Origin of the sequence: Arsenicicoccus sp. UBA7492, from assembly GCF_002479615.1 — a bacterium.
GTDB classification, from domain to species: domain Bacteria; phylum Actinomycetota; class Actinomycetes; order Actinomycetales; family Dermatophilaceae; genus Arsenicicoccus; species Arsenicicoccus bolidensis.
Window position 1 is genome coordinate 85,327 of record NZ_DLOE01000022.1, and the last position, 54,434, is coordinate 139,760.

Annotated in this window: 46 protein-coding genes; 20 read left to right on the forward strand and 26 right to left on the reverse strand. The window is 71.7% G+C overall.

The genetic code is table 11. The features are described from left to right. On the forward strand, positions 1–788 hold a 788-nt coding region (locus B4E97_RS05785; RefSeq protein ID WP_286959030.1), incomplete at its 5' end, for an LGFP repeat-containing protein. Between the two features lie 76 nt (positions 789–864). Here B4E97_RS05785 and B4E97_RS05790 read toward each other — a convergent pair. The 5 genes from B4E97_RS05790 to glf are packed head-to-tail and all read right to left on the reverse strand — an operon-like array spanning position 865 to position 7,697. Continuing rightward, complete coding sequence (locus tag B4E97_RS05790) at positions 865–2,901, reverse strand: DUF6541 family protein (protein WP_286959031.1); 2,037 nt, start codon at positions 2,899–2,901, stop codon at positions 865–867. Further along, positions 2,898–3,641, reverse strand: a complete 744-nt coding sequence (locus B4E97_RS05795; RefSeq protein ID WP_286959032.1) for an ABC transporter ATP-binding protein — start codon at positions 3,639–3,641, stop codon at positions 2,898–2,900. Before B4E97_RS05795 ends, B4E97_RS05790 begins: the two co-directional genes overlap by 4 nt. Positions 3,642–3,643: 2 nt before the next feature. Further along, positions 3,644–4,516 (reverse strand): ABC transporter permease, encoded by an 873-nt coding sequence (locus B4E97_RS05800; protein ID WP_286959033.1) that lies wholly within the window; start codon positions 4,514–4,516, stop codon positions 3,644–3,646. Further along, a complete protein-coding gene (locus B4E97_RS05805) occupies positions 4,513–6,513 on the reverse strand; it encodes a glycosyltransferase (RefSeq protein WP_286959034.1) in 2,001 nt (666 codons plus the stop codon). The genes B4E97_RS05800 and B4E97_RS05805 overlap by 4 nt, the downstream gene beginning before the upstream one ends. Continuing rightward, entirely contained in the window at positions 6,510–7,697 is a 1,188-nt protein-coding gene (gene glf, locus B4E97_RS05810) for a UDP-galactopyranose mutase (RefSeq protein WP_029210696.1), read from the reverse strand. Before glf ends, B4E97_RS05805 begins: the two co-directional genes overlap by 4 nt. Positions 7,698–7,829: 132 nt before the next feature. Between glf and B4E97_RS05815 the strand changes: the two genes are divergently transcribed. From B4E97_RS05815 to B4E97_RS05825, 3 genes are all read left to right on the forward strand, one after another. Then, positions 7,830–8,513 (forward strand): glycosyltransferase family 2 protein, encoded by a 684-nt coding sequence (locus B4E97_RS05815; RefSeq protein ID WP_286959035.1) that lies wholly within the window; start codon positions 7,830–7,832, stop codon positions 8,511–8,513. Continuing rightward, entirely contained in the window at positions 8,510–8,953 is a 444-nt protein-coding gene (locus B4E97_RS05820) for a DUF2304 domain-containing protein (RefSeq protein ID WP_286959036.1), read from the forward strand. Before B4E97_RS05815 ends, B4E97_RS05820 begins: the two co-directional genes overlap by 4 nt. 148 nt (positions 8,954–9,101) lie before the next feature. Then, entirely contained in the window at positions 9,102–10,286 is a 1,185-nt protein-coding gene (locus tag B4E97_RS05825) for an LCP family protein (protein ID WP_286959037.1), read from the forward strand. A gap of 18 nt (positions 10,287–10,304) precedes the next feature. Here B4E97_RS05825 and B4E97_RS05830 read toward each other — a convergent pair whose 3' ends face one another. The 3 genes from B4E97_RS05830 to B4E97_RS05840 are packed head-to-tail and all read right to left on the reverse strand — an operon-like array spanning position 10,305 to position 13,242. Then, the gene (locus B4E97_RS05830; RefSeq protein WP_286959038.1) at positions 10,305–11,138 is read right to left on the reverse strand and encodes a glycosyltransferase; all 834 of its coding nucleotides are present in this window, start codon (positions 11,136–11,138) and stop codon (positions 10,305–10,307) included. Then, positions 11,135–12,067 (reverse strand): glycosyltransferase, encoded by a 933-nt coding sequence (locus B4E97_RS05835; protein WP_286959039.1) that lies wholly within the window; start codon positions 12,065–12,067, stop codon positions 11,135–11,137. Before B4E97_RS05835 ends, B4E97_RS05830 begins: the two co-directional genes overlap by 4 nt. An 8-nt stretch (positions 12,068–12,075) precedes the next feature. Then, entirely contained in the window at positions 12,076–13,242 is a 1,167-nt protein-coding gene (locus tag B4E97_RS05840) for an acyl-CoA dehydrogenase family protein (protein WP_019285702.1), read from the reverse strand. 130 nt (positions 13,243–13,372) lie between these two features. Here B4E97_RS05840 and B4E97_RS05845 point away from each other — a divergent pair, with 130 nt between their 5' ends. After that, positions 13,373–13,588 carry a hypothetical protein gene (locus tag B4E97_RS05845; protein ID WP_029210705.1) on the forward strand — a complete coding sequence of 72 codons (216 nt, stop codon included), beginning with the start codon at positions 13,373–13,375 and terminating at the stop codon, positions 13,586–13,588. Beyond that, positions 13,585–14,868, forward strand: a complete 1,284-nt coding sequence (locus B4E97_RS05850) for a cupin domain-containing protein (protein WP_286955706.1) — start codon at positions 13,585–13,587, stop codon at positions 14,866–14,868. Before B4E97_RS05845 ends, B4E97_RS05850 begins: the two co-directional genes overlap by 4 nt. A gap of 111 nt (positions 14,869–14,979) precedes the next feature. Here the strand turns inward: B4E97_RS05850 and B4E97_RS05855 are convergent, their stop codons facing one another. Both B4E97_RS05855 and B4E97_RS05860 read right to left on the reverse strand, forming a co-directional pair. Then, the gene (locus tag B4E97_RS05855) at positions 14,980–16,656 is read right to left on the reverse strand and encodes an alpha-amylase family protein (RefSeq protein WP_286955705.1); all 1,677 of its coding nucleotides are present in this window, start codon (positions 16,654–16,656) and stop codon (positions 14,980–14,982) included. Between the two features lie 85 nt (positions 16,657–16,741). Next, a complete protein-coding gene (locus tag B4E97_RS05860; RefSeq protein WP_286959040.1) occupies positions 16,742–17,698 on the reverse strand; it encodes a TIGR03885 family FMN-dependent LLM class oxidoreductase in 957 nt (318 codons plus the stop codon). Positions 17,699–18,038: 340 nt separating this feature from the next. Here B4E97_RS05860 and B4E97_RS05865 point away from each other — a divergent pair, with 340 nt between their 5' ends. Next, positions 18,039–20,324: an FG-GAP-like repeat-containing protein gene (locus tag B4E97_RS05865; protein WP_286959041.1), complete on the forward strand. Its 2,286-nt coding sequence runs from the start codon at positions 18,039–18,041 to the stop codon at positions 20,322–20,324. Between the two features lie 78 nt (positions 20,325–20,402). Here B4E97_RS05865 and B4E97_RS05870 read toward each other — a convergent pair whose 3' ends face one another. The 8 genes from B4E97_RS05870 to B4E97_RS05905 are packed head-to-tail and all read right to left on the reverse strand — an operon-like array spanning position 20,403 to position 29,580. After that, positions 20,403–21,650 carry an aminotransferase class I/II-fold pyridoxal phosphate-dependent enzyme gene (locus B4E97_RS05870; protein WP_286959042.1) on the reverse strand — a complete coding sequence of 416 codons (1,248 nt, stop codon included), beginning with the start codon at positions 21,648–21,650 and terminating at the stop codon, positions 20,403–20,405. Beyond that, positions 21,647–22,684, reverse strand: coding sequence for a GDP-mannose 4,6-dehydratase (locus B4E97_RS05875; RefSeq protein WP_286959043.1), 1,038 nt, complete (start codon positions 22,682–22,684; stop codon positions 21,647–21,649). The genes B4E97_RS05870 and B4E97_RS05875 overlap by 4 nt, the downstream gene beginning before the upstream one ends. Positions 22,685–22,686: 2 nt before the next feature. After that, positions 22,687–23,745: a nucleotidyltransferase family protein gene (locus B4E97_RS05880; RefSeq protein ID WP_239265635.1), complete on the reverse strand. Its 1,059-nt coding sequence runs from the start codon at positions 23,743–23,745 to the stop codon at positions 22,687–22,689. Then, entirely contained in the window at positions 23,742–24,920 is a 1,179-nt protein-coding gene (gene neuC, locus B4E97_RS05885; protein WP_239265633.1) for a UDP-N-acetylglucosamine 2-epimerase, read from the reverse strand. The genes B4E97_RS05880 and neuC overlap by 4 nt, the downstream gene beginning before the upstream one ends. Beyond that, positions 24,917–25,987: an N-acetylneuraminate synthase family protein gene (locus B4E97_RS05890; protein ID WP_239265630.1), complete on the reverse strand. Its 1,071-nt coding sequence runs from the start codon at positions 25,985–25,987 to the stop codon at positions 24,917–24,919. Before B4E97_RS05890 ends, neuC begins: the two co-directional genes overlap by 4 nt. Continuing rightward, a complete protein-coding gene (locus tag B4E97_RS05895) occupies positions 25,984–26,670 on the reverse strand; it encodes a NeuD/PglB/VioB family sugar acetyltransferase (RefSeq protein WP_286959044.1) in 687 nt (228 codons plus the stop codon). Before B4E97_RS05895 ends, B4E97_RS05890 begins: the two co-directional genes overlap by 4 nt. Continuing rightward, positions 26,667–28,085, reverse strand: coding sequence for a hypothetical protein (locus tag B4E97_RS05900; protein WP_286959045.1), 1,419 nt, complete (start codon positions 28,083–28,085; stop codon positions 26,667–26,669). The genes B4E97_RS05895 and B4E97_RS05900 overlap by 4 nt, the downstream gene beginning before the upstream one ends. Before the next feature lie 46 nt (positions 28,086–28,131). Then, positions 28,132–29,580 (reverse strand): lipopolysaccharide biosynthesis protein, encoded by a 1,449-nt coding sequence (locus B4E97_RS05905; RefSeq protein WP_239265622.1) that lies wholly within the window; start codon positions 29,578–29,580, stop codon positions 28,132–28,134. 41 nt (positions 29,581–29,621) lie between these two features. Between B4E97_RS05905 and B4E97_RS05910 the strand changes: the two genes are divergently transcribed. From B4E97_RS05910 to B4E97_RS05920, 3 genes are read left to right on the forward strand one after another with little or no spacing between them, the layout of a single operon-like run. Then, a complete protein-coding gene (locus B4E97_RS05910) occupies positions 29,622–30,578 on the forward strand; it encodes a Gfo/Idh/MocA family oxidoreductase (protein WP_239265620.1) in 957 nt (318 codons plus the stop codon). Further along, the gene (locus B4E97_RS05915; protein WP_239265618.1) at positions 30,575–31,330 is read left to right on the forward strand and encodes a cytidylyltransferase domain-containing protein; all 756 of its coding nucleotides are present in this window, start codon (positions 30,575–30,577) and stop codon (positions 31,328–31,330) included. Before B4E97_RS05910 ends, B4E97_RS05915 begins: the two co-directional genes overlap by 4 nt. Next, complete coding sequence (locus B4E97_RS05920; protein ID WP_239265645.1) at positions 31,330–32,115, forward strand: SDR family oxidoreductase; 786 nt, start codon at positions 31,330–31,332, stop codon at positions 32,113–32,115. The genes B4E97_RS05915 and B4E97_RS05920 overlap by 1 nt, the downstream gene beginning before the upstream one ends. Before the next feature lie 34 nt (positions 32,116–32,149). Here the strand turns inward: B4E97_RS05920 and purE are convergent, their stop codons facing one another. Further along, entirely contained in the window at positions 32,150–32,692 is a 543-nt protein-coding gene (purE, locus tag B4E97_RS05925) for a 5-(carboxyamino)imidazole ribonucleotide mutase (RefSeq protein WP_239265616.1), read from the reverse strand. Next, positions 32,689–33,915, reverse strand: a complete 1,227-nt coding sequence (locus B4E97_RS05930) for a 5-(carboxyamino)imidazole ribonucleotide synthase (protein WP_239265614.1) — start codon at positions 33,913–33,915, stop codon at positions 32,689–32,691. The genes purE and B4E97_RS05930 overlap by 4 nt, the downstream gene beginning before the upstream one ends. Positions 33,916–33,967: 52 nt before the next feature. On the opposite strand from B4E97_RS05930, the gene B4E97_RS05935 reads away from it, so the two are divergent. Beyond that, the gene (locus B4E97_RS05935) at positions 33,968–35,548 is read left to right on the forward strand and encodes a hypothetical protein (RefSeq protein WP_286959046.1); all 1,581 of its coding nucleotides are present in this window, start codon (positions 33,968–33,970) and stop codon (positions 35,546–35,548) included. Here the strand turns inward: B4E97_RS05935 and B4E97_RS05940 are convergent. The 4 genes from B4E97_RS05940 to B4E97_RS05955 form a co-directional block, all read right to left on the reverse strand. Continuing rightward, positions 35,510–37,744, reverse strand: coding sequence for a hypothetical protein (locus tag B4E97_RS05940; RefSeq protein WP_286959047.1), 2,235 nt, complete (start codon positions 37,742–37,744; stop codon positions 35,510–35,512). The genes B4E97_RS05935 and B4E97_RS05940 overlap by 39 nt on opposite strands. A 135-nt stretch (positions 37,745–37,879) precedes the next feature. After that, positions 37,880–38,683: an enoyl-CoA hydratase/isomerase family protein gene (locus B4E97_RS05945; RefSeq protein ID WP_286955688.1), complete on the reverse strand. Its 804-nt coding sequence runs from the start codon at positions 38,681–38,683 to the stop codon at positions 37,880–37,882. Next, positions 38,680–39,912, reverse strand: coding sequence for an adenylate/guanylate cyclase domain-containing protein (locus B4E97_RS05950; RefSeq protein ID WP_286959048.1), 1,233 nt, complete (start codon positions 39,910–39,912; stop codon positions 38,680–38,682). Before B4E97_RS05950 ends, B4E97_RS05945 begins: the two co-directional genes overlap by 4 nt. 61 nt (positions 39,913–39,973) lie before the next feature. Further along, positions 39,974–40,723: a biotin--[acetyl-CoA-carboxylase] ligase gene (locus B4E97_RS05955; protein WP_286959050.1), complete on the reverse strand. Its 750-nt coding sequence runs from the start codon at positions 40,721–40,723 to the stop codon at positions 39,974–39,976. A gap of 74 nt (positions 40,724–40,797) precedes the next feature. Between B4E97_RS05955 and B4E97_RS05960 the strand changes: the two genes are divergently transcribed. The 6 genes from B4E97_RS05960 (at position 40,798) to B4E97_RS05985 (ending at position 47,999) form a co-directional block, all read left to right on the forward strand. Further along, positions 40,798–42,402, forward strand: coding sequence for an acyl-CoA carboxylase subunit beta (locus tag B4E97_RS05960; RefSeq protein ID WP_286959051.1), 1,605 nt, complete (start codon positions 40,798–40,800; stop codon positions 42,400–42,402). Between the two features lie 28 nt (positions 42,403–42,430). Beyond that, entirely contained in the window at positions 42,431–42,676 is a 246-nt protein-coding gene (locus B4E97_RS05965) for an acyl-CoA carboxylase epsilon subunit (protein WP_019287280.1), read from the forward strand. A 37-nt stretch (positions 42,677–42,713) separates the two neighbouring features. Beyond that, positions 42,714–44,450, forward strand: coding sequence for a DUF885 domain-containing protein (locus tag B4E97_RS05970; protein ID WP_376786852.1), 1,737 nt, complete (start codon positions 42,714–42,716; stop codon positions 44,448–44,450). Between the two features lie 186 nt (positions 44,451–44,636). Beyond that, positions 44,637–46,496: a Na+/H+ antiporter gene (locus tag B4E97_RS05975; RefSeq protein WP_029210730.1), complete on the forward strand. Its 1,860-nt coding sequence runs from the start codon at positions 44,637–44,639 to the stop codon at positions 46,494–46,496. 73 nt (positions 46,497–46,569) lie between these two features. Continuing rightward, entirely contained in the window at positions 46,570–47,295 is a 726-nt protein-coding gene (locus B4E97_RS05980; protein ID WP_286955683.1) for an alpha/beta fold hydrolase, read from the forward strand. Positions 47,296–47,354: 59 nt separating this feature from the next. Beyond that, positions 47,355–47,999 (forward strand): Maf family protein, encoded by a 645-nt coding sequence (locus B4E97_RS05985; protein WP_286959052.1) that lies wholly within the window; start codon positions 47,355–47,357, stop codon positions 47,997–47,999. 141 nt (positions 48,000–48,140) lie between these two features. On the opposite strand, the gene B4E97_RS05990 is transcribed toward B4E97_RS05985, so the two are convergent. Together B4E97_RS05990 and B4E97_RS05995 are read right to left on the reverse strand one after the other, a co-directional pair. Continuing rightward, positions 48,141–49,691 carry an acyl-CoA carboxylase subunit beta gene (locus B4E97_RS05990; protein ID WP_286955680.1) on the reverse strand — a complete coding sequence of 517 codons (1,551 nt, stop codon included), beginning with the start codon at positions 49,689–49,691 and terminating at the stop codon, positions 48,141–48,143. Between the two features lie 39 nt (positions 49,692–49,730). Next, the gene (locus B4E97_RS05995) at positions 49,731–50,924 is read right to left on the reverse strand and encodes an acyl-CoA dehydrogenase family protein (RefSeq protein WP_019287271.1); all 1,194 of its coding nucleotides are present in this window, start codon (positions 50,922–50,924) and stop codon (positions 49,731–49,733) included. Positions 50,925–51,050: 126 nt separating this feature from the next. Here B4E97_RS05995 and B4E97_RS06000 point away from each other — a divergent pair, with 126 nt between their 5' ends. From B4E97_RS06000 to B4E97_RS06010, 3 genes are all read left to right on the forward strand, one after another. After that, positions 51,051–51,437 (forward strand): MerR family transcriptional regulator, encoded by a 387-nt coding sequence (locus tag B4E97_RS06000; RefSeq protein WP_019287270.1) that lies wholly within the window; start codon positions 51,051–51,053, stop codon positions 51,435–51,437. Positions 51,438–51,529: 92 nt separating this feature from the next. Next, entirely contained in the window at positions 51,530–53,236 is a 1,707-nt protein-coding gene (locus B4E97_RS06005) for an excalibur calcium-binding domain-containing protein (RefSeq protein ID WP_286959054.1), read from the forward strand. 45 nt (positions 53,237–53,281) lie between these two features. Further along, on the forward strand, positions 53,282–54,434 hold a 1,153-nt coding region (locus B4E97_RS06010), incomplete at its 3' end, for a tryptophanase (protein WP_286959055.1).

Below are 54,434 nucleotides of genomic sequence, written 5' to 3' on the forward strand. Positions count from 1 at the left end.
CCAAGGGCAGCGCCTACTACGCCAAGAACATCGCCGCGCACCGCGAGTCCAGCAACACCGCGTGCCCCGGCCGCTACCTCTACCCGCGCATGGACGAGCTGCGCGCCGGCGCCGCCGCCCTCGCCGGCTGGAACGGCTCCGGCTTCAACAGCCCGATCTACAAGCGGTATGTCGCCACCGGCGGCTCGGGCAAGTACGGCGCTGTGAGTGTCGGAGAGTCCAGAGTCGGTGCTGGCCTGCTCAAGACGGCGTTCACCGGCGGCACTCGGATCTACAACTCGTGGGCGGGCACTAAGGTTATCGGTCCGGGGATCGACAACGCCTGGTGGCGTCTCGGTGGGCAGCGAGCCTATGGCGTGCCGGTCAACGACGAACGCTCGGCCGCGTCCGGCGGGTGGTACTCGTCCTTCAGCCTTGGGGTCGACATCGTGCAGACGCGGGCGGGACAGATCTCAGCTGTCTCAGGATCGCTCCGGAACTTCTGGTACAGGACGGGTGGGCCCTCCAACTCCTCCATGGGTCTGCCCACGGGTTCTGGAGCCCGCTCGACCGGCGGGTGGTATCAGTCCTTCGAGCGAGGGCGGCTCTTCGCCCGCCTCGATGGCAACGTCTACCGCTCCGAGGGTTCGCTGCTCAGCACATACCTGAAGGTTGGCGGCCCTGCCGGGTCGCTCGGTATGCCGCGTTCGAACCCCATTGCGACGCAGACCGGGGCTACCCAGTTCTTCGATGGCGGCGTAGTCCGCTGGAACCGCACGACAGGTGCCACTAGCACGAGCGCGCGCTGACGCCAGGGCATCCGGGGGCCCGGGCATCTGAGGCGTCCCGGGCCCCAAGCCCTACCGGGCTGGGCTGCACAGCCAACTAGGAACGGCAGGGCTCGACTCGATAGACGCTGACTGTTCCTTCGCGACCGATCTCGGTCAGACCTGGGCGACTCTGCAGACCATCCAGTCCTGGATACCCCTGACTACGCCTGTCGTAGGGCCAGAAGGTTCGGCTGTCCTCCACCGCGTACCCGACGCGGAGTCGCTGGGCCGCAGCACAGACGCGAGGGTCGGTCCCAATTTCCTTGAAGTGCCTCGACAGCAACTGACGATCAGCGTCCATGATGTTGACCATGTGGCCCAGCACCGATTTTCGGCCGCTGATCGGCCCGGCTAATCCACCGCCACTCCACGGGTCGCCAATAACCGTCTGGCCGTCTCCCTTGCTGGGCGCCAAGAGTCGGGCGTAAAGCTCGCGCTCTGGGATGTCTACCAACTCTTCGGCCTGACTCGAGGGGTAGTAGCCGCGCTGTAGCGTGGAGCGCGGATTGCTCGGTAGCAGGTGGCCCGGCAGGAGCAGGATGAACAGGCCCAGGATGCCCACGCCGATACCCCACTCCCAGGCGCGGGATCCCTCGGACGACGCGCGCATATGAGGAGTGGCCCGCCAGTGACAGCAGCGGTGCCATTCGGCCAGGGCTCCCAGAGCCATGTCACGCGCACCCAGGAGTCCGATGCCCACGAGCGGCGCGGCCGTGATCGGCAACAAAGCGGCCAGCCTATACTGATCGTTGTACCAGAATCCCGTCAGTTCGTTGGATAGCGCTTCGTCCGACCCGGCAGCGAGCGTGTAAAGGTACATCGCCAGGGCGTGAGCCAGGACTAGCCACCGCTGGTGAGGGCGCTTGACCGCCACGACCGCGCCCCACAGCACAAGTGCCGCCAGCAGCCAGGTCGCGCTCGACAGCGGGGTCGCCAAAGCATAGGCGTTGCCGATCGCCTGCGCCTCTGTCATCCCTGCCGGCCAGTCGAACTGAACCGTACTGGCGACCTGCGGGACCTCCAGCAACCAGCCCCAGCTGACCCGAACGGCCAGGACTATCGCGACGAGGACGAGCACCACCCACAGCGGGCCGAACCGGAAGCGCCGCCAAAGGACCACGAGCCGGCCCATCACGACGGTAAGCAGCACTGGCAAGCCGAGCGCGATAGCAGCAAAAATGCCACCAGGGTGGGCGTAGTAGAGCCCTGCGGTGCTCAGCAAACCAGCGGCCAGGGCGGAGATCCACGGGATCGTTGGGACCGGCGCCTGCGCCAGCACGACCACGATGACCGAGAGGACCGCTGGCAGTACTGCGATACTGAGCAGGTTAGGCCACAGCACGCCAAAGGACATCAGTAGGTAGGGAAACAGCGGAAAGGTGCAGGCGGCGATGGTTGCAGCCAAAACACCGAATCGGTGGCGCGCCATCACGACGTGAGCCAACAGAGCGGCCGATGGGACCCACACGACGGCGGCGGTGACAACTGCCACCACGTTGGCTGACACCACAGGCGTGACACCGAGCAGCGAGACCAGCAACCCGCCCAGAGCATGGAAGGTTGGCGGGTAGAAGGTGCTGGGATCGCGGGTGTTGGACGTGGACACCACGACGTCGGGCGTGGCGGAACCGGCTTCCGCAACGCGGCTGATGGCATTGAGGTGGAACACCGCGTCGTAGGTCTGTTGGACCGTGGCCACGTCACCGATCGTGTGGATGCAGATGGCACCGACCCAGACGGCGCAAGCGGCGATCGTGCCAAGGAACACCAGGTGATCGCTGACCGGACGCGACGTATGCACCCCTGGATCGGTAGCCGCGAGGCCGGGTACTACCCGCCGCACCAGCCACCAGCAACCTCCGCCCAGGGCCGAAAGGGACAAGGTCGTCAGAACGATCGGCAGTAAGCCCCATTCGATCCCAAGCACAGCCGAGACGGGAATGGCAATCCCGACGCAGCCCACCGAGAGGAGGGGAGCCGCCCCCAGCCAGGGCTCGCGACGTAGGCCGAGGGCCGCGCCGACCACAAGCCCAGGGACGGTGAGCACGAGTCCAGCAATGACGAGTGCAGGGAGGACAGGAACCCAGGTCACGCGGGCTCTCCTCGCAGGTGGGCCACGGCTGCCCCGATCGGACCGTCGTGCACAAGGCGCCCCTGGTCGAGGACGACCCCACGGTCGCACACCCGTTGCACCATGTCGAGGTCGTGGGTCACCACCACGAGGGTCTGCCCCATCTCCCGCAGTGCCCCCACCCGTTCGAGACACTTGCGCTGGAAGGGCTCGTCACCGACTGCCAGGATCTCGTCGATCAGGAAGATGTCCGGCTCGGAGTGGGCGGCCACCGCGAACGCCAGTCGCAGGAACATGCCCGAGGAGTAGAACTTCACTTCGGTGTCGATGAACTTCTCGATCTCGCTGAAGGCGACGATCTCGTCGAACTTCGCGTCGATCTCCTTCTCGCTCATCCCCAGGATCGAGCCGTTCAGGTAGACGTTCTCGCGTCCGGTGAGGTCGGGGTGGAAGCCTGCGCCCACCTCGATCAGCCCCGCGATCCGTCCCCGGATCCCGATGCTGCCGGCGTCGGGCAGCATGACACCGGAGAGCAGCTTCAGCAGGGTGGATTTGCCCGAACCGTTGAAGCCGAGCAGGCCCACGGACTCGCCCTGGGCGATGGTCAGCGACACGTCCTCCAGGGCCAGGAAGGTCTCGGAGAGCTCGCCCTTGCGTCCTCGGACGGTCCACATGGCCCACTCCTTGAGGGAGTGGGAGTGCCGCAGGGTGAAGCGCTTGTCGACGTGCCCGACCTCAACGACGGGAAGTGGCTCGGTCATGCTCACAGCTCCTGCGCGAAGCGACCCTCGAGCCGCCTGAAGGTCATCTGCCCGACGAGCAGGATCAACGAGGACACGGCGAGTCCCGCCAGGCTCCACGCCACCCAGTTCGGCGGCATGGTCGCGGAGACTCCGCGGGTGGGGATCCAGAAAGCGTAGTGAATGAGCTCCACGGCCGCGGTCAGCGGGTTGGCCTGGTAGATCCACCAGGCCCAGCCGGGCACCTCCTGGTGCACCTTCTCCCAGGTGTAGAGGACCGGTGAGAGCCAGGTCGCCATCATGACGATGAGGTCGACGAAGTTCTCCGAGTCCCGGAACAGCACATTGACCGCCCCGAACAACAGTCCCAGCCCGAGAGCCAGGACGCCGACCACGAGGATCGCCCCCAGCCCGGCCAGGAGGTTGAGCGGCCCCGGCCGCCAGCCCACCACGAGAGCGCCCAGCATGAGGACGATCAGCTGCGGGATGAAGTGGATGAAGGCCACCAGCACGCTCGCGACGGGGAACAGCTCCCGCGGCAGGTAGATCTTCTTCACCAGGTCGGCGTTCCAGACGATGGACTTCGTGGTGTTGCCGAACACCTCGTTGAAGAAGTTGACCATCACGATGCCCGAGAACATGTAGATCACGTAGTTGTGGATCGACTCCTCCAGCCGGAGGAACTTCCCCAGGGCCAGGTAGAAGACGAAGATCTGCACGGCCGGCTTGACGTAGCTCCACAGCAGGCCGAGCGCCGACCCGCGGTAGCGCACCCGCAGCTCCTTGCGCACGAGCAAGGAGAGCAGGAAGCGCCACCGCGGGATCTCGAGCAGACCATTCGACCGTCCTGGGGCGACCAGGGGTTGGTCCGCCAGCGATGTCGAGGACGGGCTCATCGCTCCCGATCCGCGCCGCCGCGGCCCTCGTCGAGACCGAAGGTCCGAGCCCAGGACCCCATCGAGGTCAGCTCCTGAGCACGGGCGCGGTACGCCTTCCGGAGCTGGTGCCACTCGGTACGCAGCCGCGCGCGCAGCAACGAGCTCTCGCCCAGCAGCTCACGGAACTTCTCGGGGTCTCGCTTGTACCACGCGGCACCCGTGCCATCGGCCTTCGAGACGACCGCCGAGTCGTACTGCGACAGGATCCAGAACTTGCTGTTGTAGTGCGGGATCATCGCCTGCGGCTGCTCCTGGGCGTTCGCCCGCGGCGGCAGCAGGTGGCGCAGCGCCGTCTTGATGGCGAACGGCGCCACGGTCATGGCGTTGGGTTGCTGGGGTAGCCGTCCCTTGCGCAGCGGCTTGGTCTTGTTGACCATCGGGTACGCGTCCGGGTCCGGCGAGTAGCGCGAGTCGTCGAACTCCTTGGCCATGCCGCGCAGCTCGGGCATGGTCGTCGAGATCGTCCGGTGCAGGTGGTCGGGCCCGCTGAGGATGTCCTTCACGGCCTTGATGCGCAGGGACTGCGCGTAGTACTGCGAGGAGATCGTGTGCTTCACGTCTGTGAAGAAGAGCTCCTTCAGCAGTCGCCCGCCGTTGTCATAGGGCGAGTGCAGCAGGCCGACGAGCAGGCGGTTGCGCTCGTGGTAGTAGGCCTGCCAGTCGACACTGTCGTCCTTGTCGGTCCAGGACACGTGCCACACCGCGGCGCCCGGCAGGGACACCGTCGGGTAGCCGGCCTCCCGCGCGCGCAGGCCGTACTCAGCGTCGTCCCACTTGATGAAGATGGGCAGCGACAGACCGATCTCGCGGATCACCTGGGTCGGGATGAGGCACATCCACCATCCGTTGTAGTCCACGTCGACGCGCCGGTGCAGAAAGCTCGTGGAGCGCAGGTTGGACTTGGACAGGTCGTGCCGCTCCTTCAGCCCGTTGACCGATCCCCACCACCAGCGCCAGCGATTGACCTCCTCGCCGAAGGCGTGCAGCACCGAGCGGTTGTGCAGGTCGAACATGTGGCCGCCGACGATGGTCGGGACACGGCAGTAGCCGGCGAAGTCCAGCGCTCGTAGGATGCCCTCGGGCTCGATGTTGACGTCGTCGTCGAGCACCATGTGGTAGGTGCTGCGGTCGGCGGTGACCGACTCGTACATCCCGCGGGAGAAGCCTCCCGAACCGCCGAGGTTGTCCTGATGGATGAGCCGTAGCTGGCCACCGAGTGCGGCCGCGGCGCCCGGCCAGGTCGGCTCTTCCTCGACGGCCTGCGTGCCCTGGTCGACGACGTAGACCATGTCGATCCGGCGGCGCAGCTCCTCGGCCTCGGCGAGCGCCTGCACGGTCTGGGCGCAGAAGTCGGCCCGGTTGAAGGTCGTGATGCCGATGCTGAGCGTCCCGGGCCGTACGGGCTCGGCGTCGACCTGCCAGTCGGCCTCGTCCAGGACGATGCCCCTCTCCCCCGCGACGAGGTCGAACCAGTACCACCCGCCGTCGGCGAAGGCCTTGAGGTCCAGCTCGACGAGGGTGGCGACGGAGTCGCCCGACAAGGTCTGGGTCTTGACGCGCTGGGCCCGCCCGGACGCGTTGGAGCGGTAGATCATGATCGTGCCCAAGCCGGTGGTCGTGACGCGCAGACGCACCTTCTGAACGACCGTCCAGGCCCGCCAGTAGCTGGCGGGGAAGGCGTTGAAGTAGGTGCCGAAGGAGGTCCGGTTGCCCTCCGGGACCTTCACGCTCCGACGGGACAGGATGTGCTCGCCGTGCAGGGCGTCCGTCGTGGAGCTCGCCCCGGCCATCTCGTCGCTCTTGCCATTGTCCTCGCTGGCGACCGAGGCGCGGCCGAAGTCCAGGTAGAGGGGCATGGTGTCCTCGTCGGACTCCAGGGGCAGGACGACGCGGGCGACGGTCGTCCAGTCCGTCGTGGCGACCGTGGTGCCCTCGAGCGCGGTCTGGGTGCTCATGCGTCCACTCCTCCACTGACCAGCGCCTCGCCCTGCTCGAAGTGCGGGGCGAGCTTGTTGTCGACCATGCTCAGCGCGGCGCCGATGGCCATGTGCATGTCGAAGTACTTGTAGGTGCCGAGGCGGCCCCCGAACAGGACCCCCTGCTCCGCGCGCCCCAGGTCGCGGTAGGCCAGCAGCTGCTGGCGGTCCTCGGGCGTGTTGACCGGGTAGTAGGGCTCGTCGCTGTCGCCGGCGAAGCGGGAGTACTCGCGGTGGATGATCGTCTTGTCCTTGGCCATGTCCCGCTCGGGGTGGAAGTGCCGGAACTCCAGGATGCGGGTGAAGGGCACGTCGGCGTCGGGGTAGTTCATGACCGGACAGCCCTGGAAGTCGCCCACGTCGAGGCGCTGCTCCTCCAGGTCGATGGTCCGCCAGCCGAGGCGGCCCGCCTGGTAGTCGAAGTAACGGTCGACGGGGCCGGTGTAGACGACCGGCACGTTGCCCACGACGTTGCCCCGGGACAGCTCCTGGCCCTCGTCGAAGAAGTCCGTCTCGAGGCGGACCTCGATGTTGGGGTGGTCGGCCATGGTCTGTAGCCAGTGGGTGTAGCCGCGGGTCGGCAGGCCCTCGTAGGTGTCGTTGAAGTAGCGGTTGTCGTAGGTGAACCGCACGGGCAGCCGGCTGATGATGTCGGCCGACAGCTTCTCGGGGTCGGTCTGCCACTGCTTGGCGGTGTAGTGCGCGATGAAGGCCTCGTAGAGCGGGCGCCCGATGAGGGACACGCCCTTCTCGACGAAGTTCTCGGGCTCCTTGTCCCCCAGCTCCGCGGACTGCTCGCGGATCAGCGCGCGCGCCTCGTCCGGCGAGTAGGACGAGCGGAAGAACTGGTTGATCGTGCCGAGGTTGATCGGCATGGGGTAGACCTCGCCGCCGTGGCTGGTGTACACGCGGTGCTGGTAGCCCGTGAAGGACGTGAACCGGTTGACGTAGTCCCACACCCGCTCGTTGGACGTGTGGAACAGGTGTGCGCCGTACTTGTGCACCTCGATCCCCGTCTCGGGGTCGATCTCGCTGTAGGCGTTGCCCCCCACGTGGTGGCGCCGGTCGAGGACCAGGACCTTGCGGTCGAAGCGCTCCGCCACCTGCTGGGCGACGGTCAGCCCGAAGAGGCCGGCGCCGACGACGACGAGATCTGGGTTCACGCGATACTCCCAAGAGGTGTGCTGCCAGGTGTTGGTTCACCCTACTTCACCCTGCTGGCCCCGCCGCGGAGCGGCCAGGCGTGGCGGCATGGCGCCCCCGCACGGCGCTCACGAGCCCGTATCGTGTGCCGCGTGAATGAGAACGTCTGGCTGGTCGTCCCCCTCTACAACGAGGCGACGGTGATCGGCGACGTCATCACGCATGCCCGCCGGACCTTCCCCAACATCGTGTGCGTCGACGACGGGTCCAAGGACGCGAGCGCGGCACGCGCCCTCGCGGCCGGGGCCCGGCTCGTCCAGCACCCGGTCAACATGGGGCAGGGCGCCGCGCTGCAGACCGGCTTCGAGTTCGCCCTGACCGACCCGGGGATGGAGTACGTCGTCACCTTCGACGCAGACGGCCAGCACCAGGTTGACGACGTCCTGCAGATGCTCCAGCGCATCCGACGCGACGACCTCGACGTGATCTTCGGGTCGCGGTTCCTGGACGAGCGGACCCAACCGAGCGCGCTCAAGAAGCTCGTGCTCCGCCTGGCCGTCGCCTACACCAACCTCTCCACCGGCACTCGCCTCACCGACGCGCACAACGGGCTGCGAGTGCTGTCCAGGCCTGTCGTCGAGCGGCTCGACATCACGATGAACCGCATGGCCCACGCCTCGGAGATCGTCGCGCAGATCGGGGCGCTGCAGATCGACGGCCGACGCGTGCGATATGCCGAGGAGCCGGTCCACATCCTCTACACCGACTACTCGGTCTCCAAGGGCCAGTCCCTGTGGAACTCGGTCAACATCCTCGTGGAGCTGATGTTCAAGTGAAGGCCCTCATCCAGCTCGCGCTGATCGCCGCCGTCGTCGTCGTGCTCCTGCGGATGACCACGGCGCGGGGTGCGCGCACCCAGGCCATCCGCCGCCTCGGCATGTTCGCGTTCGCCGCCTTCGCGGTGTACTCGATCATCTTCCCGTCGGTCTGGGTCGGCCTGGCCCGGGCCGTGGGCGTCGGACGTGGCACCGACCTGGTGCTCTACATCCTGGTGATCGCCTTCCTCGGCTACATGATGAGCACCCACCTGCGCTTCCGCGAGATGGACGTGCGGTTCACCCGGCTCTCCCGCCGCATCGCCCTCGACGAGGCCGCCGCCCGACACCCGGAGGTGGCGTCCAGGCCCCAGGGACAACCTGGGGCTACGGTGATGCGTCCCGAAGACATGACCGACGTCCCCGACCCGGAGGCCGGCCCGACCGATGACGCCCGCTGACGACCGACACCCGCACGACGACACCGATTCCTACGTCGTCGACACGCGCAAGCGTCGCGGCCGGATGTCCAGCCCGCGCAACCCTCTGGGGGGCGCGAGTCGCATCACCGGGCGCCGCCCTCCTGAAGAATCCCGCGACCGTGACGACGTGCGTGACGACAGGCGGGGCGACAGGCGGGGCGACGGGCACGACGCCGACTGGGGGGACCAGCCCCGTCACGGCGGCCCGGCCTACCCGCCGGGCGCGGCATACGACCACGGGGACGACGACGACGTCCGCTCCGGCACCCGGCAGATGCCCGCCCAGTCGCCCCGGCCCGTCCAGCCGCCGCCCACCCGGCCCCCGGAGCGTCGCCACGGCGCACGGCCGGGTCGTCCGCCGCGCCGGGTGCACCGCCGTCGGCGGGTGGTGGCGCTGCTGCTCGTGGCGCTGCTGGCCTGGATCGCCTTCCTCGTCATCACCCCGCTGCACGCGTGGAGCTCCGTGTCCACCGTGGACGCCTCCCCTGCGGGGGACCGTCCCGCGCGGGTGAGCGGCTTCAACTACCTGCTCGTGGGCTCGGACTCGCGGGCCGGGCTCAGCTCCGAGGAGCAGCAGCAGCTCGCGACCGGCGACGACGCGGGGCAGCGGACCGACTCGATCATCCTCGTCCACGTCTCCGAGACCGGGCAGAGGTCGGCGCTCGTGTCGCTGCCGCGCGACTCCTACGTGCCGATCCCGGGACACCACCGCAACAAGATCAACGCCGCCTACTCCATCGGGGGGCCGACGCTTCTCGTCGAGACCGTGGAGCAGGCGACCGGCGTGCACGTGGACGGCTACGTCGAGATCGGCTTCGGCGGGTTCGCCAGGGTCGTGGACTCGCTCGGCGGCGTGTCCGTGAACGTGCCGTTCGACATGGTCGACGAGAAGGCCGGCATCAACCTCACGAAGGGCGAGCAGACGCTCAGCGGGCCGCAGGCGCTGGGCTTCGTGCGGTCGCGGTACTCCGACCCCGAGGGCGACCTCGGTCGGGCCAAGCGCCAGCGCCAGTTCCTCGGTGCCATCATGCGCAAGGCCGCCAGCCCGGCCACCGTCCTGCTCCCCTGGCGGTACTGGGGCTTCACGCACAGCGCGGCCGAGGGCGTCAAGATCGGGGACGGCACCTCCCCGGCCGACCTCACCCGCGTCCTGCAGGCGATGCGGGCCTCGTCCGGCGCAGACGGCCAGTCGCTGGTCGTGCCGATCTCCAACCCGGCCTACCCCACGGCGGCCGGCGTGGCGGTCAAGTGGGACACGACCAAGGCGCAGGCGTTCTTCGACAAGGTCAAGAACGACCAGCCCCTCCCCTGAGCACCGCGCTGCGGCAGGTCAGCGCTCGCCGCGGCGCGCCATGACCGCGCCGTAGGCCACGCGCCGCAGCTGCTCGGGCACCAGGCGATAGACCCCGCGGACGAGCACGTTGCGCACGCACTGCGCCGGGGTCGTGAACCCCATCCGGAGGAAGCGCCGCTGCAGCGCCAGCTCGGTGCGCAGCATGGACCACCCGCCACGGCGGGCGTAGGCCCCCTCCCCCACCCGGTAGCACAGCAAGGGTTCGGCGACGTTGGCCACCCGTGCCCCGCCCTGGATCATCCGGGCGAACAGCAGGTAGTCCTCCATCTGCTTGAAGTCCTGGTAGCCGCCGGCGGCCTCGACGGCGGAGCGGCGGTAGACGACGGTCGGGTGGTTGAACGGCTGCGCCATCCGGGAGGACTCGACGATCCGCTCGGGCGTGAGCGGCGGCACCCGCCGCCCCACCACGTCGTCCCGGCCCGAGCCGATCTCGAGCATCCCCGACCCGACCACGTCGGCGCCGCCCTCGACGACGGGCAGCTGCACCGCGAACCGGTCGGGCAGCGAGATGTCGTCGGCGTCCATCCGGGCGACCACGTCGTGGGCGCACCGGGCCAGGCCGGCGGTGAGGGCGACGCCGAGACCGCGGTTGACCGGGAGCCGGACCAGCTCCACCGGCACCACCGGCTCCGCGACCAGCCGCTGGATCGCCTCGTCGAGCGCGGTCGGCACCGGCCCGTCCTGCACCAGCACGACCTGGGCGGGAGGTCGCACCTGCTCGACCGTCACGGAGTCGAAGGCCTCGCGCAGGTGGGCCGGGTCGTCTCCGCGGTAGACGCACATCAGCACGCTGAACGGCAGCTCCGTCATACGGCTCGCCCCTGCTCCCCCACGGCCTCCGACAGGACGTCCTCGGTGCGCCGCGGGCCGCGCAGCACCCCGTCGCGCACACCCCTGGCCAGTCCCCGCACCAGCGTCCCGCGGTCACCGGACCGCGCGACGGTCCGGACCCAGCGCCGCAGGGAGGACCCGCCGTAGACGACCTTCTCCACCGGCGTCAGGGACCGCGAGCGCGTCCACATCCACACCTTGTTGCGGACCTCGTAGTAGAAGCGGGGGCCCGGGTCGGCGTCGGTCGAGCCGAAGGTCCTGGTCTTGTGCACCACCACCGACCCCGGGCAGGCGAGGCCGTGGCCACCACGGATCAGGCGCGTGGAGTACTCGAAGTCGTCGTTCCACAGGAAGTAGTCCGCGACCGGCAGACCGCGCTCGCGCACCGCGGCGGCGTCGCACAGGATCGACACGAAGGACGCCGAGCGCACCGGGACGCAGCCGATCGACGCCGCGGCCTCGCGCTCCTGCGCCGACGCGAAGGGCGACGGGCGCGGGGTGTTCATCGGGTGGTCACGACCGTCGGTCCACACGACCCGGCTGGCGACGACCGCCGGTGTGCCGAGCGGGAACTCGCCGCGGGCCCGCACCAGGGCGGCCAGCGCCTCGGGCTCCGGGACCGTGTCGTCGTCCATCAGCCAGACGGCGTCGCACCCCAGCTCGAGCGCCAGCCGTATGCCGATCGCGAACCCCCCGGCCCCACCGGTGTTGGTGCGCGCCGTCACCGTCACGACGTCCTCGCCCTGGGCGCGGAGCGTCTCGGCGGTGCCGTCGGTGGAGGCGTTGTCGACGACCACGACCCGCGAGACCGGCAGGGTCTGGGATCGCAGCGCCGACAGCACCTCGAGGAGCAGGTCGTGCCGGTTCCAGGTCACGACCACGGCGACGACGGAGGCGTCAGGCGTCATCCGGCCGGTCAGCCCTTGAGCAGCTGACGTGCCATGACCAGGCGCTGGACCTGGTTGGTGCCCTCGTAGATCTGGGTGATCTTGGCGTCGCGCATCATCCGCTCGACCGGGAAGTCCTTGGTGTAGCCGGCGCCGCCGAGCGCCTGGACGGCGTCGGTGGTGACCTTCATCGCCACGTCGGAGGCGAAGCACTTGGCGGCCGCGCCGAAGAACGGAAGGTCGGCGTCGCCGCGCTCAGACTTGGCGGCCGCGACGTAGACCATCTGGCGGGCGGCCTCGAGCTCCATGGCCATGTCGGCGAGCATGAACTGCATGCCCTGGAACTCGGCGATGGCCTTGCCGAACTGCTTGCGCTCCTTGACATAGGCCACGGCCTGGTCGAGGGCGCCCTGGGCGATCCCGACGGCCTGGGCGCCGATCGTGATGCGGGTGTGGTCGAGGGTGCGCAGCGCGATCTTGAGGCCGTCGCCGACCTCGCCGACGCGGCGGTCGTCGCCGATGCGGACGTTGTCGAGGTGCAGCTCGCGGGTGGGGCTGCCCTTGATGCCGAGCTTGCGCTCGGGCTCGGAGAAGCCGAAGCCCTCGTCGCCCTTCTCGACCACGAAGGCCGTGACGTTGGCGCCGCGGCGGCCGTCGGGGTCGCTGACCGCGAGGACGGTGTAGAACTCGGAGACGCCGGCGTTGGTGATCCACGCCTTGGTGCCGTTGAGGACCCAGTCGTCGCCCTCGCGGCGGGCCCGGGTGCGCATGCCGGCCGTGTCGGACCCGGCCTCACGCTCGGACAGGCCGTAGGAGAACATCGCCTCGCCGCGCGCCATCGGCGGCAGGTAGCGGCGCTTGACCTCCTCGGACCCCGCCAGGATCAGGGGCATCGAGCCGAGCTTGTTGACGGCCGGGATCAGCGAGGAGGAGGCGCACCCGCGGGCGACCTCCTCGATTACGATGCAGGTGCCGAGAGCGTCGAGGCCGACCCCGTCGTACTCCTCCGCCACGTGCGGCGCCTGGAGGTCGACCTGGCACAGGGCGTCGTAGGCGACCTGGGGGAAGATGCTCTTGTCGTCCACCTCGGCGGCGGCGGGCGCGATCTTGTCGGCGACCACCTCGCGCAGCATCGCGCGGAGCTCCTCGTGCTCCTCAGAGGTCTTGAACAGGTCGAAGTCGGTGTTGGAAGCCACGGGCCGAGCCTACCTGCGCCCGGCTCTCCCGGCGGCGGCCGGGAGCGTGTCCCTCACCACCTGCCACGTATGCCGGGGGCCTCCGCTCGGTATGGTCCTAGGACCATACCCGCGACGCGAGGAGGCAGGCATGACCACGCAGCAGCCAGAGGAGCCCTCGGTGATGGACCAGGCCCAGGACGGTGACGCCGGCCAGGTGTCGCGCTCCGGGCTCTATCCCACCAAGGACGACCAGGACGACAACCAGCAGGCCTCGTCGGGCGGGGACGACCCCGAGCTCGCCGGCGCCGACCTCGACGAGGACCAGTCCGAGGGCCGCGGCCCCACGATCGAGCCCGGGGCATGACCGCCGGCACCGCCAGCCGCACGACCGGGAGCGCCGGGAGCGCCGGGAGCACCGACGACGCAGCCGCGACCCAGCAGCGCCCGGCACTCGCTCGTCTCGTCGGTGACGTCGAGACCTTCGCCGCCGAGGTGTGGAGCCGCCGTCCGCTGCTGCGCACCGGCGCCGAGGCCCTGGCCGAGGACGGGCGTGACTTCACCGACCTGTTCGGTCCCGACGCGGTGGACGAGATGGTGTCCCGCCGGGGCCTGCGGGCGCCCTTCCTGCGGCTGGCCAAGGACGGGTCCCCGCTGCCCGACAGCCTGTTCACCACCGCCGGCGGCGTGGGGGCGAGCGTCCGCGACCAGGTCGGCGACGACCAGCTGCACCGCGAGTTCGCCGGTGGGGCCACGATCGTCGCCCAGGGCCTGCACCGCACCTGGCCGGCGCTGGTCGACCTGGGCCAGCAGCTGGCGGTCGACCTCGGCCACCCGGTGCAGATCAACGCCTACATCACGCCGCCGCAGAGCCAGGGCTTCGCCGACCACTACGACGTGCACGACGTCTTCGTCGTGCAGACGAGCGGCCGCAAGCGCTGGGTGCTCCACGCGCCCGTGCTGGAGGCGCCCCTGCGGCACCACCCCTGGGCGGAGCGCCGCAGCCAGGTCGAGGAGGCGGCCCGCACCGAGCCCGTCCTCGACGTGACGCTCGAGCCCGGCGACGTGCTCTACCTCCCGCGGGGGACGATCCACGCGGCCTCGACCTTCGGCGAGATCTCGTCGCACGTCACCATCGGGGTCCACACCTGGACGCCGTATGCCGCCGCCGAGGTCATCGGGGAGCTCGCCCTCGACCGCGCGGCCTCCGACCCCGACGTCCGCCGGTCGTTGGACCTGGGGGTCGACATCTCGACGGACACGAGCGGGTTCGCGGTGGCTCGGGCGGCGCTGGTGCGCGCGATCGAGGAGCTCGACGACGCCTCCATCTCGCGGGCCCTGACCCGCCGTGACGAGGCCGGACGGCGGCTGTCGCCGATCTCGCCGATCGCCCAGGTCCAGGCGGTGCTCGACCTCGGCGACGCCACCCGGCTGCGGCTGCGCCCGCACCTGCGGATCACGGTCTCGCCGGTCCCGGCCGACGACGAGCAGCTCATGCTGGACAGCCGCCTCGGGCTGCAGCGGATCCCCGCGGCCGGTCGGCCGGCTCTCGACATACTCCTCGACGGTGGTGAGACCACCGCCGCCGAGCTGGGGCAGGAGGCCGCGCGGACCCTGCTGCGCGCCGGGGTCCTCGTCCCCGCCTGACCCGCCCTCCTCCCCCGCACGATGCCGAGATCGTGAGGGTTTGGTCCAACATCCTTGGACCAGACCCTCACGATCTTTGTCGAGGGGAGGGGAGTTCGCCTCGTGCGAGCCTCAGTAGAGGCGGCGGTCGTCCGGGCCGTGCACGCGATACCAGCGGTAGCCGTAGCCGTCGAGCACGACCTCGATCCGGCCCTCGTCGTCGAGCCGGCACTCCTCACCGGTGAACACGTCGACCAGCACCGTGCCCGGCTCCTCGTCGAGGGAGAACGCCACCGTGACCCCGTCCGGCGAGAAGTTGTGCAGGGTGATGACGCTGTTCTCCTCGTGCCGGCAGCGCAGCGCGAGCACCGCCGTGTGCGGCTGCTCGATCACCTCGTGGTGACCCCACCCCAGCTCCGGGTGCTGCCGGTAGCGGAAGATCAGGTCGCGCACGAAGGCGTACTGCGAGTCGGGGTCGCTGCGCTGGTCGGCCACGTTGACGTGCTCGGGCGAGTAGCCGTCGGACGGCAGCGGCGCCACGAGCTTGCGGACGCCGGCCGTGCTGAAGCCGGCGCTCGACTCGGGGGTCCACTGCATGGGGGTGCGCACCGCCATACGGCCCTCCTCGGAGAGCACCTCGCCCATCCCGATCTCCTCGCCGTAGAACAGGGAGGGGGTCCCCGGGAGGGAGAACAGCAGCGAGTAGGCCATCCGGATCCGGCGGGGGTCGCCGCCCATCATCGAGGGCAGGCGACGCTTGAGCCCGCGGCCGTAGACCTGCATCTCCGGCTCCGGGCCGAAGGCGTCGAAGACCTCCTGGCGCTCCTTGTCGGTCAGCTTGTCCAGGGTGAGCTCGTCGTGGTTGCGCAGGAAGTTGGCCCACTGGGTGCCGTGGGACAGCTGCGGGCGCTGCCCGAGCGCCTTGACCAGCGGGGCCGGGTCCTGCCGCGCTAGCGACAGGTAGGCCGCCTGCATCCCGATGAAGTCGAACTGCATCGTGAGGCCGTCACCGTGCTCCTCGCCGAAGAAGGTGTACTGGTCCTTGTAGGGGATGTTGACCTCGCCGAGGATGATCCCGTCACCGGTGCGGCGGCCGACCATGGCGCGGATGTCGCGCAGGAAGTCGTGCGGGTCGCCGAAGGCCTCGATCTCCTCGGGCGTGTTGCCCTCGGTGGAGAAGATGAAGGGCACGGCGTCGATCCGGAAGCCGTCGACGCCGAGCTGAGCCCAGAACCCGATGATCTTGAAGATCTCGTCGCGCACCTTGGGGTTGGCGATGTTGAGGTCCGGCTGGTGCTTGTAGAAGTTGTGGAGGTACCACTCCCCCGTCTTGTCGTCCTTCTCCCAGATGGAGACCTCCTGGTCGGGAAAGACGACCTTGTCGGAGGTGTCCGGCGGGGTGTCCGAGCGCCAGACGTACCAGTCGCGGTAGGGGTTGTCGGTGCTCTTGCGGCTCTGCTTGAACCACGGGTGCTGGTCGGAGGTGTGGTTGATGACGAGGTCGATGATCACCCGCATCCCCCGGTCGTGGGCGGTGCGGGTGACCTCGACGAAGTCACCCAGGTTCCCGAGGCGCGGGTCGACGTTGTAGAAGTCGGTGATGTCGTAGCCGTCGTCGAGGTCGGGGCTGGGGAAGTAGGGCATGAGCCACAGGCAGGTCACCCCGAGCTCGGCCAGGTAGTCGATGCGTCCGGCGAGGCCGGCGAAGTCGCCGATCCCGTCGCCGTTGCCGTCGTTGTAGGTCTCGACGTCGAGGCTGTAGATGACGGCGTTCTTCCACCACAGGTCGCCGGTCTCGGTGATGCGCATGGGTTCTCCTCGGGTGCTCGGTCGGGGGCCGGGGATGCGTATGCCGCGCGCCCGCCGCGTGCCGGGGCGGGGCGATGGGCGCGGCTCAGCCGCGCAGCTGGGGCACCACGTGCTCGGCGAAGGTCTCGATGAACTGCGCCTGGGACTGGCCGACGTGGTGCAGGTAGACCTCGTCGAAGCCCAGGTCCACCATCTCCTTGACCTGGGCGGCGATGGCCTGGTGGTCGGAGCTGACGATGACCGACTGGGCGATCTGCTCGTCGGAGACGTTCTGGCTGACGACGTCGAGCTGGCTCGTGGTCAGGTCCCAGCACACCGGCGGCGGGAACACGTTGGTGCTCCACTGGTCCCGGGCGATCTCCCAGGCCTCGTCCTCGGTGGGGGCCCACGAGACGTGCACCTGCAGGGTGAGGGTGCCGGCTCCGCCGGCCTCGCGGTATGCCGCGACCAGCCCCTTGAGCGTGTCCAGGGGCTGGTTGATGGTGGCCACCCCGTCCGCCCAGGCCGCTCCCTGGCGGGCGGTCTCGACGGAGACCGCAGGCTGGATGAGCTCTGGCAGCTTCTCCGGCAGCGTCCAGAGCCGGGCCTCGTTGACCGTGACGTGCCCCTTGTGCGTGACGGTCTCGCCGCGGTGCAGGCGACGGATGATGTCAGCGCACTCCAGCAGACGCTCCTGCCGCTCCGCCTTGGGCGGCCAGGCCTCTCCGGTGATGAACTCGTTGGAGTACTCCCCCGTGCCGAGCGCCACCCAGAAGCGCCCGGGGAACATCTGGGCCAGGGTGGCTGAGGCCTGGGCGATGATCGCGGGGTGGTAGCGGTAGCCCGGCGCGTTGACGCAGCCGAGGCGCAGGTCGGTGCTCGCGAGGACGGCGCCGAGCCAGGACCAGGCGAAGCCCGACTGGCCCTGCCTCGAGCCCCACGGCGCCCAGTGGTCCGAGCACATGGCGGCGTCCCAGCCGGCCTGCTCCGCCAGCTGCACGTCGGCGAGCAGCTGGCGGGGAGAGATCTGTTCGTGCGAGCAGTGGAATCCAACGACGGTCATCCCTGGCACCTACCCGGCCCGTCGCGCTGGGAACCTCGCCCGATCAGCGGTTGCGGCGCGCGGAGCGGGCCGTCGAACGGCCGCCGACGGCGGTCCGCCTGACGTTGATGGCGTTGAGGGCGCCGACGGCCGCGTCCGGGCGGTGGCGCGCGGTAGTAGTTGTTCAGGTTCCTCCCCTTTGGTCATCACTTACAGTAGTTTTCGACTACCCCTAGTGATCATCCTGTCAGGAGCACAGATGCCCACCACGCCCCCACTCACCCCACGCACCCCACGCACCCCACGCACCCCACGCACCCCACGCACCCCACGTGAGACTCGCAGGCTCGCCACGGGAGCCATGGCCCTGGCTCTCGGCCTCACCTCTCTGACCGCGTCAGCAGCGACCGCCGCCCCCGCGTCCCTCTCCGCGCAGGACACGCACGGCCGCAACCAGGTCGCCACCCGCGACCTGCGTGCGGGCCACCAGGGCTCAGGCGTGCCAGGCCGTCCCGCGGCCGGTCGCAGCACGGCACTCTCCGCGACCACGACCAGTGCGCCCTCGGGGGCCTCGGCCACCCGACACCCCAGGAGCAGGAGCACGAGCACGCGGTTGCAGACGTCGGCCGCCGCGCCCAAGGTCGCCGCCGCCCACCCGGGCTGCTCGGACGTGAACCTCTCGGCGAACCAGTTGCGCGACCGGACCTGGCTGGTGTGGAGCGCGCCGGCCGGCGCGACGGGGACCGCGACCGTCTCGCGGCTGCGCGACGGCAGCAGCACCTGGCAGACGGTCGGCTCGGCGGCGGTCACGGCTGGGGCCCTGCTCGACGACAACCAGTCTCCGGCAGGACCCGCGAGCTATCGGATCTCGCTGCCGGTCGACGGCTCGAGGATCACCTGCGCCATGACCGGCCCCGACGGCGGCGCGGTGACGGGACTGACGATGTTCCCCGGCGCCGGCGCGGGCACGCCGGACTTTGCGTCCGCCACGTCCGCGACCGCCAGCCTGCAGGCGCAGAACGACGCCTCGCTGGCAACCCCCCTGAACCCCTCGTCCGCGCCGTCGAGCACGGTCAGCCCCGCGTTCAGCGCGGACGGCCAGTGGGTGGCCTACGGTCGCTGGTCCTCGGACACCGAGGCTGACCTCATGGTCCAGCGGGCGGACGGCCGCGGAACGGCCAGCGTCATCCGCGCCGGGGCCGGCGACCCCGGCGCCCCGATCAACCTGGAGCCGAGCTACTCCCCCGACGGTCGGTACCTCGCGTGGGCTCGCTACCGTCTCTCGGCGACCGGCTCGTTCGTGCCCGTCGACCTCCAGGTCCGCGACCTGCACACCGGCTCGACCCGCACCCTGGCCCAGCCCTACGGCACGCCGGTGTGGGACCGCGACAGTCGCAGCATCGTCGCGGTGAGCTACGCGAGTGCCACGGCGCCGATGGTGCGGGTCGACTCGGCGTCCGGGGCCGTCTCGGTCCTGGCGGGGACCGACGGGGGCTACGACCCGACGATCACCCGGACGGGCACGCTGGCCTTCGCGACCTACGACCAGGCGACGAACACCTCGCGTCTCAAGGTGCGCTCGAGCACCTCGGCCACGGCGACCACGTCCGTGCGCTTCACCGCACCGGCGGGGGCGGCCCTGGCCAATCCCCGGCTGACCCGGGACGGAGCAAGCACCTACTTCCGGATGGACCTGGACCCCGACCAGACGGGCGGGAGCGGCGACGAGACGACGGGCGTCTACCTCCTCGTCGCGGGCAGCCAGGCGCCCCAGATCACCGCCGTGGGGGCCACGGCGGCCGACCCGACCGCCGTGGCCTCGAGCTTCGACCTGCGCCAGGCCTCCGGCAAGGGGACGTCGGACCTCGACGGGGACGGGGCCGACGACCTAATCGGCAAGGACTCCGCCGGCGCCCTCTGGCTCTACGGCAACACCGGCCGCGACGGGGCTCCCCTCGCCACCCGTACCCAGATCGGCGCGGGGTGGAACATCTACAACACGATCATGGCCGCCGGGGACTGGAACGACGACGGCATCGGTGACCTGCTGGCTCGTGACGCCAACGGTGGACTGTGGTTCTACGCCGGCAACGGCCGGGGCGGGGTCGGTCCGCGGGTCTACGCGGGGGGCGGGTGGGGCTCCTACGTCCCGCTCGCCGCTGGCGACTGGGACCGTGATGGCGACGCGGACCTGCTGGCCCGGGACTCGGCGGGGGTGCTCTACCTCTACCGGGGGATGGGCCGGGCCACGGGCGCGGGTGCCTTCTTCTGGCCTCGGGTGCGGATGGGATCCGGCTGGCTGGGGTTCAACGCCCTCGTCGCCGTGGGCGACGCGGACTACGACAACAGACCTGACCTGCTGGGCCGACTGACGAGCGGCGGATCCCTGCGGCTCTACTCGGGCCCCGGCGCCGCGGCGAACGTCCGGCCCGGCCGGGCCCTGCCCAGCACCGGGTCGACGAGCTTCGCGGGATACCAGCAGTTCGTCGGACCGGAGCGCTACTCGTCCTACGCCACGAGCCTGCTGCTGCTCGATGGCGCGGGGACCTTGTCCGACGTGCTCTTCACCGGTGACGGCGACCTGGCCTGGCCCTACAGCCAGGTCAAGGTGGCTGGCGGCGCGTTGACCTACCGCTGGACGTCCTAGCCCGACCTGAACCAGGGGCCTGACCTGAAGCCGGGGGTGCGCTGGCGACCGCACCCCCGGCTTCGGCCCGGCTCGCGCTCAGGCGAAGAAGGCCAGGACGGCCTCGACGACCCGCTCCTGGTTGGCCTCGGTCAGGTCGGTGGAGCAGGGCAGGGACACGCCGCGGGCGAACAGGTCGTCGCCGACGTCCCCACCGAGCACCGTGGAGCCGGCGAACGGCGGTTGCGCGTGCAGCGGCCGCCACAGCGCCCGGCCCTGGACCTGGTGCGACTTCAGGTGCGCGATGAACGCGTCCCGGCCGCCCTTGTCCTCGGGCACGAGGACGGAGTAGAGCCAGTCGTTGGACTCGGTCCCCTCGATCCGCGGGGGAAGCGTGAGCGGCAGCTCGGCGAAGGCCTCGTCGTAGCGCCTCGCGATGCGGTGCTTGGCCTCGAGGAAGCCCGGCAGCCGCTCCAGCTGAGCGAGCCCGAGGCCGGCGGCGATGTTGGTGAGGCGGTAGTTGTAGCCGACCTCGTCGTGCAGGTAGCCGATGTCGGGCACCTTGGCCTGGGTGGTGAGGTGCTTGGCCCGTCGGGCCAGGGCCTCGTCGTCGGTCACCAGCATGCCCCCGCCACCGGTGGTGGCGACCTTGTTGCCGTTGAACGAGTAGCACCCGATGCGGCCGACGGTGCCCGTATGACGTCCCGCCAGCTCCCCGGTCGTCCAGGTCGCGCCGAGCGACTCGGCGGCGTCCTCGAGCACGGCCACGCCGAACCGCTCGCAGATCTCGACGAGCCGGCCCATGTCGGCCGGCTGACCGAGCACGTGAACCACCTCGAGGACCTTGGGCAGGGGCTCGCCCGCGTCGACGCGCCGTTGCAGCTCGCCCTCGACCAGGTCGGGGTCGAGGTCCCAGGACGCGTCGCTGTCCACGAGGACGGCGCGGGCGCCGAGGTAGGCGATCGGGTTGATGGACCCGACGAAGGTGAAGTCGCTGACCATCACCTCGTCGTCGCGCTCGACGCCGAGCAGGATCAGCGCGACGTGCAGGGCGGCCGTGCCCGAGGAGGTCGCGACGGCGTAGCCGGCGCCGACATACTCAGCGAACCGCTCCTCGAACTCGGACACGAAGGGCCCGACGGAGGACACGAACCCGGACTCGACGGCCTCCAGCACGTAGCGCCGCTCGAGCTCGCCGATGTTGGGGACGGACAGCGGCACGAAGCCCTGCTCGTGGGCACCGGGCGCGTTCGCCTCGCCGCCCACGCTGTGGCGGGCGCTCGTCGCGGCGCCGGTGCCCGGGGTGCCGTCGTCGGGGGTGCCGGAGGCGGTCTCGGCGTCGCTCATCGGTGGTACCTCGCGGCCTTGTCGGCGTCGACGCGCGGGCGCAGCCACTCGGCCACCTGGGCCAGGCCGTCCTCGAGCGAGACCGTGGGCTCCCAGCCCAGCAGCTCCTTGGCCTTGCGGGGCTCGGAGAGCAGGATCTCGACCTCGGACCCGGCGGGACGGATGCGCTCCTCGTCGGTGACGATGCGGGCGGACGAGCCGGTGACCTGCTTGCAGATCTCGACGATCTCGCCGATGGAGTCCGTGCGGCCGGTGCCGAGCTGGATGACCTCGCCCGGCGGGACGTCCGTCAGCGCGGCGCGCACGAAGCCGTCCGCGGTGTCGGTGGCGAAGGTGAAGTCGCGCTTGGGCGAGACCGCCCCGAGGCGGATCTCCTCGGCACCCACGAGCATCTGCGACAGGACCGTCGGGATGACGGCGCGGGTCGACTGGCGCGGCCCGTAGGTGTTGAACGGCCGCAGGATCGTCACCGGCGTCTCGAAGGACAGCGCGTAGGACTCGCACATCTTGTCCGCGCTGATCTTGGTGGCGGAGTAGGGCGACTGGCCGCGCAGCTCGTGGGTCTCGGTGATCGGCACCTCCTTGGGGGTGCCGTAGACCTCGGAGGTGGAGGTGTTGACCAGGCGCGGCGTCCCGTGCCGGCGGACCGCCTCGAGGACGTTGAGCGTGCCGATCACGTTGGTCTCGACGTAGGAGCGGGGCGCGACGTAGGAGAAGGGGATGGCGATGAGGGCCGCCAGGTGCAGGACGACGTCCATGCCCTCGACCGAGGCCATCACGTGCTCGGGGTCACGGATGTCGCCGAGCACGACCTCGGCCTGCCCGTCCTTGAGCGCCTGCTGGAAGCTCGGCGACTCGTCGAGCCAGCCCAGGGACCCGTTGGAGTTGTAGAGGCAGAAGGCCGAGACCTGCGCCCCGTCGGCGACGAGCCGCTCGACGAGGTGCGAGCCGATGAACCCGTCCGAGCCGGTCACGAGGACCCGCTTGCCCTTGAGAGTGGCTCCGGAGGACGAGTCCTGCTGCGGTGCGGTCATGTTCACGCCTGTCCTTTCGCGCGGGCAAGGTCCTTGGGGGTGCCCACATCGATCCAATCCGATGACATCGTCCACGTGGCGACCCGATCACCACGGTCCAGCAACTGTTGCACGAGCTCCGGCATGGTGCTGGGTCGCCCGTCCGGGAGGAGCTCGAGGGCGTCGGCGTCGACGGCATACACGGCCGTGTTGATGTCGACGCTGATCGTCGGCTTCTCGCTGATCCCCGTCACGAAGCCCGCGTCGTCGCAGTCCACGACGCCGAAGGGGATCTCGTGCTGGTAGCTGCGGGTCGCCATGGTCAGCCGGGCCCCGCTGCGCTCGTGCCGGTCGAGGAGCTCCTGGGCACCGAACTGCACCATGAGGTCACCGTTCATCACGAGGACGGGGTCGTGCAGGTCCGGGCGCCGGTCGCGCAGGAGCGTCAGCGAGCCGGCGGTCCCGAGCGGGTTGTCGGGCTCCTCGCGCAGGTAGTGCACCTGGCACCCGAGCCGGGACCCGTCCCCCAGGTGCTCCTCGATCTGCTCCGCGAGGTAGTTGACGCTGACGTAGATCTCGCGGATGCCGTCGCCCACGAGGTTGAGGATGATCCACTCGAGGATGGTGCGCCCGGCGACGGTCATCAGCGGCTTGGGTCGGTCCCTGGTGAGCTCGCCGAGCCGGGTCCCCTTGCCACCGGCCATGATCACGGCGACGTTGGGCAGCGGCTCGCTGCCGACCACGTCGAAGAGCGTGTGCAGCCCGACGAGCCGGCCACCCTCGTCGACCTCGGGGACCACGGTGAGGTGCCGTGCGCGCAGCAGATCGAGGACCAGGGCGCGAGGCGATCCGGCGCTGACCGTGGACGGGGTCTTGGTGGCGAAGGGAAGGGCGGGGTCGTCGAGGTCTGCTCCGGCGAGAACGGCACGACGGACGTCACCATCGGTGAGCAGCCCGGCGAGGACGCCGTCCGCAGAGGTGATCAGGGCGACGGTGGTGGCGGCGTCGTCGATGACCTGGAGGGCGTCACGGATCGTCCCCGTCTCGGAGATGCAGGTGCGATGCAGGTCGCGCGCAGTCATCGGGCGGCTCCTTCGATCTCGGCGAACGGCTTGACGCGGTCGGCTCCCGCCGCGCGACGGACGACCTGGACGACACGGCGGGCCGCGTCCCCCTGACCATAGGGGTTGACCGACGCGGCAGCCGTCGCCCTCCCCTCGGGCGACAGGGCACGCTCGATGGCGTCACGCACGGTGACGTATCCCTCGTCGGCGTGGATGACGTTGTCCCCCCGCAGACGTCCCCGCTGCCGCTCGCCGACGTCCACCGCGGGGACGTGGGCGCTGGCGGCCTCGATGATGCCGGACGAGGAGTTGCCGACGACGACGTCGACGGCGTGCAGCGCCCGGGGGTAGCGACTGCCCAGGGACGCGACGACCACCAGGCGAGGCTGGTCGAGCGCCGCCCGCTCGAGGACGGCGAGGATCTCCTCACGACCCGGGTCCAGCCCGGGGTGGGTGGCCAGGACGGTGCCGCAGGTGTCCAGGGTCGCCTGCAGGGCCTCGGCCGCCCACTCCCCCACGGGCAGGTCGCCCTCGGCGGTGGGCGGGTGGTAGGTGAACATGGCCAGCGGTCGCAGCACGGGCACACCCAGCAGGTCGGCCAGCTCCGCGTCCGTCAGCGCGGTGGACGAGGCGAGCCGGTCGAGGCCAGGGGCACCGGTGACGTGCACGCGCCCGGCAGGCTCCCCCATCTGGCGCACCCGACGGGCGGCGTCGGACGACGCGACGCAGTGCTGGTCGGCGAGCTTGGTCACGGCGTGGCGGACCCGCTCGTCGACGGCCCCCTCGGTCACCTCGCCACCGTGCAGGTGCACGACCGGTATGCCGAGCAGGAAGGCCGCCGGCACGACGTGGAGGAGCTCCCAGCGGTCGCCGAGGACCACGAGGGTGTCGGGGCGCAGCGCGGGCAGCAGGCGCCCCGCGCCCTCCGCGAGGTGGGCGCCGTGCCGGACCACGGCCGCCGGGTCGAGGTGCTCGACCGGCGGGCACAGGGCGTGGAGGCGCCCGTCGACCACGGCGTGCGGGGCGACGTCACGCAGCGCGGACGCCAGGGAGTCCACGTCGTAGGCCACGCCGGTGAGCAGGTGCAGCTCGACGTCCTGGTCGTCGGCCAGGGCGGTGATGACGGGCGAGAGCGGGCCCAGGTCGGCGCGGGTGCCGACGAAGACCGCCACCCTCTGGGGGGCCTGCGTCATCGGGCCGCCCCAGCGGCGGGTGCGTCCGGGGCGAGGTCCGCGTCGACGATCTGGGCGCCTGCAGCCACGTCGCGGGCCAGCACGCGCCCGCGGATGTCCACGGCCGGGCTGATGCCGCCCTCGGGTCGGAGCAGGGACAGGTCGGTGCCCTCCAGCGTCGAGCCCGCGCGCAGGCCGTGCGCGGCGTGCCAGCTGCGGCGCACCAGCACCGCGTTGTCCTGCTCGGAGGGCTGGCGCACCTTGACCCCGTCGCCGAGACCGACCGCGAGGGCCTTGGTGGACCTGACGTAGTCCGCGAGCTCGGCGGGCTCGAGGCTGGCCATGTGGTCGGGTCCGGGCATCGTGCGGTCGAGCGTGAAGTGCTTCTCGAGGACGGGGGCGCCGAGGGCCACCGCCCCGAGCGCCGTCTGCAGACCGGGCGTGTGGTCGGACCAGCCGACGGGGACGCCGTGCCCGGCCTCCATGGCGGGGATCGCGCGCAGGTTGCACTCCTCGATGGGCGCGGGATAGGCCGACACGCAGTGGAACAGCACCAGACCGGGGGCCTCGGCGCAGGCGTCGACGGCCGCGGCGACCTCGTCGGAGGTGCCCATGCCGGTCGAGACGAGCATGGTCACGCCGAGGCGGGCGAGCTCGCGCAGGTAGGGCAGGTTGGTGAGCTCGCCGCTGGAGACCTTCATCGCCGGCAGGCCCAGCTCGGCGAGCGCGTGGGCGCTGTCGAGGTCGAACGGGGTGGACAGGAACTCGAGCCCGCGCTCGTGGGTGTGGGCCTGGAGCTCGGCCCACGCCGTCATCGGCAGCGTGAGCGCCTCCAGCAGCGATCGCTGGTCCTGGGCACCGCCGCGGTCCCGCTGGTAGGGGGTGGTCGCGGCGACGCTCGACACCAGCTTGGCCGCGTCGAAGGTCTGGAACTTGACCGCGTCGGCACCCGCCTCGGCGGCGGTGTCGACCAGGCGGTGAGCGATGTCCAGGTCGCCGTTGTGGTTGACCCCGGCCTCGGCGATGACGTAGACGTCCCGCTCGGTCGGGATCGTCCTGTCCCCGATGCTCGCTGCTCGCACGCTCACTGCTGCTCCTCCGTCTGCTCGTCCTGCTCGTCGTCATGGTCGTCGATGCTGCGCGCCGGGACCCCGGCCACGCGGTGGCCGTCGGGCACGTCCCGTATGACGACCGCGCCCGCCGCCACCACGCATCCGGCCCCGACGCGGACCCCGGGCAGGACGCGGGCCCCGCTGCCCACGAGCGTCAGGTCTCCGACGCTCGCGCCCCCCAGCACCACGGCCCCCGGCGCCACGTGCACGCCGTCGCCCACCACGACGTCGTGCTCGACGACGGCGGCGGTATTGACGATCACCGCGCGGCCGAGCCGCGACTGCGGACCCACGTGGCCGTGCTCGAGCACCACCGTGCCCTCGCCGATCCGGCTGCTCCGCGCGATGGTGGCCGTCAGGGCCAGGACAGGCGGGCAGCTCACCGCCGCCATGGCGCGAGACGTGGCTCGGACCCGAGACCGGTTGGCGCCGAAGGCCCCGGCGACCCTGGCCCCGGTGCTCGCGGCGTAGGCCACCGCCTGGTCGTCGCCGTCGAGCTGGCGCACCTCGGGGCCCCATCCCTCACGCGCCTCGCCCGGGGCACCCGCGACGGCCGTCACGCGGTCACCGAGCCGGTCGAGGACATCGGCCACGCTGCGGGCGTGACCGCCGGCACCCAGCAGCACCCAGCAGGTCTGCGCGCGCTCGGGCCGGCTCACGCACCCTCCGAACGCGCGACGCGCTCGGCCGCCTCGGCGAAGGCACCTCCGACGGCGGCGATGTTGGCCGGCTCCAGGACCTCCGGAGCGCGCGGCGGGTCGAGCACCAGGCCCTTCCAGGAGTGCCTGACGTAGTCGTGGACGAACCAGTGGTCCACCGTCTCCCGGTCGGCCCGCAGCCCCTCCCAGCGACGCTCGGCGACGAACGCGGCGAGGTCCTCGGGGTCGGGGACGTGCGCGACGTTGGGCAGCCGGGACCACGGCATGGCCGCGCCGGTGACCACGGGGAGGCCGTTGAGGGAGTTCTCCAGGCCCACGGTGCCCGTCGCCGTCACGGTGAACACGGCGTCGCGCGCCATCGCGCGTGAGTCGGCGAAGGGATCGACCCGCGCGATGTTGGGGTGCGCGTCGAAGGGTGGCCAGAAGCTGGGGTCACGCCGCCACATGAAGTGGGCGTGCTCCTTGACGGCGAGGCCGATCCCGAGCGGGGCGAGCGCGTCCGCCAGGATGCGCGCGGTGTTGGTCTGGTCCCGCCACAGACGGCCGTGCACGTCGACGCTCGACTCGGGCTGCACGTGCAGCGGCATGAAGACATAGCGCTGTGGCAGGGGATCCCAGGCCCTCCCCTGGTAGCTGCGCAGGTTGACGCGCGACCGGATCGGGTTGAGCCAGGGCAGGCGCGGATAGTCCGACACCCTGGGCAGCTGCAGGTTGCTCCCCCGGTCCACCGCGAACTCCTTGACCCGGTCCTTGGCCAGTCGCCAGATCTCGGCGTTCGACTCGACCTTCGCGTTCTGCGCGAACCCGGTCGGCCGGTCCTGACGGTCGCGCCAGAGAGCCAGGAAGTCCTGCCCTGCCGCGACGGCGGCGGGGTCCTCACGCTCCCGCTCGAACAACGTCACGCCCACGGGGCACCCGACCAGACCGAACCGGTCTGCCGGGAGCCGGATGCTGCGCGGCCACACGGCCAGGCCGCCGTGGTGCGTGACGAGGCCCGCCGCCAGCAGCTCGGAGGTGACGGTGAACTCGGCGAGCGCCAGCATGGGTCCCCTTCCCGCGACCGCGGCCTCGATCTCCTCGGCGGCGAGGTTGAGGAAGTTCATCGCGGTGTCGACGCGGTTGCGGCGCAGAGCCCGCTCGGAGACCAGGAGGTCGTGGACGTCGAGGCCCACGCCGTCGAGCGCCCGGCGAAGGGCACCGTGAGGGGACAGGCCCGACACGACGTCGGCGCGCCGGGCCTCGCGGTACGGCAGCCGGACGACCGTCGCCCGTGGGGTGTGCCGCTTGACCCAGTCGAGGTTGGCGTCGGTCCGCAGGACCATCACGAGGTCCTTGGTCTCGAACCCTGCGTGGACCAGGGCCGGCACGAGCAGGTCGTCGTAGCCCAGACCCATGTGGACGAGGGGGGTGACCACGAAAGACCTCCAGATGGCGTTGCGTCGCGGGCGGTGCCCGGTGAGTCTATCGTCGGGACCAGGCACCGGATCGTGCAGCAACGCCGACGGCCACCAGGCCAGCGATCGCGATGAGCGCGCACGACCCGAGACGCGCCACGAGACCGGCGCCGTCGGTCCCCGCCTGGCTCCCGAGAGCCGTGAGCGCGGCCACCCCGGCGAGGACCCCGACCAGAGGCACGGTCGGCCACACCAGCCCGGCCGACCGCCAGGCCAGCACCAGCGAGGCGATCGCGAGCACCGCGTAGGCGAGCAGGCGGGCGAGGGCCAGCCCCGGCACGCCCCACGTCGCCAGCAGGGCCGTGCCGGCGACGGCGAGAACGACGAGGGCGACCAGCGCAGACCACAGGAGGCGTTCGGTGCGCCCCACGTCCACGAGCGTCAGGGCCGCCGCCTGGTAGAGCATGTAGCAGACGGCGACGGCGCACATCGGCCCCAGGGCCGCGACCATGGCCTGATGGTCGAACTCCGGCGGTGCGAGCACGGGGACGAGCCACGGGGACAGCAGGGACACGCCCGCGCCCCCCGCCCCGACGACGGCTGCGAGCGCCAGGCAGGTCGTGGCGGTGTACTGCCGACGCGTCCCCTCCGGGCGGGCGAAGACCATCGGGGACCAGGCGTTGTAGAACGCTGTGGCGAGCACGAAGGGCATGTTGCCGAGCGTCGTCAGCGCCGCGTTGTAGGTGCCAGCCGTGCCCGGAGGCCCGAGCAGCTGGGCGATCGCGACGTCCCCCATGAGGAGGCCCGCCATGGCCACCGACTGCGGCAGCAGAGGCAGCGCGTCCCGCAGGGCTGCCACCACCCTCGGCTCGCGTCGTGGTATCCGGGGTCGGGCGACGCGGAGCGCGGCCACCGAGCACAGGGCGAGCACCACGGCGTACGCCCCGAGGTAGGCGTCGGCGGTCGCGGACGGCCCCTGGCTCGTCACGAGGACGCCCGCTCCCTGGGCGCCGACGGTCGACAGGACGGCCAGGAGCACGAAGTCGAGCGGCCGCTGCCTGGCCCGGGCCACGGCCTGCCCGGCCGCCACGCAGGTCAGCCCGGCCGCTGACCAGGCGAGCGCCACCCACTGCCATGGCGACCCGCCGACGAGGGCGGCCACGACCAGGGCCAGCGCGGTCCCCGCGACCGCCAGCCCGGCGCCGGCGACGAACATCGCGCCGGCGAGGGAGCGCGCCACGGCGGGGCCGTCTCCCGGGCGGTGGTGCTCGCGCAGCACGAGCTGCGGGATCCCCGCTGCGGCAACGGTGTAGACGATCTGGACCAGGACCAGCCCGAAGGCGACGTCGGCGTAGCCGACCCGTCCGAGTGCTCGCGTCGCGAACGGCGCGACGGCGAGCATCCCCAGCCCCTGCAGGGCCGTGCCGACGAGGTAGAGCAGGCCGGCCGTCGTGGCGCGCCGCCCTGGAGCGGACTCGCCGGGAGGTTGCGAGGGGGGCGTGGCCGGGTCTGACACAGTAGGCAAACCTACCGGTCCCCTCGACAAGAATGGTGCACATGCAAGCCGTCGTCCGTGGTGCCGGATCGATCGGGTCCAGACATCTCCGGGTCCTTGCCAGGCTCGGTCTGCAGAGCGCGTCCTGGCCGGTGCGGGAGCGGCCCGACGCCGACGACCGGACCGTCCTGACCGACCGCACCGGAGCAGCAGCCTGCGCCGGGGCCACGGTCGTCGTCGTGGCGACCGACACCTCCAGGCACGTGCAGGACGCCCTGGCGGCGCTCGAGGCCGGCGCCCGTCACGTCCTCGTGGAGAAGCCGCTGGCCGTCGACGGCGCCCAGGCCGAGGCGCTGGCCCACCACCCCCGCCGGGCGGCGGTCACCGTCGCCGCTCCCCTGCGCGGTCACCGGGCGTGGCTGGACGTCGTCGAGCTGGCTGCCGCCATCGGCGGGCCACGGACCGTCGATGTCGTCTGCCAGTCCTGGCTCCCCGACTGGCGGCCCGGCCGTGACTACCGCGAGAGCTACTCCGCGCGGCCGGAGGAAGGAGGGGTCTTGCGCGACATGGTGCACGAGCTCGACTATGCCATCGCCCTCACCGGCCGCCCGCGCCTCCTCTGGTCGCGGCTGCAGCACGAGGGCCCGCTGCAGATGGCGGCCGAGCAGTCGGCGTCCCTGGCCTGGATGGGCGAGAGGGGGGACCAGGTCAGGGCCCACCTCGACTACGTCACCCGACCCACCCGACGCGCGCTCGCCGTCACCGGACCTGACGGCGTGCTCGAGTGGGACCTCACGCGCCACCTCGTCACGCTCCGTCATCCGGACGGGCAGGTGACGGAGCGCGCCCACCCGGAAGATGCCGACCGTGACGCGGTCATGGCTCGACAGCTGACCGCGCTCCTCGACGGGACGCCCTCCCCGGCCTCCCCGACCCCCCTCGACCGGGCACTCGACGTCCTGCGGCTCTGCGACGACGCGCGGGCCCTGTCCACCGATCACCCCAGGAGGACCCCATGAGCAGCACCGAGGCACCACGAGTCCTCGCCGTCATCCCCGCGAGGGGCGGTTCGAAGGGCCTGCCCGGCAAGAACGTCCGCCCGCTCGTGGGCCTGCCCCTGATCGTCCACAGCATCAGGGCGGCAGGCCTCACTCCGGGGATCACCCGGTGCATCGTCACCACCGACGACCCTCAGATCGCGGACGTGGCCAGGGCCAACGGGGGTGACGTGCCATTCCTGCGCCCTCCCGAGCTCGCCACCGACTGGACTCCCATGGGGCCCGTGATCAAGCACGCCCTGGCTGCAGTCGAGGAGTCCGAGGGCGCCGCCTACGACGCCCTCGTCCTGCTCGACCCCACCTCCCCGGCGCGTCGCCCCGAGCAGCTCGACGAGGCCGTCCGGCGACTGCTCGCGGACGACGCCCTGGACGGCGTGATCTCGGTGTCCGAGCCGACGTTCCAGCCCACGTGGGTCGGGGTCCGCGAGACCACTCCCGGGGCAGCGGTCGAGCGCTACTACGCCGAGGGGCGCGGAGTGACGCGGCGCCAGGACACTCCGCGCTACCTGCGCATCAACGGCAACTTCTACGCGTGGCGAGCCGACTTCGTCCGGCGCCTCGAGGTGTCGTGGTTCGACGAGGGGCGTCACGGCATGCTGGAGATCCCCGAGAAGCAGGCCTTCTCCATCGACGACGAGTATGAGTTCCGGCTGATCGAGTCCCTGGTCACCTCGGGACTGCTCGAGCTGCCGTGGATCGAGGGGCAGGCGTGATGACCCCCACCCTGCGCGGGCGGACGTGCCTGGTGACCGGGGCCGCCGGCCCGCTCGGATCCGTGCTGGCCGACGCGCTCGCCACCGAGGGCGCGACCGTCATCGCCGTCGACCTGCACGCCCAGGGGGTGGCGGCCTCGACCGAGCAGCTCCCCACACCCTGCGACCAGACCCACCAGGCTCTCGCGGCGGACCTGCTCACCCGCGACGGCCTGGACGCCGCCGAGTCCGCCGCCCGGTCCGCGGGGTCCTTGGACGTCCTCGTCAACAACGCGGCCTTCACCGGCACGTCCGGGGTGCCGGGCTATGCCGTGCCCTTCGAGGAGCAGACGGACGACGCGTTCGAGCTGGCGCTCCGGCTCAACCTGACGGCTCCGTTCTCGCTCGCGCGCCGGCTCGCGCCGATGATGTGCGCGAGCGGTCACGGCAGCATCATCAACGTGTCCAGCATCTACGGTCTGGTCGGCCCCAACATGGGGCTGTACGCCGGCACGCGGATGGGCAACCCGGCCGCCTACGCCGTGAGCAAGGGCGGGGTCGCCCAGCTGACGCGCTACCTGGCCACCGTGCTCGCTCCCGACATCCGCGTCAACGCCTTCGCCCCCGGTGGCATAGCGCGGGGCCAGGACGACGCCTTCACGCGGCGCTACGAGTCGCTCACCCCGCTGGGGCGGATGGGCAGCGAGGACGACTTCCGTGGGGTCGTGACGTGGCTCGCCGGCGACGCCTCGGCCTACGTCACCGGGCAGGTCATCGCCGTGGACGGTGGGTGGACAGCCTGGTGAGGCACCGACCGTCCCGACCAGGGCGGTCAACTGGTCAGGTCATCGGGTCGGCGGTGCGGCCGCGCAGCCTGGCGCCCTTGGCGCGGGCCTCGTCGCGCAGGACTGACTGGAAGGCCACCATCGCCTCGCGCACCCGTGACGCCTCCTCACCGGCGCCGGAGCCGATGATGCGCGCGGCCAGCAGGCCCGCGTTGCGCGCGCCGCCGATCGACACGGTCGCGACCGGAACCCCGGCCGGCATCTGCACGATCGACAGCAGCGAGTCCATGCCGTCGAGATGCTTCAGCGGCACCGGGACCCCGATCACCGGCAGCGGCGTCACGGCCGCGAGCATCCCCGGCAGGTGCGCGGCGCCCCCGGCACCGGCGACGATCACCTGCAGCCCGCGCGAGGCGGCCTGCTCGCCGTACGCGATCATCTCGGTCGGCATGCGGTGGGCCGAGACGACGTCCGCCTCGTAGGTGATGCCGAGCTCGTCGAGGGCCAGCGCCGCCTGCTCCATGACCGGCCAGTCGGAGTCGGAGCCCATCACGAGCCCGACGGCCGGGCCCTGAGAGTCGTGGTCGGACGGTGTCATTCGGTGATCACTCCCTGGAGGTAGTCGCAGGCGTGACGCGCTCGCGCCCGCAGGTCGTCGAGGTCGTCCCCGCTCACGTCGACGTGCCCGATCTTGCGGCCGGGGCGCACGTCCTTGCCGTAGAGGTGGAACTTCATCGCGGGGTCGCGCGCCATGAGGTGCCGGTAGGTCGCGTAGAGCTCGGGGTAGTCGCCGCCGAGGACGTTGCCCATCACGGTCCAGCGCGCCCGCGAGCGGGTCGAGCCGAGCGGCAGGTCGAGGACCGCCCGCAGGTGCTGCTCGAACTGGCTCGTGACCGAGCCGTCGATGGTCCAGTGGCCCGAGTTGTGGGGGCGCATCGCCAGCTCGTTGACCAGGTATGCCGGACGGCCGTCGCCGTCACGCGTCTCGAACAGCTCCACCGCCATGACGCCGGTGACACCCAGCTCGCCGGCGATGCGCAGCGCGGACTCGCTCGCCCGCGAGGCCAGCTCGGGGTCGAGGTCCGGCGCGGGGGCCAGCACCTCGGTGCAGATCCCGTCGGTCTGCACGGTCTCGACGACCGGCCAGACGGCGGCCTGCCCGGACGGCGAGCGGGCGACGAGGACGGCCAGCTCGCGCGTGAACCCGACCATGGCCTCGGCGAGCAGCCCGTCGGCCATCGTGGTCCCGTGCTCGCCGACGGTCCCACCGGCACCGGCGGCCTCGACGGCGTCGAGCCAGTCGCCCGCCTCGTCGATGCCGGCGACCACGCGAACTCCCTTGCCGTCGTAGCCCCCTCGCGGCGTCTTGAGCACGAGCGGCCAGCCGACCCGTCGGCCGAAGGCCTCGAGGTCGGCGCGGCTCGTCACGTGCGCCCAGTCCGGGCAGGGGATGCCGAGGGCTGTGAGCCTGCGCCGCATGACCAGCTTGTCCTGGGCGTGCAGCAGGGCCTCCGGGGAAGGCTCGACCCGGACCCCGGCGTCCTGGACGGCGGCGATCACCTCCGGCGGCACGTGCTCGTGGTCGAAGGTCACGACGTCGCACTTCCGCGCGAAGGCGAGCACGTCCTCGATGCTGGTGTGGTCACCGACCGGCGACGAGGGCACGACCTGCGCGGCCGACGCGGTCTCCGACTCCGCCAGCACCGACAGCGTGACGCCGAGCCCGACGGCGGGAGGTGCCGTCATACGAGCCAGCTGCCCGCCACCGATGATGCCGACGACGGGGAAGCCTCCGGGGGCGCGCGCTGGGGTCAAGGTCACCGCCCCAGGATAGGTCCCCGGCAGTGACCGGTGGTTCTGCTATCAATGGCGCATGCCCGCACCCGGAACCCTGGCGCCGACCGTGGTCGTGCGCCTCGTGGGCGCCTGCCTCGTGGCCGTCGCCGTCGCGCAGCTGGTGAGCCCGTTGCGGGGATACCAGCACCACCACCCGGTGCTGGTGGCGGCCGTCGTCGTCCTCCTGCTCGCGCTCCTCGCCGGGCTCCGCGCGAGGCGGGCCGCCCCACCGGTCCCCCGGCTCCTCGGCCGACCATGGAGGACGGCGCTCTTCGCCGCGGTCGTCACGGGCCTGCACGCCTGGGCCATTCGCTACCCCTACGGCTGGGACGCCGGGTACCTGTCCGGCGTCGCCCGGGCCATGGAGCTGGGCCAGCCCCTCGATCCGCAGCAGGCCTTATACCTGTCGCACTACCCGATCAACCTCCCCGTCCTGGACGCCCTGCGCCTCGCCATGGCCGTCCACCGGGTCAGCGGGTTCCCCGTCGCTGCCACGACGGCGCTGATCAGCGCTGTCGTGACGGGCGTCGTCGTGCTCGTCACGGGCTCGCTGCTGGCCAGGCCGATCGGGTCCGTCAACGCCTCTGCCACCTGGGCCGGGACCATCGCCTCGTCGGTCGCCCTCGTGCTGGTCGGGCTGAACCCGTGGATGTCCGTGATGTACAGCGACCAGCTCGCCCTCGTCTTTCCCGTCCTGGTCGTGTGGCTCGTCGTGCGCTGGTCGACAACCCGGTCACGCGCTGGAGCGATCGTGGTCATGGTGCTCGCCGGGCTGTGCGTAGGAGTCGGCGGGTCGGTCAAGGCGACCGTCCTCGTCGTCCTCGTGGCCGTCGTCCTGGGCCTTGCGCTGTGCCCCAGGCCGCCGGGTCGCGGCACCCGCGACGTCGCCGTGGCGATCGTCGTCCTGGCGCTGACCGGGGTGGGCGCCACCGTCGTCGCTCCGCACGTGTGGCGAGCGGCGTCAGGTGCCGCGCCGTGGATGGACGGCGGTCGGGAGATGCCCGTGGAGCGATGGCTGTGGGTGGGGCTGACCCCGTCCCGCCGCTCGGACGGCACGGTGGTCAACGGCACCTACAACGCGCGCATCGACGTCGCCCTGCGACCTCTGCCGACGGCGGAGGCGCGGCGGGTGTCGCGTGAGGGCGTGACCGCCCGTGTGCGAGAGCTGGGTCCGTCCGGCCTCGTGGCGTGGGAGGTGCGTAAGGTGCGGTGGAACCTCTCCGACGGGATGTTCACGGCCTACGGCGAGGGTCAGGACCCGCGAACCGCGGAGACAGAAGCGCTGTCCGCCCCGTGGTGGGAGGTCCCTGCCCGGTGGCTGAGCGCTCCCGGGGGAGGCGGTCACGCCGGGCGCGGCGCCGCGACGCAGGCGCTGTGGGTCTCGACGATGCTGGTGGCAGGTGTCGGCTGCCTGACCGTGCGACGCGCCCGCGTGGATGCCCTGACCACGTCTCTGGCGCTGGGGGTGGCAGGCATCGTGGCCTTCACCGCTCTGATGGAGGCCCGGCCACGCTACGTCCTGGTCTACGCACCGGTCCTCGTGCTGCTCGCGGCGCGGACGTGCCCGGCGGCTACGCGCTCACCCGCACCGCAGGTGGTAGACGCGCACCTGCGGTGAGCTCAGCTCGAGATCCGCCACGTCGGCCAGGCGGGGGCTCGTCCTCCCGAGCCGAGTATCGTCCAAGACCCACCGGGCACCCATCCTGCACACCGCAGCGAGGTCGTCGGTCCGGGCCTGCTCGATGACGCGGTCGTTCAGGCGCAGGAGGGGCTGGTCCCAGAAGGGCATCGTCGCGTAGCCCCGGCCCTTCGTGACGGGAGCGCTGAGGACCCGTCGACCGTAGGCCCAGCCCGACACGAGTGTCCGCCGGCCACCGAAGGCCGTCACCCAGAAGCTGCGGGCGTCGCACTCGGTGGCGAGGGTCTGACCGGGCCAGAGGCAGTGGGTGTCCGTGACGACGACGTCGTCGAGACCTGCCTGGTCACGCAGGAGAGCAGCGGCCTCGAGCTGGTCCGGCCCCGTGGGACTGCGGTTCTCCACCCGGATGTGGGAGGCGATGGAGCTCTGGTCCGTGACGACGACGTGACCGAGCGCGGTCCCCACGCCGGCGGAGAAGACGACGGCCCAGGCGGCCCAGCGAACCAGGGCGCTCGACGATCGACGCGTCAGGAGCCACGCCGCGAGGGCGATCCCGGCGAGCACCACCAGGTAGGCCGTGATCCGCAGCATCCGTTCCGCGGGCGTCGTGACGTCGTGCAGCAGGCGCTCCAGCACCTCGAGGCGGGCCATCACGGTCCAGGCGAGGGCCCCGGCACAAACGGCGAGCACCCACCCGCGGCGGGACCGGGGCCCTGCGGCGGACCAGGCCGGGGCCAGCACCGCTGCCGTCGCCATGGCGAGGTAGGGGAACCCGGCCCGGAGGAAGAACACCTCGCTGGTCCCGGGGTGGGCGAGAACGGTCGTGAGGAGGAGGCCGAGGAGCCCGGCTCCCAGCAGCAGCGGCGCGACCACCGGGTCCCTGCCCGCGAGGCCACGGATCCCGGGCCACACCACGAGGATCGTTCCCACGCACCACGCCGCGATCCCCATCAGCATGATCACGGCCGAGCCCGGGGTGCCCCACGCGTCGAGCACCCAACGAGGCACGGCGCGGGCGAGGCCCCCGTCGTGCGAGAGCGCCAGCAGCCGCCAGACGTAGGAGAACGGCTGCACGGCCAGCCCGTCGGTGGACCCGCCGTAGACGGCGCAGCGAGCAGCGAGCAGCGCCAGCAGCGCCAGGACGCCCCAGCCGGTCGTGCGGGCGGCCAATGGCCATTTCCTGCGCCAGGCCGCCGTGATCGCGAGCGCGAGCAGACCACCGCCGAGGACCGGCAGCGCGGTGGTCTTGGCCACGGTGAGCACCATCATCAACAGCGCCCCCAGAGGCAGGGTGCGCCCCCACCCCAGCTCGCCGCGAAGCTGCGCGACGACCAGTGGCAGCAGCGCCATCGACACGAGGATGGCGTAGGTCATCGAGGGGCTGGCCCAGCCGTTCTGCACCATCGTCATGGGGGTCTCGGTCAACCTGGTCATGCCGCCCACGGCCGTCCAGCCCATGGCGATCCACGCAGCCCAGGCTCCGGCGGCCTCGCTGCGGAGCACCTCGCGACCGGCGGCAGCGATCGCGAGGGCCGTGAGTCCGGTTACGAACGGGTACCAGAGCTGCAGCACGACCACGGTGTCGGGGACCCGACCGAGCTCCCCCACGGCGGCCATGGCAACGTTGGCGAACCAGTGGTAAGGCAGCGCCTCGCCCGCCGCCTGGGGGAGGGTCAGCGGCAGTGCACGGTGAGCCTCCGAGGTCAGCGAGAGGTTGAACAGGACGTCCTGGTAGTACGTCCTCGTCTCGGTCTGCCAGTGCGCGGTCCAGCGGGTGAAGTCCCCCACGGTCCACCCCAGCACTAGCAGGACCAGCAGGACCGACGACCACTCGGCGCCGCCGGGTCGCCGCCACCCTTGGCGGACCAGCACCCGACGCCGTGCTGACGGCAGGGCCAGGCAGACCAGCACCAGGCCGGCGACGGGGATCCAGCAGGGCAGCCCGAGGTGCAGCTGCGCCCACCAGGTCGGCAGCAGCAAGGCCGACCCGACTGCCCCGCCCAGGGCCAGGTCGTGCGTGAGCCCTCGGACCGAGCCCCGGACCGTGCGCACGACCACCAGACCGGCCGCGCACAGGGCCACCTGCACCCCGAACCACCCGACGACGTCCCCGGGAGCCACCCCTTGGACGAGGGCGACCAGGGCACAACCCAACACGAGCACGAGAAATGGCACGAGGCTATAGTGCCCTGGTCAGTGGCCCCGGCCGCCCATCTCGGCCCGGCCGCGCGCCGTGCGGCCGGCCCGCGGCAGACGTCGCACTGTCCGCCCTCCCCGTCCTCGAGCGTCTGGCCAGGCCGGTTGCCGGTCTCAGACGCCCGGCCAGGCCGGTCGACGCTTCTCGGCGAAGGCGGCGACGCCCTCGCGCCGGTCGCCGCTGAACGCCGTCGCCCGCCAGCAGCCGTCCTCGATCTCCAGCCCGGCCGCCAGGTCGACGTCGGAGCCGAGGCGCATGGCCTTCTTGGCGTTGCGCACCCCGACCGGCGAGTGGGTGGCGATCAGGGACGCCAGCTCCAGCGCGTGCTCGCGGGCGGTCCCGGCGTCCACGACCTCGTCGACCGCCCCGAGCGCGAGCGCCTCGGCCGCCGTCATCCTGCTCGCGCCGAAGATGATGCGCGACGCCCGCGACCAGCCGACGCGGCGGGTCAGCAGCTGGGTGCCGCCACCGCCGGGGATGACGCCCACCGACACCTCGGGCAGGCCCACGGTCGCGCCGGCCCCGCAGACGATCACGTCGCAGGACAGCGCGATCTCGAAGCCCCCGCCGAGCGCGAAGCCGTCCACGGCCGCGATGGCGGGGACGGGCAGGGTCAGCACGCCGGTGTAGGCGGCCCGCGCGATCGGTCGCTGCGCCATCAGGTCGGCGTCGGTGAAGCCGTTGCGCTCCTTGAGGTCCGCGCCGACGCAGAAGGCCTTGGGGTGCGTGGAGGTCACGACCACCGACCGCACCTCACCGCTGAGGGCGAGCGCCGACAGCTCGGCGGTCGCGGCGCCGAGGTCGCGGGCCATCGCGGTCGAGACGGCGTTCATCGCCTCGGGCCGGTCCAGGGCGAGCTCGGCGACGTGGCCGTGCTCGCCGTGGCGGGTGATCGTCACGTTGTGGTCGTGGGTCATCGGACCTCCAGGTCGCGGACGGGGTCGGGGAGCTCGTGAGGTGCTGGGTCGGGCAGGGCCGGATCGGGCAGGGCCGCATCGGGCAGGGCCGCATCGGGCAGGGCCGCATCGGGCAGGGCCGCGTCGGGCAGGCCGTGGGGCACGGCGACCGTGCGGTGGAGCAGGGACGGTGCGACGACGCCCACGCCGCGCAGCGTGCGGCTGCGCTGGCGCACCGCCGTCAGGTCGGGGGCGTCGGCGAGGCGGGCGACGAGCCCCTCGTCCGCCAGCACCTTGCCAGAGGGGGCGACGGCGGTGAGGCGCGCGGCGCGGTTGACGGTGGTGCCGAAGACGTCGCCGAGGCGCGACACGACGTGGCCGTAGGCCAGGCCCACGCGGACGGGAGGCAGCATGTCGTCGTGGCGGATGGCGTCGACCAGGTCCAGCGCGATCCGGGCGCCGTCGGCGGGCACCTTGGCGACATACAGGACCTCGTCCCCCACGGTCTTGATCACCCGGCCGCCGTGGCCGGTGATGACGTCGCTGCACAGCGCCTCGAACCTCTGCACCACGGTGGCCAGCTCGCGCTCGGACAGCCGCCGCACCAGCGACGTGAACGACACGAGGTCGGCGAACCCCACGCAGCGCCGCAGCCCCTGCTCCCCCACCGACGGGTCGGCGTCGGCGACCATGCGCGCCGTGGCCGCCGCCAGGTGCCGCCGCCAGGCATAGACGAGGAGCGGCTCGAGCTCGTCGGCCAGCTCGGCGACCTTGCGCGCGGCGGCCAGCGCGGTGTCCTCGTCGGGCTCGGCGCGGGTGGAGTCGTGGCTCTCGTCGGAGACGGCCACGCGGCCGAGGTCGACCTCGCCCTGCGCCCACGGGCTCAGCGACTCGGCGAACACCGAGCACTGCCACACCGACAACCGGTCCGCCGTCCGCGCGAAGGCCCGGGTCAGGCTGAGCGCCGACTCCTCGTCGAGCTCGCCGCGGCGCACGAGGGCGGCCACGCCCCGCAGCGCCGTCAGGTCGAGCTGGGAGAACACCGCCTCCCCGTCCTCGTTGCCGGGGAAGCCGAGGGCGTGCCAGAAACGCTCGGCGGTGCGCAGGGAGACCCCGACGGTCCGGGACACGTCGCGGCGGTCGAGGTCCAGGGGGCCGCCGAGCAGCTCGCGCTGCACGCGTTCGACCAGGGGGTCGAGGCCGGCCGGGGCCTCCGACAGCCGGATCGACTCCTCGCGGGGGTCCGCCACCGTCGCCTCCTTGCCGTCCGGCGGGACGACGCTGGCCGTCGACCGCTCCCGCCATGATGCCTCAGGCCGACAGCCTCGCGTGCACCACGTCACCGGCCGCGTGGGTGCGGTCCCCGTGAGCGGTGCGTATGACGAGACGACCGGCCTCGTCGACCCGCACCGCCTCGCCCGGCTCCACCGCACCCGAGGGCAGGTGGATGGCGACCTGGCGCCCGAGCGTCGCGCAGGCCGCGGCGTAGTCCGCCCGCAGGGCCGGCATCCGTGACGCCGTCGCCCACTGCCGGTGCCGGTGCGCGAGGGCCCGCAGCACCGCGATCACGACCTCCTCGCGGCCCACGTCGACGCCGCACAGGGCGAGCGAGGTCGCCGTCTCGACCGGGAGCTGGTCGCGGGTCTGGTGCACGTTGATCCCCAGCCCCAGCACGGCGACCCCATCCCCAGGACCAGGGGCCGGCGCCAGCTCGCACAGCACCCCGCACACCTTGCGGTCGCCGTCGGTGGCGACGAGCACGTCGTTGGGCCACTTGAGCACCGCCCCCGCCAGCCCGAGCCCGACGAGGGCGTCCCGCACGGCCAGGCCGGTGAGCAGGGGCAGCCACCCCGCGTCCGTCATACGAGCCGGTGGGACGGGCACGCAGGCCGACAGCGCGACGGCGGTGCCGGCCGGGGTCTCCCAGGACCGGGCGAGCCGACCGCGTCCGGCCTGCTGGTGGTCGGTGGTGAGCACGTGCCAGGGCCGGGGGTACGCCAGCAGCGCCGCGTTGGTGCTGGCGACGGCGTCGCGAACCTCCACATCGAGCCACGGGGACATGGCATCCGTCACATGGCTGGTCAGAGCGCTTTGTCGCAGAGCGGAGGTCACGAGGCCAAGGCTATGGTGTCGCCATGGCTGACGCTCCGACGACGGACACCTTCGACCTGGCCACGACCGCAGGTCGGCTCGCCGACATGCACCACCGCAACGAGCAGGTCCTGCACGGGGCCTCCGAGAAGGCGGTCGAGAAGCAGCACGCCCGCGGCAAGCAGACCGCCCGGGAGCGCGTCGAGGCCTTCCTCGACGAGGGCTCGTTCGTCGAGCTGGACCAGTACGCCCGCCACCGCTCGACCTCCTTCGGGCAGGACAAGAACCGCCCCTACGGCGACGGCGTGATCACCGGCTACGGCACCGTCGACGGTCGTCAGGTGTGCGTGTTCGCCCAGGACTTCACGGTGTTCGGCGGGTCCCTCGGCGAGGTGTTCGGGGAGAAGATCGTCAAGGTCATGGACTTCGCCATGAAGATCGGCTGCCCGGTCGTCGGCCTCAACGACTCCGGCGGCGCGCGGATCCAGGAGGGTGTCGCCTCGCTGGGGATGTATGGCGAGATCTTCCGCCGCAACGTCCTCGCGTCCGGCGTCATCCCGCAGGTCTCGCTGATCATGGGGCCCTGCGCGGGCGGGGCGGTCTACTCCCCCGCCATCACGGACTTCACGGTCATGGTCGACCAGACGTCCCACATGTTCATCACCGGCCCGGACGTCATCAGGACCGTCACGGGCGAGAGCGTCGGCATGGAGGAGCTGGGCGGCGCGACGGCGCACAACTCCAAGTCCGGCTGCGCGCACTACATGGGCTCCGACGAGAACGACGCGATGGACTACGTCAAGGAGCTCCTGTCCTACCTGCCGAGCAACAACCACGAGGACCCGCCGGTCTTCGAGGCCGAGGTGGACCTCGAGATCAACGAGCTGGACGTCGCCCTGGACACGATCATCCCGGACTCGCCCAACATGCCCTACGACATGCACGAGGTCTTCACGGCGATCCTTGACGACCAGGCCTTCCTCGAGGTCCAGCCGATGTTCGCGCCCAACATCCTCACCGGCTTCGGGCGGGTCGAGGGGCGCAGCGTCGGCATCGTCGCCAACCAGCCGATGCAGTTCGCCGGGTGCCTGGACATCGACGCCTCCGAGAAGGCCGCGCGCTTCGTGCGCACCTGCGACGCGTTCAACGTGCCCGTGCTGACCTTCGTGGACGTGCCGGGCTTCCTGCCGGGCACCGACCAGGAGTGGAACGGCATCATCCGCCGCGGCGCCAAGCTCATCTACGCGTATGCCGAGGCCACCGTCCCGCTCGTCACCGTCATCACCCGCAAGGCCTACGGCGGCGCGTACGACGTCATGGGGTCCAAGCACCTCGGCGCCGACGTCAACATCGCCTGGCCCACCGCGCAGATCGCCGTGATGGGCGCTCAGGGTGCGGTCAACATCCTCTACCGCAAGGAGATCGCCGCGGCCGAGGCGGAGGGCCGCGACGTCGACGCGACGCGCGCGCAGTTCATCAAGGAGTACGAGGACCACCTCGCCAACCCCTACATCGCGGCCGAGCGCGGCTACATCGACGCGGTCATCGCCCCGCAGGAGACCCGCCGCAACGTCGTGCAGGCGCTGCGGGCCCTGCAGACCAAGCGCGAGAACCACCCGCCCAAGAAGCACGGGAACATCCCGCTGTGACCGCTCGCCGACGCAGGAGGGCCCGCCGATGACCGACGACGTGAAGACGGACGTGAAGACGGGCGGCATACCGACCCTGCTGTCCGTGACCAAGGGCAACCCGACCGACGAGGAGCTCGCGGCGCTGCTGCTCGTCGTGGCCGCTGCCGCGAGCGGGGAGCCGACCGCCGAGGAGCAGCCCACCGGCATCTGGGCCAGCCGGGCCCGCAACCTCGGCGTCTCGTCGCTCGGCGCCCGCCGCCGGTCCTCGTGGGGATGGCGATCGGCGCGCTGACGGGCCGGCTCTCGCCTCCTTGGGTAGCGTGCTCGAGGTGACCAGTGCCCAGGAGACCTCCCCCACCTCCCGCCGCAGTGCCGCCGACCGCAGTGCCGCCGACCGCAGTGCCGTGGACCGCATCGCCGACGAGTTCGTCCGCGAGACGCTCGAGCTCAGTCCGCTGACCGCGACCTACGTCGGCATCCCCGGTCACGACGACCAGATCGACGACTTCTCCCCCGACGGGCTGCGCGCCCAGTCCGAGCTGCGCCGCCGCACGCTCGCGGCGCTCGCCTCCGTCCAGCCCACGAGCGACACCGACCGGGTCACGGTGACCGCCATGACCGAGCGGCTCGGTCTCGCCGAGGAGATGTATGCCGCAGGCATCGTCGAGTCCTCGCTCAACGTCATCGCCTCCCCGCTGCAGGACATCCGCGCGGCCTTCGACCTGATGCCGACCGAGACGGTCGAGCACTGGGCGACGATCGCGCTGCGCATGGGCCGGATCCCGCTCGCCCTGGAGCAGTACCAGGAGTCCCTGCTGTCCGCCCGCGACAAGGGAACCGTGTCGGCGCGCCGCCAGGTCGAGGCGTGCATCCAGCAGTGCCGCGACCTGGTCGAGCCCGAGGGCTACTTCGCGGGCTTCCTCAAGGGCGCGCTCGCTCCCCACCGCGCCCTGCCGCCCGAGCTGCGCGAGCGCCTGACCCGCGAGGTGGGGGCGGCGGGCGACGCCTACGCCCGCATGGCGGAGTTCCTGCGCGTCGAGCTGCTCGACGAGGCGCCCGAGGAGGACGCCGTGGGCCGCGACCAGTACTCCCTGTGCTCGCGCTACTTCCTCGGTGCCGACGTCGACCTCGAGGAGACCTACCGCTGGGGCCAGGACGAGGTCGCCCGCATCACCGCGGCCATGCAGGACGTGGCCCAGCAGGTGCGCCCCGGCGCGACGGTGGCCGAGGCGATCGCGCTGCTCGACCAGGACCCCGCCTACCGCCTGGACGGCACGGACGCGCTGCGTCGCTGGATGCAGGACGAGGCCGACGCGGTCGTCCGGCTGCTCGACGGCGAGCACTTCGACATCCCCGCGCCCGTGCGCGAGATCGAGTGCTGCATCGCGCCGACGCAGACCGGCGGCATCTACTACACCGGCCCCTCCGACGACTTCACCCGCCCCGGCCGCATGTGGTGGTCGGTGCCCAAGGGCGTCACCGAGTTCACGACCTGGCGCGAGCTCACCACCGTCTACCACGAGGGCGTCCCCGGGCATCACCTCCAGGTCGCCCAGACCGTCCACAACCGCGAGCAGCTCAACACCTGGCGGCGCCAGTTCTCGTGGACCTCGGGCCACGGGGAGGGGTGGGCGCTGTATGCCGAGCGCCTCATGGCCGACTTCGGGCACATGGACGACCCGGGCAACCGCATGGGCTGGCTGGACGGGCAGTCGCTGCGCGCGGCCCGCGTGGTCATCGACATCGGCGTGCACTGCGGCTTCGAGGCGCCGGCCGAGGTCGGCGGCGGCGAGTGGACCTACGACAAGGCCTGGGCCTACCTGACGGCGCACGCCAACATGGAGGAGGCCGTGCTGCGGTTCGAGCTGGACCGCTACCTCGGCTGGCCGGGGCAGGCCCCGTCGTACAAGGTCGGCGAGCGGCTCTGGCTGCAGCTGCGCGACGAGGTGCAGCGGCGCGAGGGCGAGGCCTTCTCGCTCAAGGACTTCCACCGTCGGGCGCTCGACATCGGCGGGGTCGGCCTGGACACGCTGCGCACCGCCGTCCTCCACCCCTACCTCAGGTAGTCACGTTCGCCCGACCTCGCACGCCAGGCGGATGTGCCGACCCCAGGCGGATGTGCCGACCCCCGGCTGATGACCCGCCCCCGGTAAAGGCATCGACCGGCCTTCGTCCCCCAGGCTGATGCCTCGGCCCCCGGCGGGTCTGAACGCGGGCCGCGCCACCGCCCCGCCGGTGGGAGGATGTGCGCCGTGGAGATCCTCACGCTCGTGGTCGGCCTCGCGCTGACCGTCCTCGCCGTCACGACCCTGTCCAACCGCTGGGGCCTGTCGGCACCCCTGGTGCTCATCGTCGTGGGGCTGGTCGGCTCCTACCTGCCGTTCATCCACGAGCCGACCCTGTCCCCCGAGCTCGTGCTGGTGGGCATCCTGCCGCCCCTGCTCTACACCGCGGCGCACAACACCAGCCTGATGGACTTCCGCGACAACCTGTCCGCGATCGGCTGGCTGTCGATCGGACTCGTGCTGTTCACGGCTGCGGGGATCGGCCTGCTGGCGTGGGCGCTGCTGCCGCTGCCGTTCGCAGCGGCGTTCGCCCTGGGCGCCATCGTGGCCCCGCCCGATGCCGTGGCCGCGAGCGCCGTCGCCAAGCAGATCGGCCTGCCGAGACGGGTCGTCACCATCCTCGAGGGCGAGTCGCTGGTCAACGACGCGACGGCCCTGGTGTCGCTGCGCACGGCGACCGGTGCCCTGACCGCGGCGGTCACCGTCGGCGCGGTCCTGCTGGACTTCGCCAAGGCGGTGGTCATCGCGATCGTGGTCGGCGTGGTCGTGGCCAAGGCGGCGTCATACGTGCTCAAGCGCACCAGCGACCCCGTCGCCACCACGGCCCTGTCCTTCCTGCTGCCGTTCATCGCGTTCGCGCCGGCCGAGCACTTCCACGCGTCAGGCGTGCTGTCGGTCGTCGTCGCCGGTCTGCTCATCGGGCACGTGGCGCCCGTCGTCGAGACGGCGCAGTCCCGCGTCACCACCCGCATCAACTGGAAGACCATCACCTACCTCCTCGAGAACTCCGTCTTCCTCCTCGTCGGGCTGCAGACGCGCTCGATCGTCTCCGCCGCCTCCAGCTCCCCGCTCGGCTGGGGCCGCATCGTCGCCGCGTGCCTGCTCCTGCTGGTCGGGGTGATGGTGCTCCGCGTCGCGTGGATCATGGCGACGCGGTTCGTCGTGCGGGCGCGCGGCCGCGACGGCGTCACCCCCTGGCAGGAGTCGGCGCTCATCGCGTGGGCGGGCATGCGTGGCGTGGTCACCCTGGCCGCCGCGCTCACCCTGCCGCTCGCCACCCCGCACCGCCCGGTGCTCGTGCTCGTCGCGCTCGTCGTCACCGCCGGGACGCTCCTCATCCAGGGCCTCACCCTCCCCGTCCTCGCCCGCCGCCTGGACGTGCACGGCCCCGACCCCCGCGAGGACGCGCTGCAGGAGGCGACCGTCTATGCCCGCGCGGTCGAGGCCGGGCGCCGCGCCATGGACGCCGAGGCCGGCCCCGACGACGCCGCCACCATCGCCACGCTCCGCGACCAGGCCGAGCGCCGCGTCAACGCCATCTGGGAGCGGCTCGGCCGCCCCGACGAGCGCAAGGAGACCCCGAGCCAGACCTACCGCCGGCTCCGCACCGCCGCCATCCGGGCCGAGCGCGAGGAGGTCCTGCGGGTGCGCAGCGAGGGCGAGGTCGAGTCCGAGGTGATTTCGGCGGTGCTGGCCTCGCTGGACTTCGAGGAGACCTCGCTGATCCGGGTCGAGCAGCGCGCCCGTCGGCTGCGGGCCCTCTCCCCCGCCCTGCCCGACGCGCCCTGTCAGCACCTGGCGGAGGCGCCGACCTTCGTCGAGCCGCGCACCCACGGCGAGTGTATCGGCTGCCTCGCCGAGGGCACCACGCCCGTGCACATGAGACTGTGCCTGACCTGCGGGTATGTCGGCTGCTGCGACTCCTCCGAGGGGCGGCACGCGACGCGGCACCACGAGGCGACCGGTCACCCGACCATGCGGTCCTTCGAGCCGGGCGAGTCCTGGCGCTGGTGCTTCGTCGACGGCCTGCTCGCCTCCGGCGACTGACCTACCTCAGGTCGTCACACTCGCCCGGGTTGGCACGCCAGGCGGCTGTGACTACCTCAGGTAGGTTCGCGGCATGGGCCCCACCCCGACACCCACCCTGGTCCTGCTGCACGGCACCCGCATGAACGCCGGCTTCTGGCGCGACTACCCCGCGCTGCTGCCCGGCGTCCGCGTCGTCACCCCGGACCTCCCCGGCCACGGCTCCCGCGGCGCCGAGGACTTCACGTGGGAGGGCGCCCTCGCGACGGTCGAGCAGGCCCTGCCCGCTGACGGCCCGGTCGTCCTCGCCGGCCACAGCCTGGGGGGTTATGTCGCGATGTCGTATGCCGCCGCGCAGCCTCACCGCCTCGCGGGCCTCGGGCTCGTCGGGGCCACCGGTGTGCCGGCCGGTGCGGGCGCGGCCGTCTACCGCGGCTTCGCCCGGCTCGTGCCCGTCGTGGGGGCAGCGCGGATGGCCCATGTCGCCAACGGCGTCATGCGCCGACTCGCTGGCGGTCGCGACATCAGCCAGGTCACCGACGACGGGCAGGGCTACGCGGCGATGCCCGCGGCCTGGTCGGCGGTGATGGCGCAGTGCGGTCCCCACCTGCTGGGCGGGCTCGACATACCCGTCCTGCTCCTCAACGGAGGGCTGGACCAGATGCGGCTCGGGGTGCGGGCCTATGCCGCCGCCTGCCCCGCCGCGCAGGTGGTGACGGTGCCGCGGGCGACGCACTTCCTGCCGCTGACGCACCCCGAGGCGTGCGCGACGCACCTGCGGGGGCTGCTCGACCGCGCCACGCAGACCTACCGGGGGTAGAGGCATCAGCCTGGCGGACGACGGCCGGTCGATGCCTCTGCCCCCGGTAGGGTCGCGCCATGGTCGTCCAGCTCGTCCTCGCCTCCGCCTCCCCCGCCCGCCTCGCCACCCTGCGCTCGGCCGGCCTGGCTCCACGCGTCCAGGTCTCGAGCGTCGACGAGCCCGCCACGATCGCCGCGCTGGAGGCCGACGGCGCCCGCCTTGGCCCGGCCGAGCACGCCCTCGCCCTGGCCCGTGCCAAGCGTGACGACGTCGCGGACTCCCTTGTCGCAGAGACCGGCTCGACGACGACCCCCACGCTGGTCCTCGGGTGCGACTCGGTCCTGGAGTTCGGCGGCGAGGTGCACGGCAAGCCCGAGACGTCGTCCGTCGCGGTCGAGCGGTGGCGGCGGATGCGTGGTGGCGAGGGCGTCCTGCACTCCGGCCACGCCATCACCGACCTCGCCACCGGCCGCCAGGTCTCGCGCACGGCGTCGACCGTCGTGCACTTCGCCGACCTCTCGGACGCCGAGATCGACGCCTACGTCGCGACCGGCGAGCCCCTCTGGGTCGCAGGCGGATTCACCGTCGACGGTCTCGGCGGCGCCTTCGTGACCGGCATCGAGGGCGACTACCACAACGTGGTCGGCGTCTCCCTGCCGCTGCTGCGCGAGCTCCTGCTCGAGCTCGGCATCGGCTGGTGGGACCTCGAGCGAGCCGTATGACGCCCCACCCGCCCACCGCATCACCAACGGGTGGAGAGCACCACCGATGACGGTGGCCTTCTCCACCCGTCGCCACCCTCACCGGTCGGGTGACGCCGGCGCCGGCCACGCGCCGCGTCCAGCGACGCGGAGTGACCGGCGTCAGACCGGCGAGATCCCCGTGTGCCGCTCGGTGAAGTGGCGCGACCGACCCCCGGCGTAGCTCAACCGGTGGATGATGGTGTCCCGCAAGGCTTCCGGCTCGACGATGTCGTCGATGACGAGGTCGGCGGCGAGGCGCTCGAGGTCGATGTCCTTCTCGTACTCCGCCCGCTTCTCGGCGACGAACGCGTCCCGCTCCGGCCCCTCGGGGATCTCGGCGATCTTGTTGGCGTACACCGCGTTCACGGCCGCCTCGGGACCCATGACCCCGATGCGCGCCGTGGGCAGCGCGATCGTCGCGTCCGGCGCGAAGCCCGGGCCCCCCATCGCGTACAGCCCGGCGCCATACGCCTTGCGCACCACGACGCACAGCTGCGGCACGGTCGCCGCCGACACGGCATAGACCATCTTGGCGCCGTGCCGGATGATGCCGCCGCGCTCGACCTCGGAGCCGATCATGAAGCCCGGCACGTCGGCGAGGTAGACCAGGGGGATCGAGTAGGCGTCGCACGTCGTGATGAATCGCGTTGCCTTGTCGGCGGAGTCGCTGAACAGCACGCCACCCTTGACGGCGGAGTTGTTGGCCACGAAGCCCACGGTCTGCCCGGCCATCCGGCCGTAGCCCACGATGAGCTCCGCGGCGAAGGTCGGCTTGACCTCGAAGAACTGCTCGTCGTCGACGAGCCGGTCGATGACCTCGTGCATGTCGAACGGCACGGACTCGACCTCCGGGATGTCCTCCCGGGTCAGGGCCGCGGTTGGCTCCTCCACGGAGAAGTGCGGCGTCGGCTGCCGCCACGACAGCGGCATGTAGGAGAAGTATTCCTTGGCCAGGTCGATGGCCTCCGCGTCGTCGCCCGCGAGCAGGTCGCCGACCCCCGAGACGGTGCAGTGCATCCGGGCGCCGCCGAGGTCCTCCAGCGAAACCTTCTCCCCCACGACCATCTCGGCCATGCGGGGCGACCCGAGATACATCGAGGCGTTGCCGTCGACCATGATCACGATGTCGGTGAAGCTGGGGATGTAGGCCCCGCCGGCCGCGGACGGGCCGAACAGGCAACAGATCTGGGGCACCTTGCCCGACAGCGCGACCTGGTTGTGAAAGATCCGTCCGGCCCCGCGCCGCCCCGGGAACATCTCGACCTGGTCGGTGATGCGCGCCCCCGCCGAGTCCACGAACCAGAAGACCGGCAGCTCCTCGCGCAGCGCGCTCTCGGTGGCTCGCACGATCTTCTCGACGGTCCGCTCGCCCCACGAACCCGCTTTGACGGTGGGGTCGTTCGCGACGACGATCGCCGGTCGCCCGTCCACGAGACCGCGGCCGGTGACGACGCCGTCGGCCGGCAGCCCGGTCGCCATCGCGTTGGCGTAGCGCCCGTCCTCGACAAAGCTCCCCTCGTCGAACAGCAACGAGATCCGTTCGCGGACATAGAGCTTGCCCTGGGAGGCGAGCTTGGCGGCGGCCTTGTCGGGTGGTGTGGCCGAGGCCTCGAGCGCCGCCTCGAGCCGCTCCCGGACGTCGGCGACCTTCGGATCCGGTTGGTGGGCCATCAGATTCCCTTCGGGGGTCGTATGTCGGGCGCGCCGGGGTCAGGCGGTGGGGAGGCCCAGGCCGCGGCCGATCAGCATGCGCTGCACCTCGGAGGTGCCCTCGCCGATCTCGAGGATCTTGGAGTCACGATAGAAGCGCGCGACGGGATACTCCTCCATGAAGCCGTTGCCGCCGAAGATCTGGGTCGCCATGCGGGTCGAGGTCACGGCCGCCTCGGAGGTGTAGAGCTTGGCGATCGAGGCGGCCTGCTTGACCTCGGCGAGGCTGCGCCGCCCGGCGTCCATCTCGTCCTTGAGCCACGCGGCCTTGTAGGTGAGCAGGCGGGCGTTCTCGAGCATCACGGCCAGGTCGGCGATCTGGAAGGACACGCCCTGGTTGACGGCGATGGGCCGCCCGAAGGCGAGGCGGCTCGTGGAGTAGGCGATGCACTCCTCGAGCATGCGGGCGATGCAGCCGACGGCGAGGGCGGCGATGGCGATGCGGCCGTCGTCGAGCGTGGCGAGGAACTGCCCGAAGCCCTTGCCGCGCGCGCCCAGCAGGTTGCTCTCGGGGACGCGGACGTCGCTGAAGGACAGGCCGTGGGTGTCCGAGATGTTCCACCCGAGCTTGTGATAAGGCGGCGCGACCTCGAATCCCGGTGTGCCGGAGGGGATCATGATGGCGCTGATCTCGGGCTTGCCGTCCTCGCGGGTGCCGGTGCGCGCGGTGGCGGTGACGACCGAGGTGATCTCGGTGCCCGAGTTGGTGATGAAGGACTTGGCGCCGTTCACGACCCACTCGCCGCCCTCGAGGACGGCTCGCGTCTTGGTGCCGCCGGCGTCGGAGCCCGCGTCGGGCTCGGTGAGCCCGAACCCCGCGAGGGTGCGCCCGGCGGCCAGGTCGGGCAGCCAGCGCTCCTTCTGCTCCTGGCTGCCGAAGGTCAGGATCGGGTTGATGCCGAGGCCGACGCCCGCCTCGAGGGTGATGCCCATGGACTGGTCGACGCGGCCGAGCTCCTCGATCGCGACGCACAGATAGGTGAACTCGCCGCCCTCGCCGTCCGCCGACTTGTGGCCGCCGAACTCCTCGGGGACGACCAGGCCAAACAGCCCGAGCTCCCCCATCTTGGGGATCAGGTGGGCCGGGAAGTGGTGCTCGCGGTCCCACTCGGCGACGTGCGGCGCGATCTCGCCCTCGGCGAAGTCGCGCACGGTGCGGCGGAAGTCCTCGTGGTCCTGGCTGAGCTCGTACACGGGTGGGGCCTTTCGACGACGGTGGCGATCGGGGGATGGGTGGGAGAGCGGCTGAGGGATGACGGGCGGTGACGGCATACGGACAGATGCTTGACGTTGACGTAAACGTAAAGCACGATGGCGCCCATGACAACCCCCGAGGAGTGGACGATCGCTCAGGTCGCCGACGACTTCGGCGTGACCCACCGCACGATCCGGCACTACGAGGATCTGGGGCTGCTCGCGCCGGAGCGCCGCGGCACGCAGCGCGTCTATCGCCGCCGCGACCGCACCCGCCTCTCCCTCATCCTGCGCGGCAAGCGCCTCGGCTTCCCGCTGGAGGAGATCAGGACCATCGTCAACATGTATGACGAGGCGCAGGGCCCTACCTCACAGCTGCGCTACGTCCTCGAGCAGATCGACGACCGGCGGACCGACCTCGAGCGACGGCTCGCCGACCTGCAGGAGTCGATGCGCGAGCTGGACGCCTTCGAGCGCCGGTGCCGCGAGGAGCTGGGTCGCCGCGTCACCTGACACCCGTTCGGCCTATCGACGGTACTTTGAGTAATGGTTTGACCGTTCCATTCGGTATCCTGCGACAGAACGTGGCCGACCGAAGGACGCGCATGCACCAGCACCTGAGCGCTCGCTCCGCCCTGGGATCCACCGTCCTGCTACTCGCGCTGACGGCCGGCAGCACGTCGCCCGTGTTCGCGTCGCCCGCGCCAGTGGCCCCGGCCACGTCTCTCCCGGCGGCTCCCTCGACGGCTCCCTCGCCGAACAGCGACGTCGTCGCCCCGGCCCCGACGCCCACCCGTTCCACCACGCCCGCGGTCCCCGCGAGCCAGCCCGCCCCGCGGACGCCGGCGCCCACCACCCCTGCCGCACCACCGGCGCCCCCCTCGGAGCAGGTCGCCCCGGTCACAGCGCCGTCCGCCACGCCCGTCCCGACCACCGCCGCCCCGACCACCCCGGTCGCTGCCGCACCCGCCCTCCCGCCCGCCGACGCCGCCCTGCAGCCGGCCCGGCCCGCGGGGGCCACCCCCGTCACCATCGTCCTGCCGGGCACCGGCGAGCGCCGGACCGTGCTGGCCCTCCCCTACTCCCTCGACCGGGACCACGACGGCGTCCGCGAGTCCACCGCCCTGGTCATGGAGCCCGACCTGCAGGTGCCCACGAGCTCCAGCGTCACCCTCGGCGTCGAGCAGGAGTGGTCCAGCGACTCCTCCACCCGCGCCGTGCCCGACCCGGCCGAGTGGGACCGCATCCGTGCCCGGGTCGCCGGGATCGCCCGCGCCGTCGCGGACCAGCCGACCCGCGTCGCGCTCGCGCAGCGGGCCGGCCTCGACGCCACCGCCGGCACGCCCGCCGAGGTGGACCAGCTCGTGCTGCAGGCCGCCCAGCTGGCCGTGTGGCAGCTCTCCTCCGGCGTCACCGTCGCCCCTGAGGTGCCGTATGCCGGGGACGCCCGCCACGCCGCCACCCTCGGCGCCCTAACCTCCCGCCTCGTCCAGGACGCGTCGCTGACCCCGTCCGGCGCCGTCGACGTCTATCGCATCCAGGCGCCCACCGCGAGCGCCGCCCCCGGAGCCGCCCTGCGCATCACCGGTGGCCGCAGCATCGTGGCGGCGGGGGCGACCGCCGCCACCCCCGCCCTCGTCGTGGCCCGGCCGACCGCCGCCGCCCGGCCCAGGATTGGGCAGGCCGCCCCGGCGCCGGCCGCCAAGGCTCCCGCGCAGCCGAGGTCGGCGTCCAGGCCGGGGACGGTCACGGGGCCCCTCGCCAAGGCCCCGGTCAAGGCCCCGTCCAAGGACCCGGCCAAGGCTCCCTCAGCGCTCACCCGGATCCCCGCCGCCGACACCAGCTCCTGCACGGCGCTCGGCCGCACCGATGTCTCCCGCCTCGACGCGGACTACCGCCCAGCGCTCGACCGCGACAACGACGGGATCGCCTGCGAGAGCAGCGGGGCCGACGGCGCGGTCAACCTCGGCGGCAACCGGGTCGCCACCGCCCCGCAGACCACCAACCAGGTGACGGTCACGCCTGGAGGCCCGACGACGAGCACGAGCACGAGCACGACCACCACCACCCAGAGCTGTGACGAGCTGCGCGCCGCCGGACAGTCGAGCATCCCCGCGGGGAGCCCGCTCTACCGCGGCGACCTCGACCGCGACGGTGACGGTGTCGCCTGCGAGCCCTACGAGGGACCCCGCGGCTCCGGCGCCCTCGCCCAGACGGGCTTCGAGGCGCCGCAGCTGTCCGCGCTGGCGTTCGGCACCATCGGGCTCGGGGCGCTGCTGGTGCGCCTCGGCCGCCGCCGCGCGCGCGCCTGACACCCCGCGAACGGGTCTGTCAGACATCACTGGCACAGTGTGGCCATGGACAACGACGTCTGCCACGAGCCGCAGTTCCGCACCGTCATCGAGCCGTTCCGCATCCACAGCGTGGAGCCGCTCCGCATGACGACCGCCGCCCAGCGCCGCACCAAGGCCGCCGAGGCGCACTACAACCTCTTCCAGCTGCACGCCGAGGACGTGCTGATCGACCTGCTCACCGACTCCGGGACCGGCGCCATGAGCCGCGACCAGTGGGCCGCCATCCAGCACGGCGACGAGTCCTACGCGGGCTCGCCGTCCTACTACCTGTTCCGTGACGCGGTGAGGCACCTCTTCCCCTACGAGCACGTCATCCCCACCCACCAGGGACGTGCCGCGGAAAAGATCCTCTTCGGCGTCCTCGGCGGCCCCGGCAAGGTCGTGCCGAGCAACACCCACTTCGACACCACCCGCGCCAACATCGAGTTCACCGGCGCCGAGGCCGTCGACCTGGTCATCCCCGAGGGCCACGACCCCTCGCTGGTCCACCCGTTCAAGGGCAACCTGGACGTCGACCGGCTCGAGGCCCTGCTCACCGAGCGGGGCGACGACGTGCCGGTCGTCATGCTCACCGTCACCAACAACTCCGGTGGCGGGCAACCGGTCTCGCTCGACAACATCCGCGCCGTGTCCGAGATCGCGCACCGCCACGGCAAGCCGCTGTTCCTCGACGCCTGCCGGTTCGCCGAGAACGCCTGGTTCATCAAGGAGCGCGAGCCCGGCCAGGCCGACCGGGACGTCGTCAGCATCATCCAGGACATGGCGGCCTGCGCCGACGGCATGACCATGTCCGCCAAGAAGGACCCGATGGGCAACATCGGCGGCTGGCTGGCGCTGCAGGACGACGAGCTCGCCGCCGCCTGCCGCAACCTGCTGATCCTCACCGAGGGCTTCCCGACCTACGGCGGGCTGGCCGGGCGCGACCTCGAGGCCCTGGCGCAGGGGCTCAAGGAGACCGTGAGCCACGACTACCTGCGCTACCGCATCCGCTCCACGGCCTACCTCGCCGACGCCCTGGAGCACGCGGGCATCCCGTGCATCAAGCCGGCCGGCGGCCACGCCGTCTACATCGACGCCAAGGCGATGCTCCCCCACATCGACCCGCTTCACTTCCCCGGGCAGGCGCTGAGCGTCGCGCTCTACGAGACCGGCGGGG

Coding starts and splice junctions, on each gene's coding strand:
- B4E97_RS05795 (WP_286959032.1), bottom strand. CDS start 3,641: ATGACCGAGCCACTTCCCGTCGTTGAGGTCGGGCACGTCGACAAGCGC.
- B4E97_RS05800 (WP_286959033.1), bottom strand. CDS start 4,516: ATGAGCCCGTCCTCGACATCGCTGGCGGACCAACCCCTGGTCGCCCCA.
- B4E97_RS05805 (WP_286959034.1), bottom strand. CDS start 6,513: ATGAGCACCCAGACCGCGCTCGAGGGCACCACGGTCGCCACGACGGAC.
- B4E97_RS05830 (WP_286959038.1), bottom strand. CDS start 11,138: ATGACGGAGCTGCCGTTCAGCGTGCTGATGTGCGTCTACCGCGGAGAC.
- B4E97_RS05835 (WP_286959039.1), bottom strand. CDS start 12,067: ATGACGCCTGACGCCTCCGTCGTCGCCGTGGTCGTGACCTGGAACCGG.
- B4E97_RS05845 (WP_029210705.1), top strand. CDS start 13,373: ATGACCACGCAGCAGCCAGAGGAGCCCTCGGTGATGGACCAGGCCCAG.
- B4E97_RS05850 (WP_286955706.1), top strand. CDS start 13,585: ATGACCGCCGGCACCGCCAGCCGCACGACCGGGAGCGCCGGGAGCGCC.
- B4E97_RS05855 (WP_286955705.1), bottom strand. CDS start 16,656: ATGCGCATCACCGAGACCGGCGACCTGTGGTGGAAGAACGCCGTCATC.
- B4E97_RS05860 (WP_286959040.1), bottom strand. CDS start 17,698: ATGACCGTCGTTGGATTCCACTGCTCGCACGAACAGATCTCTCCCCGC.
- B4E97_RS05865 (WP_286959041.1), top strand. CDS start 18,039: ATGGCCCTGGCTCTCGGCCTCACCTCTCTGACCGCGTCAGCAGCGACC.
- B4E97_RS05870 (WP_286959042.1), bottom strand. CDS start 21,650: ATGAGCGACGCCGAGACCGCCTCCGGCACCCCCGACGACGGCACCCCG.
- B4E97_RS05875 (WP_286959043.1), bottom strand. CDS start 22,684: ATGACCGCACCGCAGCAGGACTCGTCCTCCGGAGCCACTCTCAAGGGC.
- B4E97_RS05880 (WP_239265635.1), bottom strand. CDS start 23,745: ATGACTGCGCGCGACCTGCATCGCACCTGCATCTCCGAGACGGGGACG.
- neuC (WP_239265633.1), bottom strand. CDS start 24,920: ATGACGCAGGCCCCCCAGAGGGTGGCGGTCTTCGTCGGCACCCGCGCC.
- B4E97_RS05910 (WP_239265620.1), top strand. CDS start 29,622: ATGCAAGCCGTCGTCCGTGGTGCCGGATCGATCGGGTCCAGACATCTC.
- B4E97_RS05915 (WP_239265618.1), top strand. CDS start 30,575: ATGAGCAGCACCGAGGCACCACGAGTCCTCGCCGTCATCCCCGCGAGG.
- B4E97_RS05920 (WP_239265645.1), top strand. CDS start 31,330: ATGACCCCCACCCTGCGCGGGCGGACGTGCCTGGTGACCGGGGCCGCC.
- purE (WP_239265616.1), bottom strand. CDS start 32,692: ATGACACCGTCCGACCACGACTCTCAGGGCCCGGCCGTCGGGCTCGTG.
- B4E97_RS05935 (WP_286959046.1), top strand. CDS start 33,968: ATGCCCGCACCCGGAACCCTGGCGCCGACCGTGGTCGTGCGCCTCGTG.
- B4E97_RS05945 (WP_286955688.1), bottom strand. CDS start 38,683: ATGACCCACGACCACAACGTGACGATCACCCGCCACGGCGAGCACGGC.
- B4E97_RS05955 (WP_286959050.1), bottom strand. CDS start 40,723: ATGTCCCCGTGGCTCGATGTGGAGGTTCGCGACGCCGTCGCCAGCACC.
- B4E97_RS05960 (WP_286959051.1), top strand. CDS start 40,798: ATGGCTGACGCTCCGACGACGGACACCTTCGACCTGGCCACGACCGCA.
- B4E97_RS05965 (WP_019287280.1), top strand. CDS start 42,431: ATGACCGACGACGTGAAGACGGACGTGAAGACGGGCGGCATACCGACC.
- B4E97_RS05980 (WP_286955683.1), top strand. CDS start 46,570: ATGGGCCCCACCCCGACACCCACCCTGGTCCTGCTGCACGGCACCCGC.
- B4E97_RS05985 (WP_286959052.1), top strand. CDS start 47,355: ATGGTCGTCCAGCTCGTCCTCGCCTCCGCCTCCCCCGCCCGCCTCGCC.
- B4E97_RS05990 (WP_286955680.1), bottom strand. CDS start 49,691: ATGGCCCACCAACCGGATCCGAAGGTCGCCGACGTCCGGGAGCGGCTC.
- B4E97_RS06000 (WP_019287270.1), top strand. CDS start 51,051: ATGACAACCCCCGAGGAGTGGACGATCGCTCAGGTCGCCGACGACTTC.
- B4E97_RS06005 (WP_286959054.1), top strand. CDS start 51,530: ATGCACCAGCACCTGAGCGCTCGCTCCGCCCTGGGATCCACCGTCCTG.